Origin of the sequence: Siccirubricoccus sp. G192 (genome assembly GCF_019084075.1) — a bacterium.
Lineage (GTDB): Bacteria > Pseudomonadota > Alphaproteobacteria > Acetobacterales > Acetobacteraceae > G192.
This window is the reverse complement of record NZ_JAHREN010000001.1, coordinates 3,482,104-3,536,203: the sequence shown is the minus strand read 5'-3', so window position 1 is coordinate 3,536,203 and position 54,100 is coordinate 3,482,104. Positions and strand designations below refer to the sequence as shown.

Here is a 54,100-nt window from a genome sequence, read left to right as displayed (position 1 = left end):
ACGGCATGGCCCCCGGCATCGGGCATAAATTCGTCCAGGCCGAGCTGGGCCGGACCTTGCGGGCCATTGCCGCCCGGGGCGCCAACGCCTTCTACGAGGGCGAGATCGCCGCCGACATGGTGGCGACCTTGCGGGCGCTCGGCGGGTTGCATACCGAGGAGGACTTCGCCCGCGGCCTGCGCGGCGCCGAATTCGTGGAGCCGATCTCCATCCCCTGGCGCGGCATGGAGGTGTTCCAGTGCCCGCCCAACGGGTCCGGCCTGCATGTGCTGATGATGCTCGGTATCCTTGAGGGTTTCGCGACGCCCGAGGCCGGCCCGATCAGCGCCGAGCGCTTCCACCGCCATATCGAGGCGGCACGCCTGGTCTATCGCGACCGCGACGCCTTCCTGGCCGATCCCGCGCAGGTCGAGGTGCCGGTCGGGCACCTGACCGACAAGGCCTATCTGGCGCAGTTGCGCGGCCTGATCTCCGACGATCACGCGATGCGGGAACTGCCGCCGGCCGGCCAGGCGGATTGGACGCGCCACAAGGACACGGTCTATCTCACGGTGGTGGATGAGGAGGGCAATGCCTGTTCCTTCATCAACTCGCTCTTCGAGAGTTTCGGCACCGGCATCCTGGCCGAGAAATCCGGCATCATGCTGCAGAACCGCGGCTTCGGCTTCCGCCTGCAGGAGGGGCACCCGAACTGCATCGCGCCGAACAAGCGGCCGATGCATACCATCATCCCGGGAATGGTGATGAAGGATGGCGAGGCGATCATGCCCTATGGCGTCATGGGCGGGCATTTCCAGCCCATGGGCCAGACGCTGTTCCTGACCAACCACTTCGAATTCGGCCTCGATGTGCAGGAGGCGATCGACTGCCCGCGCCTTTTCCCGCCGCCGACCGGCAAGGGTGTGGTGGAAGTGGAGCGCGGCATCCCGGGCAGCGTGGTGGACCGGCTGAACCGCCTCGGCCATGAATGCGTGCTGAACAGCAAGCCGCATGGCGGCGGCCAGGCGATCCTGATCGACCGCAAGCGCGGCGTGCTGGTCGGCGGCAGCGACCCGCGCAAGGATGGCTGCGCGATCGGCTACTAGGGGCAGCGCGGAGCCATGCCGCAGGAGGCGCGCCTCGCCGACATCACGGCGCTGGCGGTGGATGCCATCGTCAATGCGGCCAATGACCGCCTGGCTCCGGGCGGCGGCGTCTGCGGCGCCATCCATCGGGCGGCCGGGCCTGAACTCGCGCGGGCCTGTGCCGCCATCGGCCATTGCCCGACCGGCGAGGCCCGGACGACACCAGGCTTCCGCCTGCCGGCCCGGCACGTGATCCACGCGGTCGGCCCGGTCTGGCAGGGCGGCGGGCAGGGCGAGGCGGAGCGCCTGGCCAGCGCCTATCGGGCCAGTCTGGCGGAGCTTCGCCGGATCGGCGGCCACTCCATCGCCTTCCCGGCCATCTCCACCGGCATCTATGGCTTTCCCAGCGATGAGGCGACGCGCATCGCCGTCGCCACCTGCCGCGCGGAAGGGACCGAGATCGAGGTGATCTTCGCCTGTTTTGACGAGCCCATGCTGCGGCTCTACGAGAAGGAACTCGCCGCATGACCGAGCCCTGCGACATGACCGCCCTGGAGGTCCGCCGCCTGATCGGCCGCAAGGCCCTCTCGCCCGTCGAACTGCTGGAAAGCTGCCTCGCCCGCGTGGCGGCGGTGAACCCCGCGGTCAATGCCATGGTCGCGCTGGACACGGACCGCGCCCGCGCCACGGCACGGGAGGCAGAAGCGGCGGTGATGCGGGGCGAGGCGCTCGGCCTGCTGCATGGATTGCCCGTCGGCATCAAGGACCTGGACGAGACGGCGGGGCTGCGCACCACCTATGGCAGCCCGATCTTCCGGGATTTCGTGCCGGAGCAGGATAACGGGATGGTGGCGCGCATCCGCGCCGCCGGCGGCATCGTCATCGGCAAGACTAACACGCCGGAATGGGGCCTGGGCGCCAATACCCGGAACTCCGTCTATGGCGCGACCGGCAATCCCTTCGACCCCGAGAAGTCCTGCGCCGGCTCCTCCGGCGGTTCGGCGGTGGCGCTGGCCACCGGCATGGCGCCGCTCTGCTCCGGCTCCGATACCGGCGGGTCCCTGCGCAATCCGGCGGCCTTCTGCGGCATCCTCGGCTACCGGCCGAGCCCTGGCCTGGTGCCCTCGGAGAAGCGGGCGCATGGCTGGAATCCGCTGCCGGTGCTCGGCCCCATGGCGCGCAACGTGCCGGATGCCTGCCTGCTGCTCTCCGCCATGGCCTCCGACGACGCGCGCGATCCGCTCGCCTATACGCTGCATGCGCGGGCGGTGCGGGGTGAGCCGGCGCTGTTCCATCCGGTGCGGAAGCTCGACCTCGCCGGCCTCCGCCTCGCCCATAGCCCGGATTTCGGCCAGGCACCGACCGAGCGGCTGATCCGCGACGCCTTCGCTACCCGGGTCGCTGCCATCGCGCCGCTGTTCCGCGAGGCCGAGGCGGCGCATCCGGATGTCAGCGGCGGCGACGAGGCTTTCGAGGTGCTGCGCGCCGCCGGCGTGCTGACCAGCCATCTGGAACGCGTCCGCACCCGGCCGCAGGATTGCGGCCCCAATGTCCATGCCAATGTCGAGGAGGGGCTGCGCTACTCGCTGGAGGATCAGGCCCGCGCCAGCGCGACACAGACGCGCATCTATCGCGGCTTCCAGGAATTCTTCGCGCGGCATGACGTGCTGATCACGCCCGCCATCACCATCAGTCCGCGCCCCTGGCGGGAGCTCTATCCGGCCGAGATCGACGGGCAGCAGACCCGCACCTATTTCCACTGGCTGGCGCTGGCCTATTACGTGACCCTGACCGGCCATCCGGCGGTCTGCCTGCCCATGGGGCTGGATGCGCGGGGCATGCCCTTCGGCCTGCAGATCGTGGGTCCGCGCGGCGGCGATGCCTTCGTGCTGGCCGTGGCGGCGGCGCTGGAGGAGGCCTTCGCCGCCGATCCGGCGCTCTGCCGCCCGGTGCCGGATCTGGCCAGGCTGCAGGCGGCGCCGCCGATCAGCGGGATGGAGGGCTTCCTCGGCTTCGGTTGAGGCCGGGCCGCTCACCAGCCCCGGTAGTAGCGCGGCCGGCCATAGCCATAGGCCGGGGGCGGCGCGTAATAGCCGCCCCGTGCATAGCCGGGTGCCTGCCGGTAGTTCTGCGAGTAGTAGCGTGGCTTGCCGCTATCCGAGGCCGCGCCGGCAACCAGCGCCGCGGCCGCACCGACGCCGGCGCCGAGCAGCAGCGTATTGCCCCAATTCGTGGAGCCATCCGGATTCTGGCAGCCGCCGAGCACCAGGGCGCCGGAAAGGGCAAGGGCGGCGAGGATGCGTCTCATGCTGGAGTTCTCCTTGAACCCCAGCATCACGCAGGCTTGCGGCGACCCTTCGGCGATTTCAGGGCGCGCGGAGGCAGAAAGATGGTGGCTTCGCGGCAACCTCCACGGGATTTTCCCGCATCAGGAAGGCGTTGCCCCCGGCGCGCCTATCTGCGCGCGCCGGAGAAGGCGTTGAAGGTCTGCAAGGTGTAGGTATCCTTCACGCCCGGCACGGTCTGTAGCTTCTCCACCACGAAGAGGCCGATATCCTGGTCCGGCTCCAGGTAGAATTTCCCCATGAGGTCGTATTGGCCGGAGATGGAGTGCATCTCCGACAATTCCTCGATTCCATCGGCCATGTCGCGGGCCACCCGGTAGGCTTGGCCCATCTCGCATTTCACCATGACGAAGATGGCTCGCATCGCTCGGATCCTTCTTTGCGGCGGGCAGAATGGCGCGGGGCAGGGCGGCGGGGAAGGGGCCCTGCCCAGGAAGCGGGCAGGCCAGGGCGCCTGATCCCTGCGATGCTGCACGGCGGCGCTGGCACGGCGCTTGCTGCCTTTTTCCCATGAGCCATGCCAAGATGCGCCCCATGACCAGCTCCCCGGATCGCGGCGGCCCCGCCCAGCCGCTGCTGCTGCTGAACGGCCTGAAGAAGCATTTCCCCATACGCGGCGGCTTGTTCGGCGCCGCCGTCGCCACGGTGCGCGCGGTGGATGGCATCTCCTTCTCGGTGCAGAAGGGGGAGACGCTCGGCATCGTCGGCGAATCCGGCTGCGGCAAGTCCACCACCGCGCGGCTGCTGATGCGGCTGCTGGAGCCGGATGCCGGCAGCATGGTCTTCGACGGCGAGGCGGTGGGGCAGAGCGCCGGGACCGGCGGCCTGGCGCTGCGCGACTATCGCCGCCAGGTGCAGATGGTGTTCCAGGACAGCTACGCCTCGCTCAACCCCCGCCTGCCCATCCAGGACACCATCGCCTTCGCTCCGCGCGTGCATGGCCTCGGCGCCAGGGAGGCGCGGGAGCGGGCGCATGAATTGCTGGAAGCGGTCGGCCTCGCGCCGGCGCAATTCGCCCGGCGCTATCCGCATGAGCTCTCCGGCGGCCAGCGGCAGCGCATCAACATCGCCCGCGCGCTGGCGCTGCAGCCGCGGCTGGTATTGCTGGACGAGCCGGTCTCCGCGCTCGACAAATCGGTCGAGGCGCAGGTGTTGAACCTGCTGCTGGATCTGAAGGAGAAATTCGGCCTCACCTATGTGTTCATCAGCCACGACCTGAACGTGGTGCAGTATATCAGCGACCGGGTGCTGGTGATGTATCTCGGCCAGGTGGCGGAGCAGGGGCCGGTGGAGGCCATCTACAGCCGGCCGGCGCACCCCTATACGCGGGCGCTGCTGGCCAGCCGCCCCTCCATGGATCCGGCGAAGCGGCGCACGGAGCCGCCGCTGACCGGCGACCCGCCCAACCCCATCAACCCGCCCTCCGGCTGCCGTTTCCGCACCCGCTGCCCCTTCGCCGAGGCGGTCTGCGCGGAACGGGCACCGGTTGCGGCCGATCTCGGCGGCGGGCATGAAGCCTTCTGCCACATGGCGCTGCCCGGCAGCGGACATTCCCAGGCGGGGAGGCTCGCGGCATGAGTGAAGTCCTGGACCGCCGCGCCGCCACGGGCGCCCAGGCCACACCCCTGGTCCGGGTGCGCGACCTGCATGTGCGCTTCGTCTCCCGTGACGCCACCATGCATGCGGTGAATGGCGTCGATATCGACCTCGCCGCCGGCGAGGTGCTCTGCATCCTGGGCGAGTCCGGTTCCGGCAAGTCGGTCACGCTGCGGGCGCTGATGAAGCTGCTGCCGAGGACGGCGCGCGTCGAGGGCGCGATCGAGGTTGCCGGCCGCGACGTGCAGGCGATGGATGAGGGCCAGCTCCAGGACTTCCGCGGCAGCGACGTGGCGATGATCTTCCAGGAGCCGATGACGGCGCTCGACCCGGTCTTCACCATCGGCCGCCAGATCGCCGAGACGGTGCAGCGGCATGAGGGGGGCCTCGCGCGCCGCCGCCAATGCGCGCGCCCTGGAATTGCTGGAACTGGTGCAGATCCCCTCGGCCAGGCGGCGGCTCGACGCCTATCCGCATGAACTCTCGGGCGGGCTGCGCCAGCGCGCCATGATCGCCGTGGCGCTGGCCTGCCGGCCGAAGCTGCTGCTGGCCGACGAGCCCACCACCGCGCTCGACGCCACGGTGCAGATCCAGGTGCTGCTGCTGCTGCGGAGCCTGCAGGAACAGCTGGGCATGGGGGTGATCTTCGTCACCCATGACCTCGGCGTGGCCGGCGAGATCGCGGATAGGGTGGCGGTGATGTATGCCGGCAAGGTGGTGGAGGAGGGGCCGGTGGGCGCCATGATGGCCGCGCCGCTGCACCCCTATCCGCGCGGGCTGCTTGGTGCCACCGTCCATGCCGGGCTGCGCGGCCAGCGCCTCACCACCATCCCCGGCGCGCCGCCCGGCCTGGAGACCCTGCCCACGGGCTGCGCCTTCGCCCCCCGTTGCAGCCTGGCCGAGCCCGCCTGCCTCGATGGCGTGCCCGCCCCGCGCCGCCCGGTTCCGGGTCGCATGGCGCGCTGCATCAAGGTGGCCGGCGCAGCCTGACCAGGGCGGCGTGACGCGCCCCCGGGCGGAGGGTTGGACCACAGCCTTCCAGGCTGTGGCCCAACCTTTTCAGGGACGGCCAACTTTGCTGCCCTGACGGGAAGCGCACGCGTTTCCCGTCAGGACGCCGTTGGACTATCCTGCGCCGCATCACGGATGTTGCGGCGGGAGGATGGTTCATGAATGAGGTCCGGCGGGTGCAGGCGCGCACCGGGGGCAAGCTGCTGGCGGATGCGCTGGTGGCGCAAGGGGTGACGCATTGCTTCGCCGTTCCCGGCGAGAGCTATCTCGACCTGCTGGATGGCCTCTATGCCGTGCGCAACCGCATCCAGCTCGTCACCTGCCGCTTTGAGGCCGGCGCGGTGCACATGGCGGAAGCCTATGGCAAGCTGACCGGCCGCCCCGGCGTCGCCATCGTCACCCGCGGCCCCGGCGCCTGCCATGCCAGCATCGGCGTGCATGTGGCGATGCAGGACAGCACGCCCATGGTGCTGCTGGTCGGCCAGATCCCGGTCGAGGAGACCGACCGCGAGACCTTCCAGGAAGTCGATTACCGGAAGATGTTCGCCCCCCCTCGCCAAATGGGTGACGCAGATCGATGATGCGCGACGCATTCCCGAACTGATGGCGCATGCCTTCGATGTGGCGGTCAGCGGCCGCCCCGGCCCTGTGGTGGTGGCGATCTCCGAGGAGATGCAGAAGCGCCTGGCCGAGGTGCCGGATCTCGGCCCGGCCCATGTCCTGCCGCCGCATCCCTCGCCTGAGGCCGTGCCGCAGATGATGGCGATGCTGGCCCGCGCGCAGCGGCCGCTGGCGGTGCTGGGCGGCAGCCGCTGGACCCCGGAGGGCAGGGCGGCGATCCGCGACTTCCTGCTGGCCAATGACCTGCCCGTGGCCGTGTCCTTCCGCCGCCAGGGGCTGTTCGACGGCACCTCGCCGAATTTCGCCGGGGATCTCGGCGTCGGCGCCGATGCGGCGCTGGTGGCGCGGGCCAAGGAAAGCGACCTGATCCTGGCCATCGGCACCCGTTTCGGCGAGCCGGTGTCACAGGGCTACACCCTGCTCGACATGGCCGGCGCCACGCCGATCGTGCATGTCCATCCCGACCAGTCCGAGATCGGCCGGGTCTATCGCCCGGCGCTCGGCGTGGTCTGCGACGTGAATGCCTTCGCCCTGGCGGCCAGGGCGGTGGAGCCGGTGGCGAAGCCCGCCTGGTCCGGCTGGACGCGGGAGCTGCATGCGGCGCGGCTCGCCCAGGCGGAGGCGCCGGAGTACGAAGGCCCGCTGAACCTCGCGGTGGCCTTGCAGGAGCTGGAGCGCATCCTGCCGGCGGACACCATCTTCACCACCGATGCCGGCAATTTCGCCACCTGGCCGACCCGCTTCATGCATGTGCGCGAGGGCCAGGATTTCCTCGGCCCCACGAACGGTGCCATGGGCTATGGCGTGCCGGCCGCGATCGGCGCCAAGATCGTGCATCCCGAGCGCACCGTGGTCTGCTTCGTCGGCGATGGCGGCTTCCTGATGACGGGGCAGGAGATCGCCACCGCCTTCCACCATTCCGTCGCCCCCATCATCATGGTCTTCAACAACCAGATGTACGGCACGATCCGCATGTACCAGGAGCGGACCTATCCCGGCCGCATCTCCGGCACCGCGCTGACCAATCCGGACTTCGCCAAATTCATCGAGAGCTTCGGCGGCCATGGCGAGGTGGTGGAGCGCACGGAGGATCTGGTCCCCGCCTTCAGGCGCGCCCAGGCCAGCGGCAAGCCCAGCATCATCGAGGTGCGGACCAACCCGGAGCAGGTGACCAACCGCGCCACCGTCGCCGATCTGCGGGAGCAGGCGCGACACGCGGCGGAAGGCGCGGAGGCGGGCGCGGCCCCGGGGCAGGCGGCGCGCAACCCGGCGCCGCGGCGAACGGTGCCGCGAATCCGCTGAGACGCGCCAGGGCAGCCGGAGCGGCTTGCATCGGGCCGCATGCGGCCAGCCGCGCTGCCCTGGCACCGGCTCCTCCCGGCGGGCAGGATATTGCCAGAACGGAAGATGAGACGCAGGATGGGGTATTCCCATCCGCTGCGCCATCATCCTCCCCGGCCAGGAAGCGGTGGGCCTGGCAATTCCCGCCGGACACCTGGGAGTCCGGCGGGGCTCCGGCAGCCGGCGGCTCCTCACCCCCGTGCGGCGCGGCTCTCCATCCGCGTGGGCATGACAACCGTCGCACGCCTTCTCGCGGGAACCGCCAGGGGTCACCCCAAAGAACGGGCGCGAGAGCACGCCTGGCGGCACCCCGCAGCGGCCTGAACCTGTCGGGGCCAAGGGTGCCGTCCGCCCCACAGAGGTAGTCGCCGGTGAGCTTGATATGCTCCCAGCCGAGCGGGGCGGGGTGGGCGCGCAAGGCGTCGAGGATGATCTCGCCGCTGCGGCGCAGGGCGTCCAGAGCCCGCCCGGGATAGACGCTGTTCCACAGCGTGATGGCGGCCGTGACCAGGGCGAGGCCGCTGGCCCGGTGCTGGAGCAGTTCGGCGGTGCGGTCGCGCAGGCGCGCCGCGGCCCGGGACACCCTCACCGGGCTCCTGCCGATTCCCGCGCGGCGGGCCGAGGCGGGCGCTGGATCGTGCAGGTGGGGCAAGGGCGGAGGGGCGGCGCCGGGAAGACGTAAAGAGTGTTCGAGGCCAGCGCGTAGACGCGCCCGGAGGGCCCTATCGCCGGGCCGGAGAGGCCGCCGCCCGCCCAGTCCAAGCGGCCGACCTCGGTCATCGTCAGCGCGTTGAACGTGCGCAACGAGCTCACCGTCGAGACGAACACGTGGCTGCGCGAGACCGCCGGCGAGGCGATGGTCTGCCCAGGGAGCTGGGCCGAGGCGACCACGGTCGTGCCCTGGAGAAAGATCACAGCCCCGCTCTGGCTGGTCACGACCAGTCTCTGGTCAGAGGTCCGCGCGGGCGTGTCGAGGAGCGGGAAGGAGGTGCCCACGTTCGGCAGGCTCGCGCCGTTAGGTCCGGTGAAGACGAGGTGGCCGGGGATGATGCTGTTCGCGTCGGCATCGGATGCGGCCGTGACGCTGTGGCCGTCCGGCAGCAGCATGGGAGAGGCGGCGTAGCCGCGGGCCGGGTCGGTCTTCCGGAACATCTCGGTGAAGCCGCCCGCGGGCGAGAAGGTATAGCCGATCGTCTGCTGCCACGGATCGTTGACGATCACCCAGGGCAGGCCGCCGCCGGGGAAGGTGAAGATCCCGACGCCGGACATGGGCGCGGTGTAGTGTGCGGGGAGGCTGTCGCTCGGAGCGGGCGGGGTCACCGTCGGTTGGAACCCGGGGTGAAGGAAGCACAAGGTGATGATGCAGCCGGCGGTGCTGAGGATTCCGCCATCGTCGGCGTTTAGCGCCTGGGCCTGGTAGCTCACCGCCTGCTCGCGCGGGGGGCCTCCATCCGGCGGGAAGGCCAGGAGGTAGAGCTCCATGCTGCCGCCCAGCACCTTGTAGGCGGCCGGGACGATGATGGCGGCCTGCGACCCACTGCGCCAGATGTTGGGCGGCGCGCTGGTCGCGCCGCGGCTGGCGGCCTGGGGAACGCCGGTGAAGTGCTCGGGGAATGGCCGGGTCCACAACCCCCCGCCGGTCGGCGCGATGTGGTAGAGAGTCGAGTCGGTGCGCCTGACCGCCGGGGTGACTCGGTGATCGGTGTAGGTGTATTCGCCCACGACATAGATCGAGCCGTCGGTGTCCACGACCGGCGAAGCCTGGATCGACTGCCCGGCGCCGAGCTGCTGCTTCCAGTAGAAGCTGCCGTCGGCGTGCAGGGCCCAGAGCACGCCCTGCTCGTTGCCGAGATAGACCGTGCCGTCCGGCCCGATCACCGGCCCGGCTCCCGGCGCGAACGAGCCGAGGCCCGGCACCGTCGCCGAAGCCCTGAGTGCCGGCCGGGTGGCAACGCCGGCGAAGCCCGAATTGGCGGCGTCGCCATGGGCGTGATCCCAGGTCGCGGCGGCCAGGGCCGCCGGCCCCGTCCAGGCAGCCGCGGCCAAGATGCCGGCCAGGAGGGCGAGGCGGGAGATAGGGGCCGAAGGTCGGCGGGAACAGGTGGCGGCTGACGGACGTGGCATCGGAGTCTCCCAGGGAGACCGGCCCGCGCCGCTGCGACGCCGCCGCGCGGGCCGGGGTGGAGGTGGCCGAGGGGTCGACCACCCCAGGCTACGCCCGGTCCGGTCAGCCGTCAGTAACGAACGTCACACCGCGGAGGATTCAACGGCGAACGTGCCGCGCCGCTCACGGAGTGAAAGGCCCGTTCGCAGTCCGTACCGCCAGGCGTGCATTCCCGCCCGTCCTATGGCGTGACCCTCGCCAGGGCCGGAGGCGCGGTGGCTGCAACATCCTGGGGCAGCCTCGGTGGGGCGGCTGGCGGGGCTTCGGCGGAGGCTCGCCCCGGCTCCGCCTGGGCCGCGGCCGCCTCCGCCACCGCAAGATTGTTCCTGACCCGTTCCGGAGCATCCGAGCGGCGGGCCAGGCCAGAGAGCACCGCGATCGCCTCTCGCGGCCGATCCGCCAGGACCAGCGAAAGCGCCAGGTTGTTCAATGCCGCCAGGTTCTGCGGATCGACCAGCAGGGCGGCGCGGTAGCCGGCCTGCGCCTGGTCGTGCTCGCCGAGGAGATCGAGCGCCACGCCGCGTCCCGTGGCCGCCGCCACATCCCGCGGATTGGCGCGAAGCACCGCCTGGAACGCCTCCAGCGCCGGCGCCGCCTTGCCCTCCAACAGCCGCAGCCGGCCGAGTTCGCTGAGCAGCCCGGGGTCGCCGGGCCGGCGGCGCAGCGCCTGCGTGGCTGCCGCCTCAGCCTCCGCGAGGTTGCCGGCGCGGATCAGGGCCCGGGCATAGCGGGTCTGGATCTCGATATTCTCCGGCGAGGCGGCCGACAGGGCCGCCAGCACGGAAACCGCGACCTCCGGCTGGCCCGATGCCTCGGCAACCGAGGCGACCCGCAGCCGTGCCGCGACATCCGAGTCGCGCGCACCGCCCCCCGCACAGCCCGCCAGCCCCACGAGCAGCAGGAGGCCGAGATGCAGCGCTCCTGGCCTGGTTGTCCGCCAATTCATGTCTCAACCCCCAAGCCGCTCGGACAGTGTGACGACCGAGGGACCGACCAGAACGATGAAAAGGCACGGCATGATGAACAGGATCAGCGGCAGCACCATCAGGGCCGGCAGCCGCGCGGCCTTCGTCTCCAGCCGCAGCATCCGCTCCTGCCGCGATTCATTGGCCAGGACGCGCAGCGCCTGCGCCAGCGGGGTGCCGAAGCGGAAGGTCTGCGCCAATGTCCCGGCCAGGCGTTGCAGCGCATCGATCGGCGCGCGTTCCGCCAGGCGGGTCAGCGCCAGGCGGCGATCCGGCAATACCTTCAGCTCATAGGCCAGCAGGGCGAATTCTGCAGCCACCGCGCGGTTCGAGCCGGCCAGTTCACGGGCTACCCGGGCCACCGCCGAATCCAGGCCAAGCCCCGCTTCGGCGCAGACCACCATCATGTCCATCGCATCGGGCAGGCCGCGGCGCAGCGCCGCCATATAGGAGCGGCGCATGAAGCCGAGCGCCCAATTCGGCCCCATCAGCCCGACCACGGCGCCGATCACGATCGCTATCAACTCATTGCCGCCGCCCTCGATGCTGGCAACGGCGAAGGCGGCGGCGGGCACCAGGACGAACATCGTCACCTTGATGCCGATGAAGGTCGACACCGCCCGCCGGGGATTGAACCCCGCCGCCGCGACCGTCCGCTCCAGATCCAGCAGGTCGCGTTCGGACAGGATGGCGCGGTTGCGCAGGACCTCGCCGATCCGGCTGAAGACGCTGAGGGCGGCACGCCGCCCGGTCGCCGTCGCCGTGGCAGGCGGTGCCCCTGTCCTCGTGAGGCTCCGCAGCCGCGCCGCGAGGTCACGGTCGCGCCGCGCCTCGGTAACGAGGAGAAGCGCCACCACGATCAGCAGAACGGCGCAGGCCGCGCTGGCGGCAATGACTGCCTCGGCATCCATGGATCACCTCAGTCCCGCATCGCGGAGCGCAGCAGCCCGCGGATGATGAGCAGCCCGGTCAGCAACAGCCCCCCCCCGACCATCAGCATGTTGAAGCCGAAATCCGTCGTGAAGAGCGGGCTCATATGCCCCGGATTCATCGCTGCGATGATGCCCCCGACCGCGAAGGGCAGGATGGTCATGATGGATGCCGACATGCGCGCCTCGGCGGTCATGGCCTTCATGCGGGCGGCCAGGCTGACGCGCTTGCGGACCATTTCCGCCAGGTTCTCCAGCGTCTCGCCCAGGCTGCCGCCGGTCTGGGCCTGCAGCCCGACGGTGACGGCGAAGAAGTAGTATTCGGTCAGGCCCGTGCGCTCCGCGAGGCCGAACAGCGCAGCTTCCACCGGCTTGCCGATCGAGATTTCGCTGACCACGCGGGCGAATTCCTCCCGGCTCGGCGAGGCAAGCTCGCGCGCGACATTGCTCAACGCCTCGCCCATCGGCAGGCCGGCGCGGACGGCTCGGAGAATAAGCCCCAGTGCTTCGGGAATCTGAAGGAAGATCTGCTGCCGCCAGCGCAGCATCTCCCAGCGGAACATGAAGCGGACCATGGATACGCCCGCGACCAGTGCCGCCACCGGACTGGCATTGAGGCCGATCACCGTCTCGGCGAAATAGGCCGCGGCCAGTGCCGCGACGATGCCTGCCGCCAATACCAGGGGCCAGTGCAGCCGCCGGTCGGCCGGGACATGCGGGGAGCGGCCGATCCGCTCCAGCGCCCGCGAGAATGGCGTTCCGCCGGATGACCTGCGGATATCGAGGGCGCGCGGCACCGCCACCACGCCCGTTGCGGCACCACCTCCACCGGTGACCACGCGCATCCGGGTCTCCAGCCGGCGGACGCGCGAGCCGCCGCGCAGGACCAGCAGGGCGGCGCCAAGGCAGGCGACCGAGGCGACGCCGGCGCCGGAGATGAGCAGCGTGCCGGTTGCCATGCTCAGGCCCCCCCGCCAGGGCCGCCATCCAGGCTGCCTGCAGGCCGAAATACTCCAGCCGGTCACTGAAGGCCGGACGGATTCCGGGCGAGACCCAGCGGCCCTGGATGCGGCCCTTCGCGTCCTCGCCCTGGTATTCGAAGGTGAAGACGTCGTTCATCGTCACCACCTCGCCCTCCATGCCGCAGACCTCGGAGATATGGGTGACGCGGCGCTGGCCGTCGCGCATCCGCTGCACCTGCACGATCAGGTCGACCGCGCTCGTGATCTGGATGCGGACCGCGCGCGGCGGCAGGGAGATGCTGCCCATCTGCACCATGTTCTCGACGCGGGTCAGCGCATCCCGCGGCGTATTGGCATGCACCGTGCAGATCGAGCCGTCATGGCCGGTATTCATCGCCTGCAGCATGTCGAAGGCTTCGGAGCCACGCACCTCGCCCACGATGATGCGGTCGGGCCGCATCCGCAGCGCGTTCTTCAGCAGGTCGCGCTGGGTGATCTCGCCGCGCCCTTCCAGGTTCGGCGGGCGGGTCTCCAGCCGCACCACATGCGGCTGCTGCAATTGCAGCTCCGCCGCGTCCTCGATGGTGACGACCCGCTCGCCATGGTCGATCCAGCGGCTCAGCGCGTTCATCAGCGTGGTCTTGCCGGAGCCCGTGCCACCCGAGATGATGATGTTCAGCCGGCAACGCCCGGCGATCTCCAGCACCCGCGCCATCGCCTCGGAGATGCTGCCATTCGCCACCATGGCGGGAAAATCGATCTTCTTCTTGGAGAATTTGCGGATCGAGACGCAGGCGCCGTCAATCGCAAGCGGCGGGAAGACCACATTCACGCGGCTGCCGTCCGGCAGGCGGCAATCGACCAGCGGGCTCGATTCATCGACCCGGCGCCCGACCTGGGCGGCCATCTTCTGGGCGATGCTGGCAAGCTGCTGGCCGCTGCGGAACTGGATGGCCTCGCGCTTGATCAGGCCGCGGCGCTCGACGAAGACGCAATCCGGGCCATTGACCATGATGTCGGTCACGCTTTCGTCGCGCAGCAGGGGGTCGAGCGGGCCATAGCCCACCATGTCCTGCGTCAGCTCCTCGGCGAGCTGCGCCTGCTCGCGCGCGGTGAGCTCGAGCCGCTCGCGCCCGGCCACCTCATGCACGAGCAGTTCGAGCTGGTCGCGCAGCGCCTCCGGGGCCAGTTCGGCGGCGACGCCCGGGTCGATGCGGTCCATGACCTCGCCCCGAAGCCTGGCGAGCAGCCGCGCCTTCTCCGCCGCGATGGCGACCTCGGGCTCCGCGCGCGGCAGGCGGGGGAGGCCGGCTGCTCGGGCTGGCGCGGCCCTTCCGTCCGGCGGCCAAAGGTCCTCATCGGCGGAGCCCTGCACGCAGGCGCCCGAGCCAGGAAGACCTGCCGGCAGACGGGCGGGCGCCGCCGACCTCCTGCGCCAGCGGCGCCAAGGCCTTGCGTAGCGCGGCGCATTCCTGCAGCGCCGGCCGCCCGAGATTGGCCGCGCGCGGCAGGTGGCGCGGCAGGTCGGGCACCACCGCATCGGGCGGGCTGCCAAGCCCTTCGGTCATCATCGCCGGGGTCAGCGTGCCCTTTGCGCCGGCGTGGTTCAGCACCGTGAGCACCGGCCCCGCGCCCGGCAACCCGGCCAGCAGCTTGCGTGCGGCGATGGTGTCGCGCACCCCGGCGAGATCCGGCCCGAGCACCAGGATGCGCTGCCGCGCCAGGGCCAGCACCTGGCGCTCCATCGGGCCGGGCGGATAGGGCAGGTCCACCACGATGATGTTGCAGCGGGTGCGCATGAGGTCGAGCAGGCGGGTGATCCCCTCCGCCGTCGGCGCCAGCTCCGCCTCCGGCGGCTCGTCCGCGGCCAGCAGCCGCAGGCGGTCCGAGACCGGCACTGAGGCGCGGTCCACGAACAGCGCATCCACCCGGTCCGGCTCCTCCAGGGCCACCCGCAGCCCGGCCGAGCAGCGCAGCCCGAGCATCATCGCCACATTGCCGCCCCGCAGGTGCAGGTCGAGGAGCCCGACATGCCCGCGCGTGGTCTCGGCCACATGGACCGCCAGGTTGATCGCGATGGTGGTCGCACCGACGCCGCCGCGGACGCCGCAGACCGCGACGACCCGGCCGCCCCGGTGCGAGGGCGCCTCGGTGAGGCCGGCGACACGGGGGCCGAAGAGGCGCGCCACATTGTCGCGGGTCAACGGCTTCACGAGGTACTCGGCGATGCCGAGGTCGCGCGTCATCTCGCGGTAGAAGCCGATATCGCCATGCTCGCCGATCGCCAGCACCGTCACATCGGGCTCGCAGACCTGGGCCAGCGCATCCAGTGCGCCGAGCGGATTGTCCTCGCCGCTGAGATCGACGACCAGGACCCGCGGCGTCCGCTCCCGTTCCAACGCCCGGATTGCGGCGCGCACCCCGCCGCGGCGCACCAGGATGGAGTCGAGCCGCTCCGCGAGGCCGGCGCGGAACATCGCCTCGCTTTCCTCATCGGCGAGGAAGGCCAGCAGCGGGACCCGGTCGGGCCCGGCCTCGGTCGGGATCGGCGCGCGCGGCGCCAGGGCGGCGTCAGCGGGACGCATCCTGTCCTCCCATCGCACTCGGCTGCATGCCACCACCCGAACCGGGCGACAGTTCACGCCTTTCGCCGCGCCGCAGCCGCGCCACCGGGTCCGCTGCGGCCGCGCCGCGGGAGGTGAAAGCCTCGGCCCCGCGTTGCAGATGCGCGGGGTCGGTAACCATGGCGCGGAGATTGGCGTCGTTCACCCCGCGGGCACGGACCGTGCCCGGCCGCTCGAAGGGGTCCTGGGTGCAGCCGGCGAGCAATGCCAGCAGCGGCAGGGACGGCAGACAGACGCGCAGCGATCGGAACATGCTGGCCTCATTCCAGAAGGAAGCCGGAATCGCGCGGCACGGCCGGGAGGGGCCGGGGCGGCGTCCCGCGGGCGACCTGGCGTGCATGCAGCACGCGATCGAGGTCGGTGGCGGGGCGGAAGCCATCGGTCGGGCCGCTGAGCTGCCGCGGGTCGGAAACCGGCCGCACCAGGTAGGGCGTGACGATGATGACCAGTTCCGTCTCGGCGCGGCGGAACCGGTCGGAGCGGAACAGCGCGCCGATCACCGGAATCTCGTCGAGCCCGGCGACTCCGTTCGTCACCTGCGAGGTATTGCGCTGCAACAGGCCGGCGATGGCGAAGCTCTGGCCGCTGCCAAGCTCGACCGTCGTCTCGGCCCGGCGGACTGCCAAGGCGGGGATGCGGATGGTGCCGCCGGCGAGCGGCACGCTGATGGCGCCATTGTCCGAGAGTTCGCTCACCTCCGGCCGGACGCGCAGATTGAGCCGGTCGGGGCCGAGCACGGTCGGCACGAAGGAGAGGCCGACGCCGAATTGCCTGAATTGGATGGTGACCTGGCCTGTCACCGTCGCCGCGACCGGCACCGGGAATTCGCCTCCTGCCAGGAAGCTGGCCGTCTCGCCGGATTGTGCGGTGAGATTGGGCTCGGCCAGGATGGAGGCGAGCCGGTCCTGGGCGAGCGCGTCGATGATGGCGTTGACGTCGAAGCTGGAGGTCCGGTAGCCGACGCCGAAGCGCGCGGGCGCCGTGAGGGTGCTGCCCGCGCCGCCGAGGATGGCGCCGGCGACGGTGGCGGCCGAGGCGCCGCTGCGCAGCCCGAGCACGAAATTCCCCCGTATTCGCCAGGGCCTGCCAGTTGAAGCCGAGCTCCCGCGTGATGTCGCGCGAGATCTCCATCACCCGGACCCGCAGATTCACCTGCACGCTGGAAAGGACCTCCAGCTCATTCAGCACCACCTGGTCCTCGCCGAGGAAGCCGCGGGCGATTGCCTCGACGCGCTGGGCATCGGCCGCATTCGCGACGGTGCCGGAAACCACGATCCCGCGCGGGGTGGTCCGCACGACCACACCGCCCGCGTCGCGTAGGATCTGCCGGATCGCCGCCTGCACGGCGGCGGCCGAGGCCGTGCGCGGCCCGGGTGCCGCCGCGGCGCGCGGCTCCGCCGGCGTGCCGCCGCGGACCGTGATGAGGTATTCGGCGACCGCCGTGCCGTCCTCGGCCGTTGCCAGCACCGTGGTCCGCCCGGCGGCGACGCCGATGACGAAAAGGCTGGTGGGCGAGGCGGGCTGCACGCGCGCCACCCTCGGGTCGGCGGCCAGTACGGTCGAGGCGGGGGCGGGCAGGGAGAGCAGCCGGCCGCCCCCGGCCTCCAGCATGACGGTTTGGGGCGTGGCCGGCTGCGCCTGAGCCACCAGCGGGCCGGGCGTAACCGGCATCATCTGCCGTGGCCAGGGCGCCTGGGCGGGCAGCGGCTGCGCGCCGAGGCCACCGGGGGCGAGTGCGGTGCCGAGCAGGAGCAGGAGACCGAGGGGCCGTATCACCGGAACACGACCTCCTGCAGGTCATTGCCCTGGATCACCCGTATCCGGGAACCGACGGCAGGGCCGGAGCGGGACAGCGCGGGCGAGACATCGGAGCCGAAGACCGAGCTGGGCAGCGCGTCCGACGCCGTCGCATCCGGCGCGGCGCCTTCCGGTGCCTGGTCCATGGCGCGGATGGTCAGGGAGAGGCGGCCGAGGCGCCCGGCCACGGCGACCCGCTCGGCATGTTCGGGCAGGACCTCGAGCGTGATGGTCCGGGCGACGGCGCGCTGGCCGTTGCCGCCGGCGCCCACCGCGCCGACTGTGGCGCCCTGGGTGAATTCCTGGTCCACCGCGATGACGCGGATGCTGGTCAGGACCGTCTCGCCGACCACCCGGCGGGCGATGGGCGCGGCGCTGGCATCGAGTTCCTGGGTCAGGATCACGTCCACCTGGTCGCCGGGCCAGATCAGCCCGGCGGCGCCGGTGACGGCATCCACCCCGACCGCGATGGCGCGGGTGCCGGGGCGCAGGACGGCGGCAAGGAAGCCGCGGTCGCGCGGCCTGAGCACATCCGTGCGGGCCACCGGGGTGCCGGCTTCGAGGTAGCGGCGCAGCAGGGCGCCGCGCAATTCGGCCCGGACCTCCTCGGATTGCACCAGGGCGCCTTCGGGCACCGCCTCCGGCGCGACCAGGCGCAGCGCGAAATCCTCGTCCTTGACGAGGGTTCCGGCCGGCAGCGACCGCGCTGCCACCAGCAGCGCGGCCTGGACGGGCGGCGGGGGCGCGGGTGCGGCCAGGACAGGGTCGGACGCGGGGCGCGAGGCGATGAGCGCGACGGTGCCGAAGCCGCCGGCCGCCAGCAGAAGACATAAGGCGAGCGCTACGCGAAGGAGCACGCGTCAGCCTCCGAGGGGTGCGATGAGGGTCAGGATGCCGCCGGCGGCGATGGCGACGGCATAGGGCAGAGGCCCGCGCCGGTGGATCCGCCAGCGTTCCGCGGCCAGGACCCGGCGGGGCAAGGATGTCGTGGGGCGTGCTGGGACCGGGGCCGGCAAATGCCGGAGCACCAGGTAGAGCAGGGCAAGCACGCCGCCGGAAAGCGCGGTGGCCAGCAGGAAGTCGAAGGTCGCGAGCGGCGGCAGGCCGAGGGCTATGGCCGAGGCCAGCTTCACGTCGCCACCGCCGAGGGCGCCGCGCGCATGCAGCAGGACGAGGCCGAGGAACAGCAGCGCCGCGATCGCTGCGGAGGCTGCGAGGGCCGTGGTGCCTTCGCTGGCACGGAGGCCGAGGCCAAAACTCGCCAGAGCGAGGCTGACGCTGTCCGGGATGGTGCGGGTTGCGATATCCCGCCAAGCAGCAAGGAGCAGCAGGGTAACCGGCAAGAGGATGCAGTCGCCGAGCAGAATGGCTATGGTTCCTTTTGGCGCCGAACGTCCGTTTGTAACGAAAAGAGATGGCAGAACCAGTCCGCGCTGGCTCTGCCATCTTGTCGTGGCTTACGTGATTGGCATTACGGAAGAACAGTACCAAGGATGTTGGTAATCTTGGTGGCGAGGCCAGTAAACGCCACGAGCACGCCGGCCGCGACGGCGGAAGCGATCAGCGCGTATTCCAGGGCGGTGACGCCCTTGCGATCGGCAAGGGCCTGCTTGGTCACGGCAACGATCAATGCGGTCATGTGAGTTCCCTTTTCCTGCCTGTCCGAGCCGGAGACACGCGACCCTCGCATGCTCCGCTTTTCGAGAGGTCGAGTTTCATTTCGTCAGCCTCTCGAAATGATCCTATAAGTTGTGTATCACAGGTCAAGCTAATCTTAAAGCTTCGTTCTGCTACCTTTTAGGGAATGACCAGCCTCAATTGCGCGGAATAGCATATATCGTGGGGCAAGCCGTCAGCGCACACAAAACCTTGATGTCGCTGCGCATCCTCAACAATTCGTGACATCGCCCCGCAAATCAGTGCGGAATCGTTCTGGCTTGTGGCAAGATTAACGGGCATCTTGCCTCTTGATCTTCAACTTATGATACCCAATCCATCGGGGCAGGAGGAGCGATGCGGCACCCGATCGACATCCCACGGGGCATCAAGGCCCGCTCGCCCGTGGCAGCCGCTTCCGGTGTGAGGCGCATTCTGCAGTCGCTCGGGCGGGACCGTCGTGGCGCGGCGGCGCTGGTCATGGCCGCCGCCGCCAGTTCGGTCATCGGCATGGCCGCCTTCGCGACCGAGGCCGGCAACTGGTACCTGGTCCGCCGCCACGCCCAGAACGCGGCGGATGCAGCGGCCTTCGCTGCGATCAAAACCCTGGCGGAGACGGGATCGACCCAAACGGCCGTGAGCATGGGCACCGATGTCGTCTCCCGGAACGGCTTCACCGCCGGCGGGGCGACCGTGGTCACGGTCACGGCGGATACCGCCAGCACGCCGCGCTCGGTGCGGGTGGTGGTGCAGCAGACCCAGCCATTGCTGCTCGCTCGCGTGCTGCTGCAACAGGCCACGGTCGTGCGCGCCACCTCCCGCGCGGTGGCGGCGGATATGTCGAAGGGCGCCTGCGTCCTGACGCTCAGCGGCAGCATCGCCATCGGCAACAACACCATAGCTACCGCGCCGGGCTGCGCGCTCGCTTCCAACTACAAGGCGGGCGATGCCTTCCAGGCGGGGTCCGGCGGGTCGATCGCCAATGGGAGCTTCACCGTCACCGCCTCCGGCATCGTGACGACCGGTGGCTGCCGTGGCTGTGCCGAGTCCGTGTCGGCGGGCAAACTGGTCCTTGGCAGCCCGCCTTCGAGCTACCAGCCGCCGGTCAGGAACCCCTATGCGGCGCTGAACAGCTTCCAGCCGCCGGCCAACTTCCCGAGTTCCTGCATCAATGCCCAAACCGGGGCCACGCTGCTGCCCTGGGAGTCTGGCTCCACCTGCTATACCTCGATCACCCTCTCCGGCAACAACACCACGGTGATGACGCCCGGCACCTACTACATCCGCGGCGGCGATTTCAAGATCAACAGCGGCAGCCTGACCTGCCCGGATTGCACGGGAGGCCGCGGCGTGACCATCGTGCTGACCGGCAATGCCACCAACGCCATCGGCAGCGTCGGCATCAACACCAACGGCACCGTCCAGCTCTCCGCGCCCCGATCGAATCCGGCCAGCACCAACGGCTCGAATTCCGACCTCTCAGGGGTACTGATCTTCCGCGATCCGAACGCGCGCTGGGTTCCTTCGGGTGGCACGACGCAGGTGAGCATCAATGGCGGCGCAAGCATCAGCCTGAACGGCGCCGTGGTGGCGCCGAATATCGCGGCGAGCCTGAATGGCGGCAGCACCAGCCAGGTGAATGGCTGCACCGTCATGGTCGTGGGCTCGCTCTCCCTCGGCGGTAACACGCAGCTCAGCACCGGCGGCTGCACCGCCATGGGCACGGCGGTGCCAACGCCGCAGATCCTCAGGCTGGTGGACGGCTGATGCTTCCGCTTGCCCCGGCCGCCCGGCGCTGGCGATTGCGGAGCCGCCGTGGTGTCGCGGCCCTGGAATTCGCTCTGGTGGTGCCGGTGCTGGTCCTGCTGATGCTGGCCACCGTCGATTACGGCCGCGCCATTGCCCAGAGCATGCGCCTGTCGAATGCCGTGCGGGCCGGGGCGCAATATGCGCTGTCCTTTCCCGATGACGTGGCCGGCATCAATGCCCGCGTCACCGGCGCGCTGGGCGGCTGGACTGATGTCAGCGTCGCGACCGAGTGCCAATGCGCCGGCGGCACGACCAGCGCCACCGCCTGCGCGGAGGTTTGCAGCGGAATCCGCGTGACGACGGTCCGGGCCACCAGGCCGTTCAGCGCCTATCATTTCACCAGCATTACCTCCGTGACGAGCAATGTCACCCTGCGCGTGCAATAGCCCGCGCCGGCTTGGGCGCCGCGGCGTGGTGGCGCTGGAAGTGGCGCTGTCCATCGGCTGCCTGATCACGATGATCTTCGTCAGCATCGATCTTGGCCGCTATTTCTTCTCGGCCCAGTCCCTCAGCTACCTGGTCGGCGAGGTCGCGCGCACGGCGACGCTCAATGCCACCGCCGGCTGCAGCAACCCCGTCTCGACCTATGCCCCCCCGCGCCCCGATCCTGGATCCGGCGCTGCTGACGCTGCAGCTTTGCATCTACCCGCCGAATTCCACCGGGAACACCACCAACCTCACCCGCGTGGATGTCACGGCGAGCTATGCCTTCAGCTTCATGGCGCCCCTCCTGCGGGGGCGGCTGGGCCGGATCGACGAAAGCGTCTCGATGCGGTTCGTCGTGTCCTGACGGCCCGCCCTGGGGCTGCTTCCGGCACATGATCCGGCCGGTGGCCGCGCCCAGGATTCGCGCATCGAGGTCGGGCGGTCCTTCGCCGGGCCGCCAGGGACACCTGTTCTGGCGGCCGGCCCGGGACTGGAGGATAATGGCGGGCAAGGACCTGTCGCCGGCAGCGTCCGGGCCGCGCCGTCGCCATGCCCCTGCAGCGGGGGTCGTGGCCAGGAGAGCGGCAAAGGGATAGGAAGCCTCCGCCTGCCTGACCAGTCGATCCCGCCATCTGCCGCGTTCCACGGCAGCCCTGGCCCGTCATCCCCGCCGAACCCGGCCAGGAGGCTCCGGCTGAGCTCGGTCCGCCTGCATCAGGCCGTGATGGCGGCGGCGCTGCTGGTGCCCGCCGTGGTCTTCGGCGCCGCGGCCTGGTGGAACCGCGCCGAGGTGCTGCGCGAGGGCACGGACCGGATCGAGCGCACCGCCGCCATCATGCATGAGCAAGCCGCGAAGATCTTCGACACCGCCGATCTGGTGCTTGGGCGCGTGGACGACCGGGTGCGGCACCTCGACTGGGACGCAATCTCGGCGCCGGAGACCAGCACCTTCCTCCGCACGCTGGAGGCGCCACGCGACCAGCTTGTCTCGATCTGGATCACCGATGCGGCAGGTATCGTCCGCGCCGGCAGCCAGGACTGGGAGGCTGGCACCGGCATCGCCGGCCGTGACTTCTTCGCCGCGCAGCGGGACCGCGACGCCGGAACCTATCTGAGCACGGCCTTCGTCGGCCGGGCCACGCAGATCGCCTCCTTCGCCCTCAGCCGCCGACGCTCGACCCCCGATGGCCGCTTTGACGGCATCATCCATGTGGCGCTCAGCCCGGCCTATTTCGCCAACTTCTTCGAGGAGGCGGCGCCCCCCCTTCACCCATGCCGCGCTGCTGGCCCGCGCCGATGGCGAGATCCTGGCCCGTGAACCCGAGCTTGCCCCCAATGCCCGCCGGCGCCTGCCGCCGGACAGTCCGCTGATGCAGGGCATCGCCGAATCGCCGGAAGGCGGTCTTCGGCGCGGCGCCTCCAGGCTGGATGGCAAGGAGAGGATATTCGCCTTCCGCAAGGTTGCCTCCTACCCCGCCTATGTCTCCTTCGGGGCTGAACCCGAAGCGCTGCTCGGCCCCTGGCGGCAGAACCTGGTGGCCTATGGCGCGGTCGCCGCCGTCGCGGCACTGACCCTGCTGCTGGTGTCCTGGCTCGCACTGGTCCGGGCGCAGGCGGAGCAGGCGGCGCTGCTGCAGGCGAAGCAGGAGGCGGAACGGCGCCTGGTGGCCGAGGAGGGGCTGCGCCAATCCCAGAAGATGGAGAGCGTCGGCCAGCTCACCGGCGGCATCGCGCATGATTTCAACAACCACCTGGCGGTCGTGGTCGGCAGCCTGCAATTGCTGCGGCGCCGGCTGGAACGGGGCGAGGGCGATACCGGCCGCTATATCGCAGCCGCGCTGGAGGGCGCGCAGCGGGCCGCCAGCCTGACCCAGCGGCTGCTGGCCTTCTCCCGCCGCCAGTCGCTGGACCCCAGGCCGCTGGATGCCAACCGCCTGGTCTCCGGCATGGTGGAGTTGCTGCGGCGCACGCTGGGGGAGCGGATCACGGTGCAGACCGTGCTGGCCGGCGGGCTGTGGCCGGTCTTCGCGGATGCAAACCAGTTGGAGAACGCCATCCTCAACCTGGCCGTCAATGCCCGCGACGCCATGGCGGGCGATGGCCGATTGACCGTGGAAACCGCGAACCGGCCTGGCGAGCCCAGCGCGGCCGTGCAGCCGGATGGCTTGCCATTGGGCGACCATGTCGTGATCTCGGTCACCGATACCGGCGCCGGTATGCCGCCCGAGGTCGCGGCGCGCGCCTTCGAGCCCTTCTTCACCACCAAGGAGACCGGCCACGGCACCGGGCTTGGCCTGTCGCAGGTCTATGGCTTCGCCAGGCAGTCCGGCGGCCATGCGGAGATCGAGAGCCTGCCCGGTCGCGGCACCACGGTCCGGCTGTACCTGCCCCGCCATTCCGGGCCGATGCCCGACGAGGCCGTCGCCGTGGCCATGCCGCCCTTGCCGCCGCCCGGCCAGGGCGAGACGGTGCTGGTGGTGGAGGATGATGACCGGGTGCGGCAGATGAGCGCCGGTGCGCTGCGGGAGCTCGGCTTCACCGTGCTGGAGGCGGCGCTGCCCTCCATCGCGCTCCGGCTGCTTGGCCAGCACCCGGAGATCGCGCTGCTCTTCACGGATATCATCATGCCCGAGATGGATGGCCGCCGCCTGGCGGAGGAGGCGGTGCGGCGCCATCCCGGCCTGAAGGTGCTGTTCACCACGGGCCATGCGCGCGGCGTCGCGGTGCGCGAGGCGGCACTCGGCAATGCCCCCGTGCGCCTGCTGAAGAAGCCCTTCAACCTGGAATCCCTGGCGGCCGAATTGCGCGAGGTGCTCGGCGCCGCCTGATCCTGCCCACGCCGGGCCATGCTTGCCGTTGCGGCCGGCAGGGTTGCTTGCCGTTGCGGCCCGCAGGGCCGACCATCCGGCGGCGGGGCAGGAGGGCATGGGCATGGGCTGGCCGATCACCGAAGGAGTCTTCGCCTGCGGCGACCTGCCGCTGCATGCCGGCGGCGTGCTGCCGGAGGCGCGGCTGCACTGGCGGGCGCATGGCACGCTCTCCGCGGCACGGGACAATGTGGTGCTCTACCCCACCAGCTACGGGGCGCAGCACCCGGACATCGAATGGCTGATCGGCCCGGACGGCATCCTCGACCCGAGGCGCTGGTTCGTGGTGGTACCGAACATGTTCGGCAATGGCCTCTCCAGCTCCCCCAGCAATACGCCGGCCTGGCCGGAGCTGGTCACCGCCTGGGACAATGTCGGCGCGCAGGCGCGGCTGCTGCGGGAGGTCTGGGGGATCGAGCGGCTGCACGGCGTCTACGGCTGGTCCATGGGAGCGCAGCAGGCCTATCACTGGGCCGCCGCCTTCCCCGATGCGGTGGCGCGCATCGTCGTGGTCTGCGGCAGCGCCCGGACCAGCGTGCACAACCGGGTCTTCCTCAAGGGTCTGCTGGCGGTGCTGGAGGCGGCGCCCGAGCATCGCGGCCACGGGCGCTTCGCGGCAGAGCCGGTGGCGGCGCTCCGCGCCTTCGGCCGGATCTATGCCGGCTGGGCGCTGAGCCAGGATTTCTACCGCGCCGGGTTGCATATCTCGGCGCTCGGCGCCCCCGATCTCGACAGCTTCCTCCGCACCGATTGGGAGGAACGCTTTGCCCGCCGCGCCGCCGCCGACCTGCATGCCCAGCTCCGCACCTGGGAGGCCGGCGACATCAGCGCCGATGCGCGCCATGCCGGCGACCTGCCGGGGGCGCTGGCGGCAATCCGGGCGCGGGTGCTGCTGATGCCCGGCGAGACCGACCTCTATTTCCGGGTGGCCGACAATGCGGCGGAACTGCCGCATCTCCGCCATGGCGTGCTGAAGCCGATCCCGAGCCTCTGGGGCCATCGCGCCGGGAACCCGGTTGCGAACCCGGCGGATGCGGATTTCATCCGCGCCGCGGTGCGGGAATTCCTGGAGGGCTGACAGGGACCATGCGCCGGTGCCTCCCCGGTCTGGTCCTGGACAGGCCGAGGGGCGCATCCGCCCGGCTTCCGCGGGAGCGCAGGCCGGGCCCGGAACGCGAGGTCAATGCGCGAGCGCCGGCGTGGCGGGCTCAGCGATCTCCAGTCGCCTGTTGAATTTCAGTGTCATGGCGACAATCGCCCCGAGCACGGCGAAGGCACCGAGCAGCAGCAGGCCGGCCGTGAAGTCGCCGGTCAGATCCTTCAGGTACCCCATCATGTAAGGACCGGCGAATCCTGACAGGTTGCCGATCGAATTGATCGCCGCGATCCCTGCCGCCGCCGAGGTGCCCGTCAGGAAGGCGCTCGGGATGGGCCAGAAGAGCGGGGGCATCGCCGAGACGCCGATCTGCCCCAGGCAAAGCAGGCCCAGGACCAGGACAGGGGAAGAGACCAGCCCGGCGCCCGCAACTCCGACCGCCGCGAGGATCAGCGCGAAGCAGACATGCTCCCGACGCCTCAGCGTGCGATCCGAGTTGCGGCCCAGCAGGATCATCCCGACTGCGCCAAACACGAAGGGCAGGGCGGAAAGCAGGCCGGTCTGGAAGTTGCTGACGCCGAAGCCCTTGACGATGGTCGGCAGGAAGAAGGCGACGCCATAGCTCGCCGCATTCAGGCAGAAATAGACCAGGGCGCAAGCCAGGACGCGGGAGTCGCTGAGTGCCTTGGCTATGCTCAGATGCTCGGCGGCCTCCTTCTTCTGCCTTTCCGCATCCAAGCGCGCCTCCAGCCAGGCCCGCTCGTCATCCTTGAGCCAGGTCGCAAGCGCCGGCCGGTCGGTGAGGTAGAAAACCACCCCAAAGGCCATCAGGACCGACGGCACCGCCTCAAGGATGAACAGCCATTGCCAACCCTCGAGTCCGGCAGCGGAGATGTTGAGCAAAGCCCCGGAGATGGGGGCGCCGATGATCGACGAGAAAGGGATCGCCAGCATGAAGAACGCGACCACGCGAGCGCGATAGACCGAGGGAAACCACAAGGTCAGGTAAAAGATGATGCCCGGGAAGAATCCCGCCTCGGCAATGCCGAGGAGGAAGCGCAGGATGTAGAAGACCGAGGCATTCGACAGTCCGACCATCTCGGCGATCGGGCCGATGAAGGCGAAGAGGCCGGAGATGATGCTCCAACTGAGCATGATGCGCGCGATCCAAAGCCGCGCACCGAACTTGTCCAGCGCGAGATTGGAAGGCACCTCGAGCAGGAAATAGGCAATGAAGAACATCCCGGCGCCGAGGCCATAGGCCGCTTCCGAAAGCCCGAGCGCCGCGTTCATCTGCAGCTTGGCGAAGCCGACATTGACACGATCAAGATACGCAACGAAATAGCACGCGATAAGAAAAGGCAGGAGGCGCCACATCACCTTGTCGATGGTTCTTCTTTCGATTCCATTCATGGCACCGCCACCTCCCTCGGCTTTGTTCGCCAGGGCAAAGCGTAGGTGGATGAAGCGGAGCCTGGCAAGATCACCTTGACATCCTCGCGTCCAAAAGATTGGAGGCATGACTTGCAACCTGGGCCGTAATTACTTTTATGCAATCCTCCATTCACTTGAGCGGCGCTTGTCCACATCACCTGCCGGCGCCCGGGTCTGGGTGGCGGGAGCGAACCGGCGATGCGCTGCCGCTTCCGCGGCTGGCCGCAGCGTCCCGGCACGGGTCAGGGTCGCGCGGCGCCGCTGCCCCGGGAACCATCCGTCCGACCGAAGGGCAGGCGCAGCACCAGCGTGGCGCCGCCGCCCGGGGTTTCCTCCGCCTCGATCCGCCCGCCATGGTCCTGCGCGATGGTGCGGCAGAGGGCCAGGCCGATCCCGCTGCCGGACCCGGCGGGGCGGGTGCTGAAGAAGGCGTCGAAGACCTTCTCGCGCAATTCGGGCGGTATCCCCGGACCATTGTCGGCGACCCGCAGCGCCAGCATGCCTTGCTCCCGCCGCGCGCTGATCGCGATGCGCCGTGGCGGATCCCGCGGCGCCAGCGCCGCGCAGGCATTGCCGAGCAGATTGGCCAGCAGGTGCACCAATTGGTCGGGATCGCCGATCAGCCGCGGCGGCCGCCGCGGCAGTTGCACCGCCAGGGCGACCCCGGCGGATTGCAGCCGGTGCTCCATGAGGTCGGCCGCGGTGGCGATGCTCTGCCGGAGGTCCAGCGGCTCCCGCTGCGGCGGGCGGCGGCTGGCGCTGGCCAGCAGGCTGGCGACGATGCGGCCGGAGCGCCGCGCCGCTAGGCTGACCTTCTCCGCCCGCTCGGCGAAGGGCGTGCCTGCGGCTTCCTCAGCCAGCAGCGTGGCCTGCGCCGCCACGACCGAGAGCGGGTTGTTCAGCTCATGCGCCACGCCGGCCAGCAGCGAGGCGATCTCGCCCATCTGCTGTGCCTCCCGCAGCGCCTCGCGCTGGGCCCGCCGCGCCGCCTCGGCCTCGGCCCGCGCGGTGATGTCGGTGAAGGTGGCGACGAAGCCGGCATCGGGGATGTGGCGGCGATGCACCTGCAACCTGCGGCCATTGAGGCAAAGCTCCTCCGTTTCCACCCCGCCGGCGTCGCGGATGCGCTCCCAGTGCTGCGCCGCGACCGCTTCCGGCGCCTCCCCTGGCGTCTCGTTCGGGTAGAACATGCCGCGCGCGTGGCGGTGGCGGACCAGCTCCACCGTCGGCGTGCCGGGCTCCGCCAGCGCCTCCGGCAGGTCGAGCAATTCCACGAAGCCGCGGTTGCACATCACCAGCCTGCCGTCGCGATCCACCGCGACGGCATCCGCGACGCCATTCAGGATGGCCTGGAGATAGGCGTTGCGGCGCGCCAGCTCCTCCTCGCGCTCGCGGTGCTCGGTGAGGTCGCGCATGAAGACGATGAAATCCGTCACCTCGCCCTCGGCGTCGCGCAACGGCGTGAAGACCCAATGGATGAAGCGGCGGCCATTGCGCTGGTAGTCGATCCAGCCCTGCCGCACCACGGTTTCGCCATCCAGCGCGGCGAAGGCGAAGGGATCGAGCCGGGCGGCCACCGCCTCGCCCACCAGTTCGCGCGTGGTCAGCCCGATGATTGCCGCGGCGGGCCTGCCCGCGAACTCGGCGAATTCGCGGTTGACGTAGCGATAGCGGAAATCGCGGCCCACCACGCAGACCCGCGCCGGCGCCGCGTCCAGGATACCGCGCAGCAAGGCGATATCGGGCGGGGCGGGTGGCGGGACGGCCACCGGGAGGGCCGCCACCACGGCCTCACGCCTCCGCATTCGGGTCGAAGACATAGCCGATCCCTCGGACGGTGCGGAGCACGCGCGGGCGGCTCGGCACGGCCTCGATCTTGCGGCGGATGCGGGTGATGCGGACATCGATGCTGCGGTCGAAATGCTCGTCGCCGCGCGGATGCGCGAGGCTCAGCAGCATCTCCCGGCTGAGGGTGCGGCCCGGCCTTTCGGCGAAGGCGCGCAGCAGCTCGAATTCCGAGGCGGCGAGGGGATCTCGAAACCCTCCGGGCCGAGCAGCCGGCGGGTTTCCAGCAGCAGCCGGTTGCGGCCCATCCGCACTTCCGGCTCGGTGGTGCCAGGTGGCGCAGGCGGCGCCGTACCGGCCGCGGCGCGGGCCGCGGCGCGGCGGCGCAGCACGGCGCGCAGCCGCGCCAGAAGCTCCCGCAGGTCGAAGGGCTTGGCGACATAGTCGTCGGCGCCGATCTCCAGCCCGACCACCCGGTCCACCACCTCGGCCGAGGCGGTCAGCATCACGATCGCGATATCCCCCTCCGCCCGCAGCGTCCGCGCCACCGAAAGCCCGTCCTCGCCGGGCATGGAGATATCGAGGATGACCGCATCGGCCGGGCGTTCCGCGAGCGCCGCGCGCAAGGCCGCGGCACTGCCGACGCTGCGCACCGCCATGCCGTTCCGCGCGAGATAGGCGCCAACCGCCTCGCGCAGATCGGCCTCGTCGTCGACCACGATGATTTCTGCCGATGCTTCCATGGCCTGCGCCCCGTGGCCTGCCCCCGACTGGGCGACCCCTCCGCGCCTGGAGGTGAAACAGATGAAACATGGCGGGGGCAGGACGCAACCCATTTTCCGGCGAACGACATCGGCCCGGAACACACCCTGGCTAGAAGGCGCGCGGTATACGAACCCAGGGAAGGGACCGGACAATGAGCGAGGAGATCGGCCAGGACGGCACCGGGCAGGGCCCCGCGGGTCTTTGGCAGCAGATGCGGCGGCGCTGGCTGCCGCCGGCGGTGCAGCCGCAGCGGACCCTTCCAAGGCAGGAGATCACCCTGGCGGCGCTGGCGGAACCCTTCGTGCCCAATGCCCCGCTGGCGCTGGCCTGCCTCCGCTGAACCCGGCCCGGCGCCTGCTCAGGGCGCCGGGAAGAGCGCGTCGGTGCGGCCCATCAGCCGATAGGCGGCCAGCCCGATCCACTCGCGCAGCCCCCATTCGAATTCGCGCAGCCGCTCGGGGAAGGAGGCGTCGTACCAGGCCGCCAGGTTGTGCCCGGTGCGGTAGTTCACCGGCCAGGGCACCACATTCCAGCCCGCCTGGCGGAATACCCCCATCGCGCGCGGCATGTGGCTGGCGGAGGTGATCAGCAGCCAGGTCTCGCCCGGCTTCGGCTGCACCAGGGCATGCGTCAGCACGGCATTCTCATGGGTGTTGCGGGCGGCGTTCTCGAAGACCATGCGCGATGCCGGCACGCCCATGCCGGCCCAGAGCTGCCGGGCCACATCGGCTTCCGTCAGGCTCCCCTGCACCAGCGCGGCCTCGCCGCCGGTGAAGACCAGCCGGGCTTCGGGGTAGCGCCGCATCAGGGCCACCGGCTCGGTCATGCGCTCGGCGGCGCCGTTCAGGGCCGGGATGCCGCGCGCCGCGGTCAGCCGCTGGTCCACCGCGCCGCCCAGCACGACGATGCCATCCACCCGCGCCGGTGCCGTGGCGGGGCGGGAGAAACGCTCCTCCAGCGGAATCTGCACCCATTGGTGCAGCGGCAGGGCGAGCACCGCTACATAGAAGCCAAGCCCCAGCAGGATCAGCCAGCGCCCCCAACGGCGCCCGCGCCAGACCAGCGCGAGCCCCAGGCAGCCGGCGATCAGCGCCGCGGTGCCCGGCCGCAGCGGCAGCCAGAGCAGCTTGGAGAGGACGAAGGCGAGGTCGGTCACAGCTCCAGCACCCGCCCCGGCGAGGCCCGGCCCCGCAGCAGGTCCCAAAGCCCGAGCAGGTTGCCGCGGAAGCGCCCGAAGCGGTCCGCATGCGGCTCCGGCCAGAAGGAGCGCGCGGCATTCATGGCGCAGTGGCGGAGCAGGCTGGGCAGCGCGTGGCTCCAGGGGAAGCTGCCCTTCCGCGCCAGATAGACCGGGTTCACCACCTGTGAATAGCCGAGCCGCCGCCCCGGCACCCGCCCCGACTTCACGCCGAGATGCACGCCGCGCGCCCCCGCCAGCCGCAGGATGGCGCCGTGCCGGCCGAGCCTGCGGGTGAAGTCGATATCCTCGTACCAGGCATAGAGCGGCAGCGCCTCGTCGAAGCGCAGGCCCTCCGCCCGCACCACCGCCAGCCGCACCGCCATGTTGCAGCCATAGCCGTTGAAATGCGGCGCATGGGCGAGGGGGTCGCCAGGGGGCGCGTTCGTGGTCAGGATCGCGCGGCCCTCCGCCACCGTCAGGCCGGGTCCCTTGGCGCCATCGGCGATCACCGTGCCATCCGTCACCACCGCATCCGGCCGCGCCGCGAAGACCGCCTCGACCACCGCGAGGTAGTCGGGGGCGGGCAGGAAGTCGTCATCCAGGAACAGCAGCAGGTCGCAATCCGTGGCGGCATCCAGGATGGCATTGCGCTGCCGCGGCAGGCCGGCGGGGGCGGTGAGGAACTCCACGCCGGGCGCCGCGATGCCGGCGACATCCTCCGGCCCGACATGGCACACCAGGATCCGGTCCGGCGCGCGGTGCTGCCGGTGCAATTCGGCCAGTACCTCGGCCAGGATCGCGGCGCGGCCGCGGGTGGCGATGCCGATGGCGATGCGGGCCGGCATCAGCCCTGGCCCGCCACGGCGGGTTGCAACGGCGGCAAGGGCAGGCCCTCGGCCGCGCCTCGCGCCCGGAAGCCGTCCAGCCGCCCGCGCAGGCTGGCCCAGTAGTAGCGCGCCGCCAGCCCGCGGCCGCGCAGCGCGCTGACCAGCACGCCGCCCAGCGGCCGGACGAGGAAGGGCAGCCAGACCCTGGGTGCCACCCCATGCCGGCGCAGCACGAAGCCAAGCCCCGTGCCGTAGAGCCGCGCCCGCTCCACCGCCACCGGCGTCAGCCGCTTGTCCGGATGCACCACGCGCTGCGCCGGATCATAGATCGCGCGATGGCCGGCCCGGATGGCGCGCAGCACCAGATCGTTCCCCTCGGCCGAACCGAAGAGCGTGCCGGGGCCGAGCCGCTCATCGAAGCCGCCCAGCGCCAGCGCCGTCTCCCGCCGCAGGAAGAGGTTGAACTCGATCACGCTGGTCCAGACATTGGCCGGCGTGATCGGCCCGCCTTCCGCCCGCCAGCGGCCGGAGCCGAGACCGCCTTCCGGTGAGGCGGCGGGACCGGTCAGCACCTGCAAGCTGGGATCGGCATCGAACGCCGCTTCCACCCGCGCCAGCAGGCCGGGCGGATAGAGGCAGTCGTCATCCGGGAAGCCGACGATCGCGCCCCGGCTCAGCGCCAGGCCGAGATTGCGCGCGTGGCAGGCATTCGGCCGGGCGGAGCGGTGCCAGACCAGCGGCAGGCGGTCCCGATAGGCGTCCAGGATCGACGCCAGCCGGTCATCCCCGTTCTGGTCGACGATGATGACCTCGATATCGCCGCGACCCTGCGCCAGCAGGCTGTCCAGCAATTCGGCGATCTCGCGGCTGCGGCCGCGCGTCGCCACGACGAGCGAGAAGCGCATCTAGACCGGCTCCGTGGCAGGCAGGTGACGCTCCACCAGCTCCTGCATCGCCGCGCGGAACTCCTCGCGGCTGAAGCGCTCGGCATTGCGCCGGCAGTCCTCGGGCCGGATGGCGGGCGACAGTGCCTCGAACCGCTCCACCGCCGCCATCACCGCAGGGGCGCTCTGCTCGGGAAACAGCAGCCCGGTGGGGTGCGGCATGGGCGGCGGGCGGATGATGTCGCGGGCGCCGCCGCGGCCGAAGGCGATCACTGGCGTGCCGCAGGCCTGCGCCTCCACCATGGCGATGCCGAAATCCTCCTCCGCCGCGAAGACGAAGGCGCGGGCGGTCTGGGTCAGCCGCACCAGCTCCTCCTGGCTGACCCTGCCGCGCAACGTGATGTTCGGCGCACCGGACGCGGCCTCCGCCACCAGCCGTTCGCCCGGCCCGTCGCCCACCACGACAAGCCGGCGGCCGGGCATCCGGCGGAAGGCCTCGACCACCAATTCCACGCGCTTGTAGGGCACCAGGCGGGAGGCGATGAGGTAGTGCCCCTCCCGCTCGCCGCCCGGCCCGAAGCCGGCGACATCCACCGGCGGATGCACCACCACCGCCTCCCGCCGCCAGACCTTGCGGATACGCTCGGCGATATAGGCGGAATTGGCGACCACCACATCGACGCCGGCGGCCGAGGCGCGGTCCCAGATGCGCAGCCGGTGCAGCAGCCAGCGCGTATAGGCGCCCTTCAGCCCGCGCGCGAGCCCGGCCTGGCGGAGATACTGGTGCTGAAGATCCCAGGCATAGCGCATCGGGCTATGCACATAGCTGACATGCAACTGCCCCGGCCCGGTCAGCACGCCCTTCGCCACCGCATGCGAGGACGACACCACCAGGTCATAGCCGGCAAGGTCGAGCTGTTCGATCGCCAGCGGCATCAGGCCGAGATACCAACGGAAGCGCCGCCGCGCCGCGGGCAGGCGCTGGATGAAGCTGGTCTGCACCGGCTTGCCGCGCAGGAAGCCGCGCTGGCCCTCCGGCAGGAAGTCGCAGACGGCGAAGAGATCGGCCTCGGGCCAGATCTCCAGCAATTGCTCCAGCACGCGTTCGGAGCCGGCATAGCTCTCCAGCCATTCATGCACCAACGCGACCTTCATGCGGCATCCTTCGGCAGCAGGCTGAGCAGCGTTGCGGCGGCGCGGCGCCAGGAGAATTGCGCGGCCCGCGCCAGGCCGCGCCGGCGCAATTCCTCCGCCAGCCCTTCCTCGTCCAGCAGCCGCGCCAGCGCATCGGTGAGGCGCCGCGGGCCGTCCGTGTCGAACCAGAGCGCGGCCTCGCCGCAGACCTCCGGCACCGCGCCGGCGGCGGCGGCCACCACCGGGCAGCCGCAGCACATCGCCTCCAGCGGCGGCAGGCCGAAGCCCTCGTAGCGGGAGGGGAAGACCAGGCAGAGCGCGGCCTCATAGAGCGCCCGCAATTCGGCGTCGCTCACCCTGCCGAGCGCCACCGCCGCCTGGCCCCCAACCCCAGCGACATTGCGGAACACCGCCGGGTCGGCGGCGCCGGCCACCGCCAGGCTCAGGCCCCGCGCGGCAAGCAGGGCGGTGGCCTCGCGCAGTGCATCGAGATTCTTGTGCGCGGCCCCGGTGCCGATCACCAGCGCGAAGCGGCCGGGGGCGAGGCCATGGCGCGCCAGCACCCCGGCACCGGCCGGCACGCGCAGAATATGCTCGCCGCCTTCATGGATCACGCCGAGCCGCGCCGGGTCGATCCGCAGATGCGCGGCGATCCGGCCGCGCGAGAATCCGGAGACGGTGAGCAGCCGCGCGCCCGCCCGCGGCAGGGCGCGATGCAGCGCCCGGTACCAGGCACGAAAGGGCAGGGAGTAGGAGTCCGGCGTATCGAAGACCCCGGCATCATGGATCACCACCGCCTGGCGCCGCCCGGCCAGCAGCGGCGCGGTATTGCCGAGGCTGACCAGCAAGCCGCCCCGGGCGCGCAGCGGCAGCTCGACCTGCTCCCAGGCCTGGCCGCGCAGCCGCCCGAAAGCCTCGATCGGCAGATGCGGGTAGGGCTTCGCCGCCTCCGCCTCCGCCGGCGGCCGCAGCACCCGTGCCGCCGGCCATTCCCCGGCGGCCACCAGCGCATCCACCGCCAGGGTGATCTCCTGCGCGAAGCGCTGCACGCCGGTGAGCTTCTGGGTCAGGAAGCGGCCATTGATGGCGAGGGCGCTCATGCGCCGCCGCCCAGCCGCAACAGGCCGCCGGGGTGGCGCAGCAGGCCCAGCATCCGGCCGCGCTCCTCGCCTTCCAGCGCCCGCAGCGCCAGCAGGCCGAAGAGACCGAGCGCCAGGGTGCCGGCCACCAGCAGGGCCGGCAGGCCCGGCATGGCCAGCAGCAGCGCCAGGCCCAGTCCACCGCCGGCGAGTGGTGCGGCCAGCCGCCGCGCCGCCACGGCGGCAGGCGGATAGAAGCGGGCCGCCAGCAGCAGCTTGCCGCCGCAATCCACCGCCACCCGCAGCGCCCAGGCCAGCGCCGCGCCCTCGATCCCGAAGCCAAGCAGCAGCAGCGCCGCGGCCAAGGGCAGGAACAGCACCGCCTGCGCCAGGGCGAAGCGGGCCGTCACATCCGGCCGGCCGATGGCGTCGAGCAGGCTGGCCGGGGCGAAAGCGGCGCAGGAGAAGAAGATGCCGACCCCCAGGATCTGCAGCACCCGCGCCCCGCCCTCGGCGAAATCCGCCCCGAGCCAGAGCCACAATATCTCCCGCCCGGCGCCGACCAGCAGCAGGCAGGCGGGGAAGACCAGCGCCATGATGACCAGCGCGCCGCGCCGGAGCAGCGCCGCGGTCTGCTGCGGCAGGGTGGCGAAGGCCGAGGCGAAGGCCGGCAGCAGGGTCTGCGCCACCGCGACGGGCAGGATCCAGACCCGCAGCACCAGATCGAGCGGCGTGGCGTAATAGGCCACCGCGGCGAGGGAGAGCAGCGCGCCGATCAGGAAGCGGTCGGCATAGAGCAGCGCCTGGGTCAGCGTGCCGGAGAAGGTCATCCAGCCACCGATCCTGAGCAGCGGCCCGACCAGCGCCAGCCGCGGCCAGCCCCGGAACAGCCCCGGCAGCAGCGGCCGCACCAGCCAGGCATAGGAGAGGGTATTGGCAAGCCGGCAGGCCACCAGCGCCAGCATCACCGCGGTGAGGCTGTCCCAGGCCAGCAGCACCAGCACGGGGCCGAGATAGTAGAAGATGCTGACCGGGATCGTCACCAGATTGGCCGCCCGGAAGCGCTGATAGGCGGCCAGCACTCCCCAGAGCGCGGCATTCAGCACCACCAGCGGCGCCGCCGCCGTCAGCACCCGCATGCCGCTCACCGCCTGGGCCTGGAGTTCGGGCGGCACCCGCAGCACCCGCTCCACCAGCAGCGGCACGAGCCACCACAGCGCCAGCGCCGCCACCATGCTGAACCCGACCAGCGCCGCCAGCGCCGCGCCGACCAGCGAGGTCGCCTCCGCCTCCCGCCCCTCGCCGATCCGTTCCGATAGCGCCCGGGTCAGCGCCTGGCCCACCCCAAAATCGAACACGCCGAAGACGCCGACCATGGCCAGCGCCAGGGTGAACAGCCCCCCAGCGCTCGACCCCGAGCTGCGCCACCAAGATGGGGGTGAGCAGCAGGGCGAGCAACAGGGGCAGGCCACGGCCCGCCGCGTTCCACAGCACGCCGGCGACCATCACGCGGCCGCGGGTGCGGGAGAGGGGATCGGCCATCATGCTCCTTGTCCATCCGGCCGGCGCTGTCGGGCCGGCCCCTTGCCGGACCGGCGCTACCGGAATTCCCCGGCCGCCGCGCCTGGTGGCGCCGGGCGGTCGGGGGTGGAGAGGGGTGTTTCCGGCAGGACCGCTCCGTGCCGCCGCGCCATCGCAGCGCGGCGGCCTGCGGTCAATAGGCGCCGCGGCGCAGCAGGACGGCGGCAGGGGTCCGCAGCAGGATCTTGAGATCGGTGCGGAGCGAGGGCCGGGTGGCATAGCCGACATCCAGCGCCACCCGCGTGGCGTAGCTGGTGTCGCTGCGGCCACTCACCTGCCAGAGGCCGGTGATGCCGGGGCGGACCGAGGCATAGTGCTCGGCGGCGGCGCCGTAATGCGTGACCAACTCGGCGACCTGCACGGGGCGGGGGCCCACGAGGCTCATCTCGCCGCGCAGCACGTTGAAGACCTGCGGCAGCTCATCGAGGCTGCTGGCGCGCAGGAAGCGGCCGATCCAGGTGACGCGCGGGTCGCGCTTCAGCTTGCGCCGGGCCGCCCATTCGGCGCGGGCGGCGGGGTCGCGTTCCAGCAGCGCGGCCAGGCGCTGGTCGGCATCCGTGACCATGGAGCGGGAATTTCAGGCAGCCGAAGCGGCGGCCGCCGCGACCCACCCGCTCATGCGCGAAGAAGGCCGGGCCGCCATCCGCCTTCACGCAGAGCGCAATGAGGGCGAAGACCGGCAGGCCCAGCAGCAGCAGCGCCAGCGCGCCGCCGATATCGAGGCCGCGTTTCAGGGCCGGGCGCAGGGCGTCCCGGAAGGTGGCCGAGCCGGCCACCGCGCGGGAGAAACCCGCATTGCGCCGCAACAGGATCGGCTGCGGGCCCAGGCTCCGCATGCCCCCACCGGCAGGCTCGGCCCCAACAGTCTCGCAGGCTTCCACGCCAAGCATGAACGACCTCTGTGATCCGCCCCATGCCCGGCGCAAGCAGCCGGGCCCAAGGTCTGGTGCCCCCCCGTTCCGGATGCTTCGCCGATGTCGCGTGAGGAACCATGCGAATCAGCGATGCATCCAGCGGATGAATGGTTTGTCCCCCATGCACCGTGCGGGAATGCGACCGGGTTGCGGCCAGATTGTGGCACCGCTTCCGGTGACGTCGGGCGGGTTCAGGTCGCGGGGGAAGGGGTCAGGTCGGCAGGGAAGGCAGCCAGGTGACAGGCGCAAGGGCACGGCGGCGGCGCCATGCCTGTCATGCGAGCGGCGCCGGCGCCCGCGCTACTCAGGCATGGAACTTGTGGCCCGCCGTCCTCAGCGGGACGCGACCCGGATATGGATGCGCCCGGTGCCGGCCTGGCGCGGCCTCGGCACCAGGGCGGCGATCCTACCCCGGAGCGGCAGCGGCGCCTCTGCCAGAAGCCCCGCCAGGGCGGCATGTTCTGCCGGGGGGCACGCGCCCCAGCCGCAGGCCGGCATCCGACCAAGCCTCGATCTCCGCCCCACCCCGCAGCAGCCGAAACTCCACCGTATCGCCGACCGAGGGCGGGCGCTGGCCCGCCTTTGTCTCCGTGGCATCGGTCAGATAGGTCAGCACATCCGGATCGGCCTGCATGGACCGGGTCCCCCCCCGTTGGTTCCGGGGCCTAATGCGGGAGGCCCCCCTTGCCGATCCACCACGGATCCATGAATTCAGGTCAATCCGCGGCTTTGCGGGCGAAGGTCCTGTGCGGCGGCAGGTTCACGGTTGTGTCAACTCCGCCCCACTACCTCCCGCACCCGCTCCGCCAGGGCCAGCGAGGCCGTGAGCCCCGGTGATTCGATGCCGAACAGATGCACCAGCCCGGGCACGCCGTGCTCGGCCGGGCCCTGGATGACGAAATCCTGCGCCGGCGCGCCGGGCGGCACGGTCTTCGGGCGAATGCCGGAATAGCCGGGGGCCAGGGCGCCGTCCTTTAGGTCGGGCCAGTAGCGGCGGATGGCGGCGTAGAAGCCCCGCGCCCGCTCGGGATCGACCTCATAGGCGATCTCCTCCACCCATTCGACATCCGGCCCGAACCGCGCCTGGCCGCCGAGATCGATGGTGAGGTGGGTGCCGAGCCCGCCCGGCACCGGCACCGGATAGATCAGGCGGGAGAAGGGGTTCCGGCCGGTCAGGGTGAAGTAGTTGCCCTTGGCGTAGAAGCTGCCGGGAACCAGCCCCGCGGGCATGCCCTCGATCGCCCGGGCCAGCCGCGGCGCATGCAGCCCGGCGGAATTCACCAGGGTGCGGGCGCGGAGCCGCATCGGCTCGGCACCGCCCACCTCGATCTCGATGCCATCCCCGCTCGCCTGGCCGGACAGCACCGGGCTGTGGAAGACGAAGGTCGCGCCCGCATTCTCGGCATCGCCCTGCAAGGACAGCATATAGGCATGGCTGTCGATGATGCCGGTGGAGGGCGAGTGCAGCGCCGCCGTGCAGGCCAGCGCCGGCTCCATCGCCAGCGCCTCCGCCCGGGTCAGCAGCCGTAGGTCGGGCACGCCATTGGCGGCGGCGCGGGCCTGGATGGAGAGCAGCTTGCCCGCCTCCGCCTCGTCGGTCGCGACGATCAGCTTGCCGCAATTGGCGTGCGGCAACCCGCGTTCCCGGCAATAGGCGTAGAGCAGGCGCTTGCCCTCGACGCAGCTCCGCGCCATCAGGCTGCCGGCGGGGTAATAGATGCCGGCATGGATCACCTCGGAATTGCGCGAGGAGGTCTCGGTGCCGATGCCCTCCGCCGCGTCCAGCACCAGCACCTCGCGCCCCGCCAGCGCCAATGCGCGCGCCACGGCGAGGCCGACGACACCGGCCCCGACAACGACACAGTCGATGTCTTCCATAGGCTCCTCAGCGGCCCTGGAAGACCGGCTTGCGCTTCTCGCGGAAGGCGGCGAGCCCCTCGCGCAGGTCGGCGCTGTCCTTGCACGCGGCCTGGCGCGCCTCCAGTGCCGGCACGTCCAGCGCGTCGCGGGCGATCTCGTTCAGCGCCTGCTTCATGCCCTGCACCGCGAGCGGCGCCATGTCGGCGATGCGGGAGGCCAGGGCATCCACCCGGGCGTCGAGCTCGCCGGCCGGCGCGAGTTCGGTGAGGTAGCCGATCCGCAGCAACTCCTGCGCATCCAGCTTCTCGGCGGTGAGGAACAACCGCTTGGCTGCATTCAGCCCGAGGCGCGAGATGTAGCGGCGCAACCCGGCCTCGTAGTAATGCACGCCGAGCCGGCCGGCCGGCATGAACATCTCCACCCCGTCATGGCCGATGCGGAAATCGCAGGCCAGCGCCAGATCGGTGGAGCCGCCATAGACGCCGCCATTCAGCCGGCAGACGGTCGGCACCCGCACCGCTTCCAGCCGGTCGGTCATGGCTTCGAAGCTCGGCACGCCGCCGGCGCTGCCGCCGCCCTTGCTCTGCTCGTGCAGGTCGCCGAGGTGATAGCCGGCGCTGAAGGCGCGGCCGCTGCCGGTCAGCACCAGCACGCGCAGCGCCGGGTTGGCATCCACCTGGTCGAAGAGGCCGATCAGCACCGGGATGTCCTCGGGCTGGACGCGGTTCAGGTGCCGCGGCCGGTTCAGCCGGATGGTGGCGCGCGGCCCCGCCACCTCGAGCGTCGGTACGCCGCTTTCGGGCTCGGCTTGGGCCTGGGTCTGGGCTGCGGCGCTCATCGGGGCTTCCTCCGGGTCTTTCAGGGGCTTTTTGCCGGGGGGGCGGCCGCCCGGCAAGGGTGAGGTGGGAAGGGTAGTGGCGCGCCGCCACGGGCGGGGGCACCATGACGCGAACCATTGGGAACCAGGAGGGCGCCATGGCCGACCTGCCGAAGACCGTCGATATTTTCGAGGAAGGCCCGCGCGAGGGCTTCCAGATCGAGCCCGGGCCGATCCCGACCGCCGACAAGATCGCCTTGATCGAGGCGCTGTCGGAGACCGGCCTGCACCACATCCAGATCTGCTCCTTCGTGAACCCGCGCCTGGTGCCGGGCTGGGCGGATGCGGAGGCCGTGGCGGGCGGCTTCACCCCGCGCCAGGGGGTGGAATACGCCGCGCTCTGGTTCAACGAAAACGGGCTGAACCGGGCCCTGGCCTTCCGCGAGCGGCTGAGCATGGTGGGTTCCATCTCGCTTGCTGCCTCCAATGCCTTCACGCTGAAGAACCTGAACCGCGACCACCAGGCCAATCTGGAGGCGATGCGGAAGCAGACCGCGGCGCATCTCAGGGCCGGCATCCCGGTGACGCGGGTTGGCGTGATGGCGGCCTTCGGCTGCAACTACCAGGGCGATATCACGCCGGAGCAGATCGTCAGCACGGTGGCGGATGGGCTGGCGATTGCCGCAGAGCAGGACGCGCGCATCACCGACGTGACACTTGCCGATACCATGGGCTGGGCGACGCCGATCCGCATCGAGCGCGGCGTTGGCGCGGTGCGGGAGCGCTGGCCGGAGCTCCGCATCGGCCTGCACCTGCACGACACGCGCGGGCTGGCGGTGGCCAATGCGCATGCCGGGCTGCGGCTCGGCGTGCAGCGCTTCGATGCCACCGTGGGCGGGCTGGGCGGCTGCCCCTTCGCCGGGCAGAAGGGCGCGGCCGGCAACATCTGCACGGAAGAACTGGTGCTGCTCTGCGAGGAGATGGGTATCGGCACCGGCATCGACCTCGATGCGCTGATCGAGGTGGGGCGGCTGGCGGAACGCATCGTCGGCCACCAGTTGCCCTCCGAATTGCTGCGCGCCAATAGCCTCGATGCCTTCCGGAGAAAGGCGGCGTGAGCAACCCGAAGCCCCTCGCCGGACTCCGGGTGCTGGAGTTCAGCCACACCATCATGGGCCCCTGCGCCGGGCTGCTCTTCGCCGATCTCGGCGCCGAGGTGGTGAAGGTCGAGCCGGCGCCGACCGGCGACCATACCCGCCGCCTGCCCGGCTTCGCCGCCGGCTTCTTCGCCTGCTTCAACCGCAACAAGCGCAGCCTGGCGCTGGACCTCAAGCGCCCGGAAGGCCAGGCGGTGGCGCATCGGCTGGCGGCGGGGGCGGATGTGGTGCTGGAGAATTACGGCCCCGGCACCATGGAACGCCTCGGCTGCGGCTGGGAACAGCTGCACCAGGTGAATCCGCGGCTGGTCTACCTGGCGCTGAAGGGCTTCCTGGCCGGCCCTTATGAGCACCGCCCCGCGCTCGATGAGGTCGTGCAGTTCCAGGCCGGCCTCGCCTACATGACCGGGCCGCCGGGGCGGCCGCTGCGGGCCGGCGCCTCCATCATCGACATATTGGGCGCGGTCTTCGGCGTCACCGCCACGCTGGCGGCGCTGCGCGAGCGCGACGCGGCGGGCAAGGGCCAGCGCGTCTCCTCCGCCCTCTTCGAGAGCGCGGTCTTCCTGATGGGCAGCCACATGGCCGGCAGCGCGGCAACGGGCGACAAGGTGCCGCCCATGCCGGCGCGGCGCGGCGCCTGGGGCATCTATGATGTCTTCGAGACGGCGGCGGGCCAGCTCTTCATCGGCGTCACCAGCGACCAGCAATGGGTGCGCTTCTGCGACGCCTTCGGCCTCGCGGCGCTGGCCGCCGATCCGCGGCTGGCGAGCAATGCCATGCGCGCCAAGGAACGGAGCTGGCTGATCCCGGCCTTGCAGGAGGTGCTGGCCACCCTGCCGCAACAGGTGGTGGCGGAGCGTTGCGAGGCCGCCGGCATCTCCTGGGCGCCGGTCGGCATGCCGGAGGACCTGTTCAGCGATCCGCACCTGCTGGCCGGCGGCGGGCTGATCCAGACCGCGATCTCGGCGCTCGGCGGCGGCGCGCTGGTCGGGCTGCCCGCCCTGCCGGTGGAATTCGGCGAGGCGCGCAGCCGCCCCGGCCTGCTCCGCCAGCCGCCCCGCATGGGCGAGCACAATGCGGAGGTGTTGGCCGAGGCAGGTTTCCCGCCCAGCGAGATCGCGGGGCTGGCTGGGGCCGGGGTGATCGTGGCGGCGCCAGCCGCCTGAAACCACCTCGCGGCGGTTCACTGGCTCTCGGGCGGCAGTCTTTCACGGAGCTGCTCGGCAAGGCCCCGCACGGCGGTGTGCCGCCCCAACTCCCTGGCCTCGGCGTCCACCACCTCACGTTGGATGCCGAGATGGGCGCTGATGCCTTCCAGCATCTGGATCACCTTGGTCACTTCCTGCTCCGACAGCAGCCCGATCTGCAGCCCGAGCTGGTTGCGCTCATCCGCCCGCGCGCTCATGCGGTTCTGCTTGATCAGCACGAAGGTGGAGAGCAGGACGCCTTCCATCGACACGATCATGCAGAGCAATTGGAAGGGATAGGGGTCGAAGGCCGGCACCCCCGGAACCAGCCCCGCATTGACCGTGGCCCAGACCACGAACCAAAGGAGGTGCAGCAGCACGAAAATGACCGTGCCGGCGAATCCGGCGATGAGGTCGGCCACGCGGTCGGCGAGCGAGCGCCGCGCCGCCGCCTCCTGCTCCAGGCACGCGACCTCCTCGATGTTCCGCGCCGCCATGGGCGGCGCGACGCCCCCGGGTGGTTCAGTCCGGTCCATGCCCTGCGGTCCTCTCCCTGGCTGTCCCTGCGGGCGGGAGAACGCGCAGGGCAGGCGCATGGATTTCCGCCGGGGAGGGCGGAGGCCCGGCCCCCTGCAGCCAGAGCGCGCCCAGCCAGCACAGCAGCGCCCAACCGGCACCGACGCACCAGCCCGCGAGCACATCGGTCGGCCAATGCACGCCGAGATAGATCCGGCTCATGCCAACCAGCAGCGTCGCCAGCACGGCGAGCGCGAGGACATAGAGCTTCACCCGCCACATCGGCTGCACCCGCATGAGCAGCGCGCCGAGTGTGAGATAGGTCACGGCCGAGAGCATCGCATGGCCGCTCGGGAAGCTCGCCGTATAGACCTCCACGGCATGCGGCACGAGATCCGGCCGCGGGCGCTGGAAGCCAAGCTTCAGCAGGCTGCTCAACGCCGTCCCGCCGCCCACCGACACGGCGACGAGCAGGGCCGCCGAACGCCGCCGGAGCAGGACCAGGAAGCCGATCACCGCGAGGGTCACGGCGATCAGGATCGCATTGCCGCCAAGGCTGGTGACATCGCGCGCCACCTCCTCCAGCCAGCGCGGCCCGATGGGGTCGCTCAGATCCGCGGGGTTGCGCAGCGCCAGCATCACGGCGCGGTCGAAGGCGCGGGTATCGCCCTCCAGCACCTCGCCGGCCAGGGCCACGAAGCCAAGCAGCGCCGCCGCCGCCAGCAGCAGGCCGAGCAGCACGGCGAATTCGCCGGGTGTCGTGGGCCTTCGCCGCCAGGCGCCGGCGGCCAACCCTCTCAGCGCATCACCCAGGATCATCGGCCGGATGCTCCACCATGCCGGCGATGAACGCGGCGCGGCGCGGCTGGTCCCCCGCTGGCAGGAGGCTCACGCCCAGCGCGCGGTCCGCCAGGCGATCACCATGCCCGCCAGCGGCAGCAGCGCCAGCAGGCCGAAGGCCAGCGCATAGGATCCCACCGCCCCCACCACCAGCGCCAGGATCGAGGGCCCGACCACCACCCCGGCGAAGGCCACCGCCAGCACGCCGCCAGCCGCGTCTCCCACCTTGCCGGGCGCGGCCATGCGGGCCGCTTCCGCCATCAGCACGCCGTTCCAGCCCGCGGCGCTGCCGCCCAGCAGGCAGAACAGCCCAATCACCGCCGCGCCCGGCCAGGCCAGGGCGAAGGGCAGGGCCAGCGCGCCCAGCGTGGTGATGAGGCCGATCGCGGCCAGCGCCCGAAGCCCGCTCCGCCACCAATCCGCCACCAGGCCCCAGCCCAGCCGGGCAACGGCGCCGATCCCCTGGCTGACTGCCGCCACCGCCCCGGCGGCCACCGGGCTCCAGCCGAATTCCTCGACCAGCATCGTCACCGTATAGGCGCCGAGCGCGAGCTGGAATCCCGAGAACAGCGCCGAGACCGCCGCCAGCCCGCGCAGCCCCGGCCGGTCGCGCAGCGCCGCCAGCCCGCCGCCGGCACCGAGCCGCAACGGATAGCGCGGATCGCGCTCCGCATCCCAGGCGGCGCGGAAGATGCCGGCGCCGAGCGCGGCCAGCAGCAGCAGCACCGCGATGCCGAGCACCGCCACCCGCCAGCCCGCCAGCAGCGCCAGCGAGGGCAGCAGCAGCCCGGCCAAGGCGGCGCCGATCGGCACGCCGGTCTGCTTCACCGCGAAGACCATGTTCCGCCGGGCCGGCGGCGCCAGCCGGCTCAGCACCTGGGAGGCGGCCGGGTTGGTCAGCCCATAGCCGAGCCCGGTCAGCAGCGACCCCAGCAGCGCGCCCGGCAGCCCGGCCAGCGCCATCAACAGGCAGGCGATGCCCGCCGCCGCCAGCGCGATCTGGGTGCAGCGCGCCGGGCCCCAGCGCCTGAGCGCCCCGGCCGAAAGCGCCGAGGTGGTGGAGGCCGCGACATAGACCGCCGCCACCTGGTAGCCGACCCAATGCGGCGCCGCGCCGAGGTCGCGTGCCGCCAGCGGCGCCAGCACCGGCAGCACGAAGACAGTAAGCGTCGCCAGCGCCTGCGCCCCGGTTGTGGCGGCCAGCGCCGCGGCCAGCCCGCCGGCCGCACCGTGCAGCCGGGATGGAGGGATGGGCGCATCGGCCGATCTGGTCACGCGCTGCATCCGGCCCCTCCGGCGCCAAGGATGCTGAAGCGCCGTCGCCCCGGCAACCCGCTATGCTGCACTGGCACGGCGAGGGAAACCGGGCTGATGGATGCGCGTGGCTGCTGGATCGGGATCAACGGCCACCGGCTGGAGGCCGCCTGGTGGGCCAAGGGAGCGGAGATGGGGCCGGAGACGGGGCCGGTGATCGTGCTGCTGCATGAGGGGCTGGGCAGCGTCGGGCTGTGGCGCGGCTTCCCCGCCGCCCTGGCCCGGGCCACCGGCCTCGGCGTCTTCGCCTGGTCGCGCCTCGGCTATGGCCGCTCCGATCCGGCGGCGCTGCCGCGGCCCTTCAGCTACCTGCATGACGAGGCGGCGCTGCTGCCGAAGGTGCTGGATGCCGCCGGCATCACCCGCTGCCTGCTGCTCGGCCATTCGGACGGCGCCTCGATCGCCGCCATCCATGCCGGCTGCGCGCCGGACCCGCGGGTGGCCGGCGCGGTGCTGATCGCGCCGCATGTCTTCGTCGAAGCAGTGACCCTGGAGGGCCTGGCCGAGGCGCGGCAACGCTACGCCACCGGCGGGTTGCGGCAGCAACTGGCGCGCCGGCACAGCCACCCCGACATCGTCTTCCACGGCTGGAACGACACCTGGCTCGACCCCGGCTTCGCCGGCTGGACCCTGGACCGGGAACTCGCCGCCATCCGCATGCCGCTGCTGGTGATCCAGGGCGAGGCCGATCCCTATGGCACCGCCGAACATGCCCGCCGGATCGCGCAGCGCGCCGCCGGGCCGGTGGAACTGCTGCTGCTGCCCGGCATCGGCCATGTGCCGCAGAGCGAGGCGCCGGAGGCGACGCTCGGTGCCATCACCCGCTTCTGCGCGCGGCTCCTCAGCCGCCCCTGATCCGCATCAGCATCTCCGGCCGCAGCTGCGCGAGGTCGGTGATGCCGAGCATCGCCATGTTGCGGTGGATCTCCTCCCAGAGCAGCGTGATGGCGTGCCGCACGCCCGGCTCGCCCGCCACCGCCGCGGCATAGAGGAAGGGCCGGCCGATGAAGACGAAATGCGCCCCCAGCGCCAGCGCCTTCAGCACGTCCGAGCCGCGCCGGATGCCGCCATCCAGCATCACCGCCATCCCGCCGGCCTCCGCCACCACCCCGGGCAGCGCGCGGAGCGGCGAGATGGCGCCATCCAATTGCCGCCCGCCATGGTTCGAGACCATGACGCCATCCACGCCGCTCTCGCGCGCGATCCGCGCATCCTGCGGCGACAGGATGCCCTTGATGACCAGATGCCCCGGCCAGCGGGCGCGGATCAGCTCAAGGTGCTCCCAGGCCAGCCCGTCGCGCCGGCCGATGGCCCGGATCAGGTTGGCCGAGAGCACCGGCGGACCACGGGTCGCGTCCAGGTTCTCGAAATGCGGCATGCCGTGGTGGCGGAGCGTCCGCAGCGCGGTGCCGAAGAGCCAGCGCGGATGGCTGATCCCCTCCCAGGCCAGGCGCGGATTCGGCCGCAGCGGCAGGCTGTAGCCGTTGCGGACGTTGTTCTCGCGGTTGGAGGAGACGGGCACGTCCACGGTCAGCACGAAGGTGTCGAAGCCGGCCTGCGCCACGCGGTCCACCAGCGGCTCGATCCGCGCCGGCTCGCCCGGCAGATAGGCCTGGTACCAGGCGGTGGGGCCGGCGACGCGCACCTCCTCCATGCGGATCAGCGAGGAGCCGCTCAGGATCATCGGCAGCCCCGCCGCCGCGCTGGCGCCGGCGAAGACCAGGTCGCCACGATAGGCCGAGAGTGCCGAGGCGCCCATGGGCGCGATCCCGAAAGGCGCGGCGTAGCGGCGGCCGAGCAGGGTCGTCATGGTGTCGCGGGGGGGCGACATCCACCAGCACGCGCGGCACGAAGCCCCATTCGGCGAAGGCGTCGCGGTTGTCGCGCAGCGAGGCATCGGTCTCCACCGCGCCGCTGACGAAGCCATAGAGCATCCGCGGCAGGTGCCGCCTGGCCGCCGCCTCAAAATCATCCAGCGACAGGAAGCGGCGCAGCGGGCGCGGCACGGCCGGCGCCGGCCGGGCCTCGGCCGTGGTGACGCGCGGCGCCGGTTCGGCCGGACGGCTGCTCCTGTCCAGCACCTGCCCCTCGGATGGCATGTCTCGATTCTCCCCGCTGCCGTCAGACGGTGGGGAAGGTCGGGCCAAACCGCGTGCCGGTCAACGCGGGCGCGGCAGATGGCCCGGCAGCGGTCAGGAGTGGGCGCGCTGCGGCCGCTGGGCGGCCATGCCGCCTGCCCAGGCATCGAACCAGTCCCAGATCGCCTGCTCCTCGAAGGGCAGGTCCTGCTGGATGTCCCTGATCTCCGGCAGGGCCGGGCGTCCCTTCCGGAAGGCCGAATGCAGCATGGTGGAAAGCGCCTCCAGGGCCGCTTCGGGATCGTCGAAGGTGCCGAGGCTGCCTCCGTCGAGGCGGGCTTCGTAACGCCCCATGGGGCTGTCCTTACGATGGAGTACGCAACCTATAGTTGATAAAACAGTAATATGGAAGCCGAAACCGGCACCCTGGAAGGCCGGTACCCCGCACCGGCCGCCCGGGGCCCCGCCATCGGGCGGGTTCAATCACCGTAATGAAAGACCAGCCGCGCCACCGCCAGCGACAGCAGGCGGCTGTCGGCGCTGACCCCGTCCTGCGCCGGGGAGCCGCTGGCGAGGCTTTCCAGATGCAGGCTCCGGCAGGGCGCGGCCCCCTCCGGTGGGGTGATGCGGAGTGTGAAGCGGCGTGGCCCGGCGGGGGCCACGGCCACGGCGCAGGGCAGGTCGTCGAAGCTCGCCTGCAGGGCCGGCGCCGGGCTGCGATAGAGGTGGGAGACCTCCAACTCCACCGCCTCCACCGGCCGGTCCGGCTCCGGGTTCACCACCAGGGCGCGGTCCGCCATCCAGCGGAAGGCGCCCTCCGCATCGCGTTCCGGCGCGTGCCAGCCGGGGCCGAGATTGCCGGCCCCCGGCGACAGTTCCACCCGGGCGCCGAGGCGGAGCGGCGCCGTCTCCGGCACGGGCGGCGCGGTGGTGGCGATCAGGTCGCGCAGCGCCTGCGGCGCCGAGGCTTCCGGCTCCCGCGCCAGGCGGTCCAGCAGCAGGCTGGCGGCGGCCTCGATGAAGGCATCGATGCGTTCCTGCTGGATGTCGAGGCGCCGCTGCATGGCCGCCTGCGCCTCCGCCAGCCCGCCGGCGGCGATCTGTTCCAGGCGCCGCAGCCGGCCTTCCAGCTCGGCCACCCGCCGCTCCGCCTCACCGGCGCCGGCGCGGGTCCAGGCGAAGCGGGCCAGCGGCCCCGCCATTCCCACCAGTTGCAGCGTGACCGCGAGCCCGGTCTCGCCGAGATCGGCCGGCTCCAGCGCCAGGGCGAAGCGGAAGGCGCAGCCGCCCTCGGCCAGGGCCACCGGCGCCTCCACCGTCACGGCGCGGGCGCCGGCATCGTTGATCCGGGCATAGAGCACGGGGTCGAGCAGCCCGTTCACCCGCTCCACCGCCACGCCGCGCAGCACGCCATGGTCGAGCGTCACGTCCTCGACCCGCGGCGCGGGCGGGCCAAGCAGGGTCAGCGCCGCGGCGGGCGCCTCCAGCCGCCAGGGCGGGGCGAGATCAGGGCCGTCGATGGCCAGGGAGAAGCGCAATTCGGCCGGCAGCGCCACGCGCGGCAGGCGCGCGACCTGCACCTCCAGCACCTCATCCGGCTCGATGGCGCGGCGGAGCGGCAGGTGGCCGACCTCGATACCGCGGCAATGCACCAGGATCCCGCCCGGTTCGGCGAAGCGCCGCAGGCACAGCAGCGCGATGCCCTGCCGGCTGGCGCCGCTGGGGAGGAAGGGGAAATTCGCGGCCGCGGTGCCGTCCATGCCCGGCGGCGCTAGCACGCGTGCAGCGGCAGTGTCCAGCCGGGCGGGCACCGCTGGACAGCGGCCGGCGCGCAGGCTACCGCCCCGGCAGCAGCGGAGCACGACAAAGGGCGCATGCGCGGGCCGGGCCATCCCCTGACGGTGTTCACGCCACTGCCGCCGGAGCGGAACGGCATCGCCGACTACGCCGCGATGCTGCTCGGCGCGCTCTCCGCCGAATACGACTGCGCCGCCGCCTGCGAGGACTGGCTGGCCGAGGCGCCGCCCGGCGTCCCGGTGCTCGATGCGGCGCTGGCGCATCGGCGGATCGCGCCCGGTGGGCGGGTGCTGCACCAGCTCGGCAACAATCCCGGCCATGGCTTCGTGTTGCGGGCGCTCCGGCTGCATCCCGGCGTCACTACCCTGCACGACCCCGGGCTGCTGCATCTGCACGAGACATCGGGTGAGAGCCAGGCAACGATCCTTTCCGGCATGCGGGCGGGACCGCCCATTCTCGCCGCCACCTATGCGCGGCACCTGCGCGAGCATGGGGTGCAGAGCCGCGCCAACCACCTGCTCTTCGACCTGGCCGGCGAGTGCCTGGCGCGCTCGCGCGCCGTGGTGGTGCATTCGCGCTTCGCCCGCGCCCGGCTGCGAGCGCTGCACGGGGCGGCGGCGACCGCACATGTCGCGGTCATCCCGCATCTGCTGCCGCCCTTCGCGCCGCCCTCGCGGGCGGCGGCGCGGGCGCGGCTCGGCATCCCGGAGGATGCCTTCCTGGTCTGCACCGCCGGCTTCGCCACCGCGGCCAAGCGCTTCGACTGGCTGATCGAGGCGCTGGAACTGGCCGGCCCGGAGCTGCTCTGGATCCATGCCGGGGCGGAGCGGCCGGAGGAATACCCGCTCGGCGCCCGCATCGTCGAGCGGCCGGGGCTGCGGGACCGGGCGCGCATCACCGGCTTCCTCGACGCACCGGCGCTGGACGACCATATCGCCGCCTGCGACGTGCTGGTGAACCTGCGCTTCCCCTCGGGCGGCGAGAGTTCCGGCTCGCTCGCCCGCGCCTTCGCCTGCGGCACCTGCTGCATCGTCTCCGAGACCGGGGCCTATGCCGAGCTCCCGCGCGACGCCGTGCTGCACCTGCCGCTGGCCGGCGCGGTGCCGGCGCTCGCCGAAGCCCTGCGGGCGCTGGCCGCCGACCCCGCCCGCGCCCGGGCGACCGGCGAGGCCGGGCGCCGCCATGCCCTGGCCGAGATGGCGCTGCCCACCGTTGCCGCCCGTTATGCCGCGGTGATCGAGGAGTCGCTGGCGCGCCCGGTGGCGGCGCCGCCTGCCGGCCCACCGCCGCTGATCGAACTGGTGGCCGGCCCGGATCTGGCCCCCGAGGCCGTCGCCGCCGCGCTTGCCGGCCTCGCCGGCGCCTGCCGGCTGTTCCTGGCGGCGCCCGATCTTGAGGCTCTGGCGGCGCTTTCGCTGGAACGGCCCGGCCTGGCCGCGGCGCTGCTGCCGCCGCAGGCCCGGCTGCTGCGGCTGCGGGTGCAGGCGGCGCCGGCCGGGCTGCTGCTCGACCTCGATCTCAGCGGCTGGGCTTGAGCGCGCCGCTGCTCGCCGCGCTGCTGGCCCGGGCCCTGCCTGGCCTCCGGGCATTGGATCTCGGCCTGCCCGCCCCGCTGCTGTTCCCCTGGCTGCCCGGCACGCTCTGCGGCGCGGGCGATGCGGCGAGCCTGCCGGTGGCGGAACACGCGCTGCTCCGGCGCTTCCGCCAGGAAGGTGGCCGCCGCGCCCTGTGCGGCTTCGACCGTGCCGGCGATGCGGCGCTGCTGGCCGGGGCCCCGGCCGCCTGGGGCGAGGCGCCGGAGCGGCTGCTCCGCCTCGCCGGGCCGGCGCCGGCCGGCCTACCGCCCGAGGCGCTGCTGCTGCTGCCCGGCGAGGCGCCCGATCCCCCAGGCGGCGAGCGGGGCCGGATCATCCTGCTGCTCGGCAGCGCCGCGCGGGTGGCGCGGCACGACCTGCTGGTGCCGGTGCCCCGCACGGCGGCGTTGTTCGAGCAATTGCGCCGGGCCGGCGCAGCCCTGGGTGGTGGCTGGGACCAGGGCGGGCGGCTGATCTCGCCGCGTCTTGGCAGCTTGGCCTTGCTGGCGCCGCAGGGGGTCACGCTGCCACCGCTGTCGATTCCGCCCGAGGCGCTGGTGCATGACCTGCCTGGCGGGGCCAGGGAGGGGCGGCTGCCGCTCGGCCCCAGGCTGCGCCTGCTGCTCGGCACGCGGCCGGCTCGGCTGCGGCTGCAACTGGCGGCGGCTGGTCCGGTGGCGCCGGCGCTGTTCCTGGACGGGCTGCGGCATCCCGCGAGCGTCCTACCCGGACCGGAGGGATCGCTGGCCCTGGAGGCCGAGGTGCCGCCATTGCCGGAGGGCACGCCGGAGCGGGCGCTGGTGCTCGGCCTCGCGCTGCCGGGCGGCACGGCCGCCGCGCTCACCGGCCTGGAGTTGCTGCCGTGAGCCGCGCCGCCCGGCTGCTGATCGTCTCGCCCATCGCCTCGCATCCCGCGGATCAGGGCAATGCCGCCCGCATCCAGGCCTTCGGGCGGGAGATGATGGCGCGCGGCCTGATCTGCGAATTCCTCTACTACACCGCCGAGGGCATCACGCCGGCGCAGCGGGACGCCATGGCGGGGTTCTGGCACGCGCTGCACCTGGTGCCGGCCGAGCGCATCGGCGAGCCCAGCCTGCCCGGCTGCTGGGGGCTCGATGACTGGTGCCCCTGCCTCCTGGCCGAACGCGTGGCGGCCATGCAGCGCGCCGGCCGCTACGACGCTCTCGTGGTGAATTACGTCTGGATGTCGCGCGTGCTGGAGGGTGCCCGGGGCGCGCTGCGCCTGATCGACACCCATGACCTCTTCGGCGACCGGCATCTGGTGGCCCGCGCCGAGGGGCTCGACCCCTCCTGGTTCTTCACCACGCGGGCGGAGGAGGCGCGCGGCCTGGCCCGCGCCGATCTGGTCCTGGCGATCCAGGAGGCGGAGGCTGCGGCGCTCCGCGAACGCAGCGCGGTGCCGGTGCTGACGCTCGGCCATATGCCGCCGCTGCGCTTCCTGGAGGCGCCGGAATGCAGCGCGGCACGGGCGATGTTCGGCTATCTCGGCAGCGCCAATCCCTGGAACGCCGCCTCGGTGCGGGCGCTGGACGCGGCGCTGGCGGCGGCGCCGGACCTCAGCTGGCTGCTGGCCGGTCAGATCCTGCGGCGGCGCGACCTCACCCTGGCCTCGCGCCCGCTGCTGCTGGACCCGGTGCCGGAGGCCGCGGCTTTCTACCGCGCGGTGGACTGCGTGCTGAACCCGATGACCGGCGGCACCGGCCTCAAGATCAAGACCGTGGAGGCGCTGGCCTTCGGCCGGCCGGTGCTCGGCACCCGCGATGCCTTCGCCGGGCTGCCGGCAGAGCATCCCGGCCACCAGGCCAGGGATGCGCGGGAGGTGGTGGCGCTGATGCGGGACTATGCGGCCAGCGAGGCCTTCCGGCGGGGGCTGCGCCAGGCATCGCGGCTGCTGGCGCTGCGCCAGGCCGCGGCGGTGGCGGCGCAGCATGACGCGCTGGCGGAACGGCTGGCGGAACGGATCTGAGGCCATCGCACCGTGCAGTTCGGCCCCCCGGTTGCCGCCGGCCCGTCCTGCGGCCACAGTGCGGCCCGGATTGAACCCGGTGGCTTCCGGCCGGGCAATAAGGAGACCCCCATGGCCTATCCGAATGTCCAGCTGCACATCAATGGCGAGTGGCGCCCGGCCCGGTCCGGCCGCACCCTGGAGGTGCTGAACCCCGCCACCATCGAAGTGCTCGGCACCGTCGCCCATGCCGGCCGCGACGACCTCGACGAGGCGCTGGAGGCGGCCGAAAAGGGCTTCCAGACCTGGAAGAAGGTTTCGGCCTTCGATCGTTCCAAGCTGATGCGCAAGGCCGCCGACCTGCTGCGCTCCCGTGCCGATGCGATTGCCGCGCTGATGACCCAGGAACAGGGCAAGCCGCTGCCGGAAGCCAAGATGGAGGTGATGGCCGGCGCCGATGTCATCGACTGGTTCGCCGAGGAGGCCCGCCGCGCCTATGGCCGCGTCATCCCGGCCCGGGCCGAGGGCGTCTACCAGCTGGTCATCAAGGAGCCGGTGGGCCCCGTCGCCGCCTTCACGCCGTGGAATTTCCCCATCAACCAAGTGGTGCGGAAGCTCTCCGCCGCGGTGGCCACCGGCTGCTCCATCATCGTCAAGGCGCCGGAGGAGACGCCGGCCAGCCCGGCCGAGCTGATCCGTTGCTTCGTCGATGCCGGGCTGCCGGCGGGTGTCGCCAACCTGGTCTATGGCGTGCCGGCCGAGATCAGCGAATACCTGATCCCGCATCCGGTGATCCGCAAGGTGACATTCACCGGCTCCACCCCGGTAGGCAAGCAGTTGGCGGCGCTGGCCGGGCTGCACATGAAGCGCGCGACCATGGAACTCGGCGGCCATGCACCGGCCATCGTCTTCGACGATGCGGATCTGGAGCTGGCGGCGCGCACCCTGGCAGGGGCCAAGTTCCGCAATGCCGGCCAGGTCTGCGTCTCACCGACCCGCTTCCTGATCCAGGAGCGGCTCTATGAGCCCTTCGTCGAGCGTTTCATCACCGCCGCCAAGGCGGTGAAGGTCGGCAATGGCATGGATGAGGGCACCCAGATGGGGCCGCTCGTGCATGACCGGCGCATCCCCTGGGTGGAGGGGCTGATCCAGGACGCCAAGTCCCGGGGCGGCGAGGTCCGCACCGGCGGCAACCGCATCGGCAACAAGGGCTACTTCTTCGAGCCGACGGTCATGACCAATGTGCCGAAGGAAGCGCGGGTGATGAACGAGGAACCCTTCGGCCCGCTCGCGCTGATCTCGCCCTTCCGCGAATTCGACGAGGTGGTGGAGGAGGCGAACCGGCTGCCCTATGGCCTGGCCTCCTATGCCTTCACCCGTTCCGCCAAGACCGCGAATGCCATCGCGGCCAAGGTCGAGAGCGGGATGATGACGATCAACCATCTCGGCCTGGCGCTGCCCGAGGTGCCCTTCGGCGGCATGAAGGACAGCGGCTATGGCAGCGAGGGCGGCTCCGAGGCGATCGAAGCCTATCTCAACACGAAGTTCGTGAGCCAGGCGGGGCTGTAGCCCGTACGCGAAGGGGCAGGCGCGGAGATCCTACCGCGCCGCCCCGGTTCCGGCCGCGTCGGAACCGGCGCGGCCTTCCGGCCCGGCAATCGGCGTCAGGCAGTGCCGCGCCGCCGCACCGGCGGCAGGGCGCCGGCATGGAAGGCGACCGCGTGTTGCAGGCTGTCGGCGATCCGCCGGGCGCGGTTGACCAGCAGCGCGGCGCCCTCCGGCGGGCATTCGGCCTGCGCCGTCTCCTCCCATAATTCGAGCCAGCGGGCAAAATGCTCGGGCTTGAGGCCGAGCGGCAGATGCGCCTCCATCGGTTGGCCATGGTAGCGGCCGCTCTGCAGCGCCACCGAGGACCAGAAGGCGCTGATCCGCTCCACATGCGACTCCCAGTCCGTGATGCGGGCGAAGATCGGCGCCAGCAGCGGGTCGTGCCGGGCGGTGCCGTAGAAGACGCGCACTACGCGTTCCAGCAGGGCGTCGTCCAACCCGGTCCGGGCCGAGATCGCGGCCGTGGCGGCGGGGCGGCGAGAGGCCATATTGGTATCGTCCATACCACATATGTCATGCCGCCGGCCCGG

General features: G+C 71.5%; 57 protein-coding genes and 5 pseudogenes (1 of these 62 cut by a window edge). 24 read left to right on the top strand and 38 right to left on the bottom strand.

Going from position 1 to position 54,100, the window contains the following annotated elements; translation table 11 throughout:
• The 3 genes in view from ggt to KSF81_RS17005 are tightly spaced (at most 15 nt apart) and all read left to right on the top strand, a layout consistent with a single transcriptional unit that may run on beyond the window.
• Positions 1 to 1,085: the 3' portion of a gamma-glutamyltransferase gene (gene ggt / locus KSF81_RS17015; RefSeq protein ID WP_217379996.1), read on the top strand. 532 nt of this gene lie to the left of the window's left edge; only the last 1,085 of its 1,617 coding nucleotides appear in the window; the start codon falls outside the window, past its left edge; its stop codon occupies positions 1,083 to 1,085.
• Positions 1,086 to 1,100: 15 nt separating this feature from the next.
• The gene (locus KSF81_RS17010; protein WP_217379995.1) at positions 1,101 to 1,592 is read left to right on the top strand and encodes a macro domain-containing protein; all 492 of its coding nucleotides are present in this window, start codon (positions 1,101 to 1,103) and stop codon (positions 1,590 to 1,592) included.
• Positions 1,589 to 3,085, top strand: a complete 1,497-nt coding sequence (locus tag KSF81_RS17005; RefSeq protein WP_217379994.1) for an amidase — start codon at positions 1,589 to 1,591, stop codon at positions 3,083 to 3,085. The genes KSF81_RS17010 and KSF81_RS17005 overlap by 4 nt, the downstream gene beginning before the upstream one ends.
• An 11-nt stretch (positions 3,086 to 3,096) precedes the next feature.
• On the opposite strand, the gene KSF81_RS17000 is transcribed toward KSF81_RS17005, so the two are convergent.
• Together KSF81_RS17000 and KSF81_RS16995 are read right to left on the bottom strand one after the other, a co-directional pair.
• Positions 3,097 to 3,372, bottom strand: a complete 276-nt coding sequence (locus tag KSF81_RS17000) for a hypothetical protein (protein ID WP_217379993.1) — start codon at positions 3,370 to 3,372, stop codon at positions 3,097 to 3,099.
• Positions 3,373 to 3,518: 146 nt separating this feature from the next.
• A complete protein-coding gene (locus tag KSF81_RS16995; RefSeq protein ID WP_217379992.1) occupies positions 3,519 to 3,773 on the bottom strand; it encodes an Lrp/AsnC ligand binding domain-containing protein in 255 nt (84 codons plus the stop codon).
• A 170-nt stretch (positions 3,774 to 3,943) separates the two neighbouring features.
• On the opposite strand from KSF81_RS16995, the gene KSF81_RS16990 reads away from it, so the two are divergent.
• The 5 genes from KSF81_RS16990 to KSF81_RS16980 all read left to right on the top strand — a co-directional run bounded on the left by KSF81_RS16990 (position 3,944) and on the right by KSF81_RS16980 (position 7,939).
• Complete coding sequence (locus KSF81_RS16990; protein WP_305801205.1) at positions 3,944 to 4,987, top strand: ABC transporter ATP-binding protein; 1,044 nt, start codon at positions 3,944 to 3,946, stop codon at positions 4,985 to 4,987.
• Positions 4,984 to 5,484 (top strand): ATP-binding cassette domain-containing protein, encoded by a 501-nt coding sequence (locus KSF81_RS29875; protein WP_254453581.1) that lies wholly within the window; start codon positions 4,984 to 4,986, stop codon positions 5,482 to 5,484. The genes KSF81_RS16990 and KSF81_RS29875 overlap by 4 nt, the downstream gene beginning before the upstream one ends.
• Positions 5,381 to 5,995 (top strand): ABC transporter ATP-binding protein, encoded by a 615-nt coding sequence (locus KSF81_RS29870; RefSeq protein WP_254453580.1) that lies wholly within the window; start codon positions 5,381 to 5,383, stop codon positions 5,993 to 5,995. Before KSF81_RS29875 ends, KSF81_RS29870 begins: the two co-directional genes overlap by 104 nt.
• A 179-nt stretch (positions 5,996 to 6,174) precedes the next feature.
• The gene (locus KSF81_RS29865) at positions 6,175 to 6,597 is read left to right on the top strand and encodes a thiamine pyrophosphate-binding protein (RefSeq protein ID WP_254453579.1); all 423 of its coding nucleotides are present in this window, start codon (positions 6,175 to 6,177) and stop codon (positions 6,595 to 6,597) included.
• Entirely contained in the window at positions 6,581 to 7,939 is a 1,359-nt protein-coding gene (locus KSF81_RS16980) for a thiamine pyrophosphate-dependent enzyme (RefSeq protein WP_309139591.1), read from the top strand. The genes KSF81_RS29865 and KSF81_RS16980 overlap by 17 nt, the downstream gene beginning before the upstream one ends.
• Positions 7,940 to 8,288: 349 nt before the next feature.
• On the opposite strand, the pseudogene KSF81_RS16975 reads toward KSF81_RS16980, so the two are convergent.
• From KSF81_RS16975 to KSF81_RS16915, 13 genes and pseudogenes are all read right to left on the bottom strand, one after another.
• Positions 8,289 to 8,543 (bottom strand): annotated as a pseudogene (locus KSF81_RS16975) (Tn3 family transposase); the annotation flags it as partial.
• 20 nt (positions 8,544 to 8,563) lie between these two features.
• Complete coding sequence (locus KSF81_RS16970; protein WP_217379990.1) at positions 8,564 to 10,024, bottom strand: hypothetical protein; 1,461 nt, start codon at positions 10,022 to 10,024, stop codon at positions 8,564 to 8,566.
• A gap of 299 nt (positions 10,025 to 10,323) precedes the next feature.
• Positions 10,324 to 11,088, bottom strand: a complete 765-nt coding sequence (locus KSF81_RS16965) for a lipopolysaccharide assembly protein LapB (RefSeq protein WP_217379989.1) — start codon at positions 11,086 to 11,088, stop codon at positions 10,324 to 10,326.
• A 3-nt stretch (positions 11,089 to 11,091) separates the two neighbouring features.
• Entirely contained in the window at positions 11,092 to 12,018 is a 927-nt protein-coding gene (locus KSF81_RS16960) for a type II secretion system F family protein (protein WP_217379988.1), read from the bottom strand.
• An 8-nt stretch (positions 12,019 to 12,026) separates the two neighbouring features.
• Complete coding sequence (locus KSF81_RS16955; RefSeq protein WP_217379987.1) at positions 12,027 to 12,995, bottom strand: type II secretion system F family protein; 969 nt, start codon at positions 12,993 to 12,995, stop codon at positions 12,027 to 12,029.
• Positions 12,996 to 13,287: 292 nt separating this feature from the next.
• Positions 13,288 to 14,010: pseudogene (locus KSF81_RS29860) on the bottom strand (CpaF family protein); the annotation flags it as partial.
• A 343-nt stretch (positions 14,011 to 14,353) separates the two neighbouring features.
• A complete protein-coding gene (locus tag KSF81_RS16945; RefSeq protein ID WP_217379986.1) occupies positions 14,354 to 15,583 on the bottom strand; it encodes a P-loop NTPase in 1,230 nt (409 codons plus the stop codon).
• A complete protein-coding gene (locus KSF81_RS16940; protein WP_217379985.1) occupies positions 15,570 to 15,875 on the bottom strand; it encodes a hypothetical protein in 306 nt (101 codons plus the stop codon). Before KSF81_RS16940 ends, KSF81_RS16945 begins: the two co-directional genes overlap by 14 nt.
• Positions 15,876 to 15,882: 7 nt before the next feature.
• Positions 15,883 to 16,680, bottom strand: a complete 798-nt coding sequence (locus tag KSF81_RS16935; RefSeq protein WP_217379984.1) for a type II and III secretion system protein family protein — start codon at positions 16,678 to 16,680, stop codon at positions 15,883 to 15,885.
• A gap of 169 nt (positions 16,681 to 16,849) precedes the next feature.
• Positions 16,850 to 17,233, bottom strand: a pseudogene (locus tag KSF81_RS32235) (pilus assembly protein N-terminal domain-containing protein); the annotation flags it as partial.
• A 161-nt stretch (positions 17,234 to 17,394) separates the two neighbouring features.
• Positions 17,395 to 18,276: a Flp pilus assembly protein CpaB gene (gene cpaB / locus KSF81_RS16925; RefSeq protein ID WP_217379983.1), complete on the bottom strand. Its 882-nt coding sequence runs from the start codon at positions 18,274 to 18,276 to the stop codon at positions 17,395 to 17,397.
• Between the two features lie 3 nt (positions 18,277 to 18,279).
• Positions 18,280 to 18,762, bottom strand: coding sequence for a prepilin peptidase (locus KSF81_RS16920; RefSeq protein ID WP_254453577.1), 483 nt, complete (start codon positions 18,760 to 18,762; stop codon positions 18,280 to 18,282).
• Between the two features lie 128 nt (positions 18,763 to 18,890).
• On the bottom strand, positions 18,891 to 19,058 hold the full coding sequence (locus KSF81_RS16915) for a Flp family type IVb pilin (protein WP_217379982.1): 168 nt from the start codon (positions 19,056 to 19,058) through the stop codon (positions 18,891 to 18,893).
• A gap of 440 nt (positions 19,059 to 19,498) precedes the next feature.
• On the opposite strand from KSF81_RS16915, the gene KSF81_RS16910 reads away from it, so the two are divergent.
• The 7 genes and pseudogenes from KSF81_RS16910 (at position 19,499) to KSF81_RS16885 (ending at position 25,255) form a co-directional block, all read left to right on the top strand.
• Entirely contained in the window at positions 19,499 to 20,842 is a 1,344-nt protein-coding gene (locus KSF81_RS16910; RefSeq protein ID WP_217379981.1) for a pilus assembly protein TadG-related protein, read from the top strand.
• Entirely contained in the window at positions 20,842 to 21,270 is a 429-nt protein-coding gene (locus KSF81_RS16905) for a TadE/TadG family type IV pilus assembly protein (RefSeq protein WP_217379980.1), read from the top strand. Before KSF81_RS16910 ends, KSF81_RS16905 begins: the two co-directional genes overlap by 1 nt.
• Positions 21,248 to 21,409, top strand: a pseudogene (locus tag KSF81_RS32230) (TadE/TadG family type IV pilus assembly protein); the annotation flags it as partial. The gene KSF81_RS16905 and the pseudogene KSF81_RS32230, both read left to right, overlap by 23 nt.
• A gap of 61 nt (positions 21,410 to 21,470) precedes the next feature.
• On the top strand, positions 21,471 to 21,674 hold the full coding sequence (locus KSF81_RS29850) for a hypothetical protein (RefSeq protein WP_254453576.1): 204 nt from the start codon (positions 21,471 to 21,473) through the stop codon (positions 21,672 to 21,674).
• A gap of 360 nt (positions 21,675 to 22,034) precedes the next feature.
• The gene (locus tag KSF81_RS16895; protein WP_217379978.1) at positions 22,035 to 22,628 is read left to right on the top strand and encodes a hypothetical protein; all 594 of its coding nucleotides are present in this window, start codon (positions 22,035 to 22,037) and stop codon (positions 22,626 to 22,628) included.
• A 52-nt stretch (positions 22,629 to 22,680) separates the two neighbouring features.
• Positions 22,681 to 24,138, top strand: coding sequence for an ATP-binding protein (locus tag KSF81_RS16890; RefSeq protein WP_217379977.1), 1,458 nt, complete (start codon positions 22,681 to 22,683; stop codon positions 24,136 to 24,138).
• 103 nt (positions 24,139 to 24,241) lie between these two features.
• The gene (locus KSF81_RS16885) at positions 24,242 to 25,255 is read left to right on the top strand and encodes an alpha/beta fold hydrolase (RefSeq protein ID WP_254453575.1); all 1,014 of its coding nucleotides are present in this window, start codon (positions 24,242 to 24,244) and stop codon (positions 25,253 to 25,255) included.
• 102 nt (positions 25,256 to 25,357) lie between these two features.
• Here KSF81_RS16885 and KSF81_RS16880 read toward each other — a convergent pair whose 3' ends face one another.
• From KSF81_RS16880 to KSF81_RS16870, 4 genes are all read right to left on the bottom strand, one after another.
• Positions 25,358 to 26,686, bottom strand: coding sequence for an MFS transporter (locus tag KSF81_RS16880; protein ID WP_254453574.1), 1,329 nt, complete (start codon positions 26,684 to 26,686; stop codon positions 25,358 to 25,360).
• Positions 26,687 to 26,949: 263 nt separating this feature from the next.
• Positions 26,950 to 28,494: a PAS domain-containing sensor histidine kinase gene (locus KSF81_RS16875; RefSeq protein ID WP_217379975.1), complete on the bottom strand. Its 1,545-nt coding sequence runs from the start codon at positions 28,492 to 28,494 to the stop codon at positions 26,950 to 26,952.
• A 4-nt stretch (positions 28,495 to 28,498) separates the two neighbouring features.
• A complete protein-coding gene (locus KSF81_RS29845; RefSeq protein WP_254454091.1) occupies positions 28,499 to 28,711 on the bottom strand; it encodes a helix-turn-helix domain-containing protein in 213 nt (70 codons plus the stop codon).
• Positions 28,657 to 29,235, bottom strand: coding sequence for a response regulator transcription factor (locus tag KSF81_RS16870; protein WP_254453572.1), 579 nt, complete (start codon positions 29,233 to 29,235; stop codon positions 28,657 to 28,659). Before KSF81_RS16870 ends, KSF81_RS29845 begins: the two co-directional genes overlap by 55 nt.
• A 173-nt stretch (positions 29,236 to 29,408) precedes the next feature.
• Here KSF81_RS16870 and KSF81_RS16865 point away from each other — a divergent pair, with 173 nt between their 5' ends.
• Positions 29,409 to 29,597 (top strand): hypothetical protein, encoded by a 189-nt coding sequence (locus tag KSF81_RS16865; protein WP_217379974.1) that lies wholly within the window; start codon positions 29,409 to 29,411, stop codon positions 29,595 to 29,597.
• An 18-nt stretch (positions 29,598 to 29,615) separates the two neighbouring features.
• Here the strand turns inward: KSF81_RS16865 and KSF81_RS16860 are convergent, their stop codons facing one another.
• The 8 genes from KSF81_RS16860 to KSF81_RS29835 form a co-directional block, all read right to left on the bottom strand.
• Positions 29,616 to 30,413 (bottom strand): YdcF family protein, encoded by a 798-nt coding sequence (locus KSF81_RS16860; protein WP_217379973.1) that lies wholly within the window; start codon positions 30,411 to 30,413, stop codon positions 29,616 to 29,618.
• Positions 30,410 to 31,282, bottom strand: coding sequence for a glycosyltransferase family 2 protein (locus KSF81_RS16855; RefSeq protein ID WP_217379972.1), 873 nt, complete (start codon positions 31,280 to 31,282; stop codon positions 30,410 to 30,412). The genes KSF81_RS16860 and KSF81_RS16855 overlap by 4 nt, the downstream gene beginning before the upstream one ends.
• Positions 31,282 to 32,169 (bottom strand): glycosyltransferase family 2 protein, encoded by an 888-nt coding sequence (locus KSF81_RS16850; protein ID WP_217379971.1) that lies wholly within the window; start codon positions 32,167 to 32,169, stop codon positions 31,282 to 31,284. The genes KSF81_RS16855 and KSF81_RS16850 overlap by 1 nt, the downstream gene beginning before the upstream one ends.
• Complete coding sequence (locus KSF81_RS16845; protein WP_217379970.1) at positions 32,170 to 33,303, bottom strand: glycosyltransferase; 1,134 nt, start codon at positions 33,301 to 33,303, stop codon at positions 32,170 to 32,172.
• Positions 33,300 to 34,382 carry a glycosyltransferase family 1 protein gene (locus KSF81_RS16840; RefSeq protein WP_217379969.1) on the bottom strand — a complete coding sequence of 361 codons (1,083 nt, stop codon included), beginning with the start codon at positions 34,380 to 34,382 and terminating at the stop codon, positions 33,300 to 33,302. The genes KSF81_RS16845 and KSF81_RS16840 overlap by 4 nt, the downstream gene beginning before the upstream one ends.
• Entirely contained in the window at positions 34,379 to 35,833 is a 1,455-nt protein-coding gene (locus tag KSF81_RS16835; RefSeq protein ID WP_309139590.1) for a flippase, read from the bottom strand. The genes KSF81_RS16840 and KSF81_RS16835 overlap by 4 nt, the downstream gene beginning before the upstream one ends.
• 242 nt (positions 35,834 to 36,075) lie before the next feature.
• Positions 36,076 to 36,471, bottom strand: coding sequence for a sugar transferase (locus tag KSF81_RS29840; RefSeq protein ID WP_254454089.1), 396 nt, complete (start codon positions 36,469 to 36,471; stop codon positions 36,076 to 36,078).
• A complete protein-coding gene (locus tag KSF81_RS29835) occupies positions 36,362 to 36,625 on the bottom strand; it encodes a sugar transferase (RefSeq protein ID WP_254454088.1) in 264 nt (87 codons plus the stop codon). The genes KSF81_RS29840 and KSF81_RS29835 overlap by 110 nt, the downstream gene beginning before the upstream one ends.
• Here KSF81_RS29835 and KSF81_RS29830 point away from each other — a divergent pair.
• On the top strand, positions 36,506 to 36,847 hold the full coding sequence (locus KSF81_RS29830; RefSeq protein ID WP_254454293.1) for a hypothetical protein: 342 nt from the start codon (positions 36,506 to 36,508) through the stop codon (positions 36,845 to 36,847). The two genes, KSF81_RS29835 and KSF81_RS29830, sit on opposite strands and share 120 nt — an antisense overlap.
• A gap of 415 nt (positions 36,848 to 37,262) precedes the next feature.
• Here the strand turns inward: KSF81_RS29830 and KSF81_RS16825 are convergent, their stop codons facing one another.
• From KSF81_RS16825 to KSF81_RS16815, 3 genes are all read right to left on the bottom strand, one after another.
• Positions 37,263 to 37,490 (bottom strand): hypothetical protein, encoded by a 228-nt coding sequence (locus tag KSF81_RS16825; RefSeq protein WP_217379967.1) that lies wholly within the window; start codon positions 37,488 to 37,490, stop codon positions 37,263 to 37,265.
• A gap of 137 nt (positions 37,491 to 37,627) precedes the next feature.
• Positions 37,628 to 38,734, bottom strand: coding sequence for an NAD(P)/FAD-dependent oxidoreductase (locus KSF81_RS16820; RefSeq protein ID WP_217379966.1), 1,107 nt, complete (start codon positions 38,732 to 38,734; stop codon positions 37,628 to 37,630).
• A gap of 7 nt (positions 38,735 to 38,741) precedes the next feature.
• On the bottom strand, positions 38,742 to 39,554 hold the full coding sequence (locus KSF81_RS16815) for an enoyl-CoA hydratase/isomerase family protein (RefSeq protein WP_217379965.1): 813 nt from the start codon (positions 39,552 to 39,554) through the stop codon (positions 38,742 to 38,744).
• Positions 39,555 to 39,691: 137 nt separating this feature from the next.
• Between KSF81_RS16815 and KSF81_RS16810 the strand changes: the two genes are divergently transcribed.
• The gene (locus KSF81_RS16810) at positions 39,692 to 40,651 is read left to right on the top strand and encodes a hydroxymethylglutaryl-CoA lyase (protein ID WP_217379964.1); all 960 of its coding nucleotides are present in this window, start codon (positions 39,692 to 39,694) and stop codon (positions 40,649 to 40,651) included.
• A complete protein-coding gene (locus KSF81_RS16805; protein ID WP_217379963.1) occupies positions 40,648 to 41,856 on the top strand; it encodes a CaiB/BaiF CoA-transferase family protein in 1,209 nt (402 codons plus the stop codon). Before KSF81_RS16810 ends, KSF81_RS16805 begins: the two co-directional genes overlap by 4 nt.
• A gap of 17 nt (positions 41,857 to 41,873) precedes the next feature.
• Here KSF81_RS16805 and KSF81_RS16800 read toward each other — a convergent pair whose 3' ends face one another.
• The 3 genes from KSF81_RS16800 to KSF81_RS16790 all read right to left on the bottom strand — a co-directional run bounded on the left by KSF81_RS16800 (position 41,874) and on the right by KSF81_RS16790 (position 44,508).
• Complete coding sequence (locus tag KSF81_RS16800) at positions 41,874 to 42,413, bottom strand: DUF1003 domain-containing protein (RefSeq protein WP_217379962.1); 540 nt, start codon at positions 42,411 to 42,413, stop codon at positions 41,874 to 41,876.
• Entirely contained in the window at positions 42,400 to 43,212 is an 813-nt protein-coding gene (locus KSF81_RS16795; RefSeq protein ID WP_217379961.1) for a phosphatase PAP2 family protein, read from the bottom strand. The genes KSF81_RS16800 and KSF81_RS16795 overlap by 14 nt, the downstream gene beginning before the upstream one ends.
• Before the next feature lie 69 nt (positions 43,213 to 43,281).
• Positions 43,282 to 44,508, bottom strand: a complete 1,227-nt coding sequence (locus KSF81_RS16790) for an MFS transporter (protein ID WP_217379960.1) — start codon at positions 44,506 to 44,508, stop codon at positions 43,282 to 43,284.
• A 96-nt stretch (positions 44,509 to 44,604) separates the two neighbouring features.
• Between KSF81_RS16790 and KSF81_RS16785 the strand changes: the two genes are divergently transcribed.
• A complete protein-coding gene (locus KSF81_RS16785) occupies positions 44,605 to 45,402 on the top strand; it encodes an alpha/beta fold hydrolase (protein ID WP_217379959.1) in 798 nt (265 codons plus the stop codon).
• Here the strand turns inward: KSF81_RS16785 and KSF81_RS16780 are convergent.
• From KSF81_RS16780 to KSF81_RS16770, 4 genes and pseudogenes are all read right to left on the bottom strand, one after another.
• Entirely contained in the window at positions 45,389 to 46,378 is a 990-nt protein-coding gene (locus KSF81_RS16780) for an alpha-hydroxy acid oxidase (protein WP_254453570.1), read from the bottom strand. The genes KSF81_RS16785 and KSF81_RS16780 overlap by 14 nt on opposite strands.
• Positions 46,379 to 46,430: 52 nt before the next feature.
• Positions 46,431 to 46,481: pseudogene (locus KSF81_RS29825) on the bottom strand (hypothetical protein); the annotation flags it as partial.
• A 258-nt stretch (positions 46,482 to 46,739) separates the two neighbouring features.
• On the bottom strand, positions 46,740 to 46,979 hold the full coding sequence (locus KSF81_RS16775; protein ID WP_217379958.1) for a hypothetical protein: 240 nt from the start codon (positions 46,977 to 46,979) through the stop codon (positions 46,740 to 46,742).
• Positions 46,980 to 47,104: 125 nt separating this feature from the next.
• Positions 47,105 to 48,385, bottom strand: a complete 1,281-nt coding sequence (locus KSF81_RS16770; RefSeq protein ID WP_217379957.1) for a hypothetical protein — start codon at positions 48,383 to 48,385, stop codon at positions 47,105 to 47,107.
• Positions 48,386 to 48,499: 114 nt separating this feature from the next.
• On the opposite strand from KSF81_RS16770, the gene KSF81_RS16765 reads away from it, so the two are divergent.
• The 4 genes from KSF81_RS16765 (at position 48,500) to KSF81_RS16750 (ending at position 53,531) form a co-directional block, all read left to right on the top strand.
• On the top strand, positions 48,500 to 49,957 hold the full coding sequence (locus tag KSF81_RS16765) for a glycosyltransferase family 4 protein (RefSeq protein WP_217379956.1): 1,458 nt from the start codon (positions 48,500 to 48,502) through the stop codon (positions 49,955 to 49,957).
• Complete coding sequence (locus KSF81_RS16760) at positions 49,954 to 50,862, top strand: hypothetical protein (RefSeq protein ID WP_217379955.1); 909 nt, start codon at positions 49,954 to 49,956, stop codon at positions 50,860 to 50,862. Before KSF81_RS16765 ends, KSF81_RS16760 begins: the two co-directional genes overlap by 4 nt.
• A complete protein-coding gene (locus tag KSF81_RS31540; RefSeq protein WP_217379954.1) occupies positions 50,859 to 51,983 on the top strand; it encodes a glycosyltransferase family 4 protein in 1,125 nt (374 codons plus the stop codon). The genes KSF81_RS16760 and KSF81_RS31540 overlap by 4 nt, the downstream gene beginning before the upstream one ends.
• A gap of 111 nt (positions 51,984 to 52,094) precedes the next feature.
• The gene (locus KSF81_RS16750) at positions 52,095 to 53,531 is read left to right on the top strand and encodes an NAD-dependent succinate-semialdehyde dehydrogenase (RefSeq protein ID WP_217379953.1); all 1,437 of its coding nucleotides are present in this window, start codon (positions 52,095 to 52,097) and stop codon (positions 53,529 to 53,531) included.
• 95 nt (positions 53,532 to 53,626) lie between these two features.
• Here the strand turns inward: KSF81_RS16750 and KSF81_RS16745 are convergent, their stop codons facing one another.
• Positions 53,627 to 54,073 carry a group III truncated hemoglobin gene (locus KSF81_RS16745; protein ID WP_254453569.1) on the bottom strand — a complete coding sequence of 149 codons (447 nt, stop codon included), beginning with the start codon at positions 54,071 to 54,073 and terminating at the stop codon, positions 53,627 to 53,629.
• Positions 54,074 to 54,100 lie beyond the last annotated feature (27 nt).

Excerpts from the sequence above, each read along its gene's own strand:
- KSF81_RS17010 (WP_217379995.1), top strand. The coding sequence starts at position 1,101 with ATGCCGCAGGAGGCGCGCCTCGCCGACATCACGGCGCTGGCGGTGGAT.
- KSF81_RS17005 (WP_217379994.1), top strand. The coding sequence starts at position 1,589 with ATGACCGAGCCCTGCGACATGACCGCCCTGGAGGTCCGCCGCCTGATC.
- KSF81_RS17000 (WP_217379993.1), bottom strand. The coding sequence starts at position 3,372 with ATGAGACGCATCCTCGCCGCCCTTGCCCTTTCCGGCGCCCTGGTGCTC.
- KSF81_RS16995 (WP_217379992.1), bottom strand. The coding sequence starts at position 3,773 with ATGCGAGCCATCTTCGTCATGGTGAAATGCGAGATGGGCCAAGCCTAC.
- KSF81_RS16990 (WP_305801205.1), top strand. The coding sequence starts at position 3,944 with ATGACCAGCTCCCCGGATCGCGGCGGCCCCGCCCAGCCGCTGCTGCTG.
- KSF81_RS29875 (WP_254453581.1), top strand. The coding sequence starts at position 4,984 with ATGAGTGAAGTCCTGGACCGCCGCGCCGCCACGGGCGCCCAGGCCACA.
- KSF81_RS29870 (WP_254453580.1), top strand. The coding sequence starts at position 5,381 with ATGAGGGGGGCCTCGCGCGCCGCCGCCAATGCGCGCGCCCTGGAATTG.
- KSF81_RS29865 (WP_254453579.1), top strand. The coding sequence starts at position 6,175 with ATGAATGAGGTCCGGCGGGTGCAGGCGCGCACCGGGGGCAAGCTGCTG.
- KSF81_RS16965 (WP_217379989.1), bottom strand. The coding sequence starts at position 11,088 with ATGAATTGGCGGACAACCAGGCCAGGAGCGCTGCATCTCGGCCTCCTG.
- KSF81_RS16960 (WP_217379988.1), bottom strand. The coding sequence starts at position 12,018 with ATGGATGCCGAGGCAGTCATTGCCGCCAGCGCGGCCTGCGCCGTTCTG.
- KSF81_RS16955 (WP_217379987.1), bottom strand. The coding sequence starts at position 12,995 with ATGGCAACCGGCACGCTGCTCATCTCCGGCGCCGGCGTCGCCTCGGTC.
- KSF81_RS16945 (WP_217379986.1), bottom strand. The coding sequence starts at position 15,583 with ATGCGTCCCGCTGACGCCGCCCTGGCGCCGCGCGCGCCGATCCCGACC.
- KSF81_RS16940 (WP_217379985.1), bottom strand. The coding sequence starts at position 15,875 with ATGTTCCGATCGCTGCGCGTCTGTCTGCCGTCCCTGCCGCTGCTGGCA.
- KSF81_RS16915 (WP_217379982.1), bottom strand. The coding sequence starts at position 19,058 with ATGACCGCATTGATCGTTGCCGTGACCAAGCAGGCCCTTGCCGATCGC.
- KSF81_RS16905 (WP_217379980.1), top strand. The coding sequence starts at position 20,842 with ATGCTTCCGCTTGCCCCGGCCGCCCGGCGCTGGCGATTGCGGAGCCGC.
- KSF81_RS29850 (WP_254453576.1), top strand. The coding sequence starts at position 21,471 with ATGCCCCCCCGCGCCCCGATCCTGGATCCGGCGCTGCTGACGCTGCAG.
- KSF81_RS16895 (WP_217379978.1), top strand. The coding sequence starts at position 22,035 with ATGGCGGCGGCGCTGCTGGTGCCCGCCGTGGTCTTCGGCGCCGCGGCC.
- KSF81_RS16890 (WP_217379977.1), top strand. The coding sequence starts at position 22,681 with ATGCAGGGCATCGCCGAATCGCCGGAAGGCGGTCTTCGGCGCGGCGCC.
- KSF81_RS16885 (WP_254453575.1), top strand. The coding sequence starts at position 24,242 with ATGGGCTGGCCGATCACCGAAGGAGTCTTCGCCTGCGGCGACCTGCCG.
- KSF81_RS16880 (WP_254453574.1), bottom strand. The coding sequence starts at position 26,686 with ATGAATGGAATCGAAAGAAGAACCATCGACAAGGTGATGTGGCGCCTC.
- KSF81_RS16870 (WP_254453572.1), bottom strand. The coding sequence starts at position 29,235 with ATGGAAGCATCGGCAGAAATCATCGTGGTCGACGACGAGGCCGATCTG.
- KSF81_RS16865 (WP_217379974.1), top strand. The coding sequence starts at position 29,409 with ATGAGCGAGGAGATCGGCCAGGACGGCACCGGGCAGGGCCCCGCGGGT.
- KSF81_RS16855 (WP_217379972.1), bottom strand. The coding sequence starts at position 31,282 with ATGCCGGCCCGCATCGCCATCGGCATCGCCACCCGCGGCCGCGCCGCG.
- KSF81_RS16850 (WP_217379971.1), bottom strand. The coding sequence starts at position 32,169 with ATGCGCTTCTCGCTCGTCGTGGCGACGCGCGGCCGCAGCCGCGAGATC.
- KSF81_RS16845 (WP_217379970.1), bottom strand. The coding sequence starts at position 33,303 with ATGAAGGTCGCGTTGGTGCATGAATGGCTGGAGAGCTATGCCGGCTCC.
- KSF81_RS16840 (WP_217379969.1), bottom strand. The coding sequence starts at position 34,382 with ATGAGCGCCCTCGCCATCAATGGCCGCTTCCTGACCCAGAAGCTCACC.
- KSF81_RS29830 (WP_254454293.1), top strand. The coding sequence starts at position 36,506 with ATGGAGCGGGAATTTCAGGCAGCCGAAGCGGCGGCCGCCGCGACCCAC.
- KSF81_RS16825 (WP_217379967.1), bottom strand. The coding sequence starts at position 37,490 with ATGCAGGCCGATCCGGATGTGCTGACCTATCTGACCGATGCCACGGAG.
- KSF81_RS16820 (WP_217379966.1), bottom strand. The coding sequence starts at position 38,734 with ATGGAAGACATCGACTGTGTCGTTGTCGGGGCCGGTGTCGTCGGCCTC.
- KSF81_RS16815 (WP_217379965.1), bottom strand. The coding sequence starts at position 39,554 with ATGAGCGCCGCAGCCCAGACCCAGGCCCAAGCCGAGCCCGAAAGCGGC.
- KSF81_RS16810 (WP_217379964.1), top strand. The coding sequence starts at position 39,692 with ATGGCCGACCTGCCGAAGACCGTCGATATTTTCGAGGAAGGCCCGCGC.
- KSF81_RS16800 (WP_217379962.1), bottom strand. The coding sequence starts at position 42,413 with ATGGACCGGACTGAACCACCCGGGGGCGTCGCGCCGCCCATGGCGGCG.
- KSF81_RS16795 (WP_217379961.1), bottom strand. The coding sequence starts at position 43,212 with ATGATCCTGGGTGATGCGCTGAGAGGGTTGGCCGCCGGCGCCTGGCGG.
- KSF81_RS16785 (WP_217379959.1), top strand. The coding sequence starts at position 44,605 with ATGGATGCGCGTGGCTGCTGGATCGGGATCAACGGCCACCGGCTGGAG.
- KSF81_RS16780 (WP_254453570.1), bottom strand. The coding sequence starts at position 46,378 with ATGTCGCCCCCCCGCGACACCATGACGACCCTGCTCGGCCGCCGCTAC.
- KSF81_RS16775 (WP_217379958.1), bottom strand. The coding sequence starts at position 46,979 with ATGGGGCGTTACGAAGCCCGCCTCGACGGAGGCAGCCTCGGCACCTTC.
- KSF81_RS16770 (WP_217379957.1), bottom strand. The coding sequence starts at position 48,385 with ATGGACGGCACCGCGGCCGCGAATTTCCCCTTCCTCCCCAGCGGCGCC.
- KSF81_RS16765 (WP_217379956.1), top strand. The coding sequence starts at position 48,500 with ATGCGCGGGCCGGGCCATCCCCTGACGGTGTTCACGCCACTGCCGCCG.
- KSF81_RS16750 (WP_217379953.1), top strand. The coding sequence starts at position 52,095 with ATGGCCTATCCGAATGTCCAGCTGCACATCAATGGCGAGTGGCGCCCG.
- KSF81_RS16745 (WP_254453569.1), bottom strand. The coding sequence starts at position 54,073 with ATGGACGATACCAATATGGCCTCTCGCCGCCCCGCCGCCACGGCCGCG.